Origin of the sequence: Clostridium sp. KLE 1755 (genome assembly GCF_000466465.2) — a bacterium.
Classification (GTDB): Bacteria; Bacillota; Clostridia; order Lachnospirales; family Lachnospiraceae; genus Eisenbergiella; species Eisenbergiella porci.
In genome coordinates, this window is the sequence record NZ_KE992683.1 from 1 (window position 1) to 56,444 (window position 56,444).

At 48.1% G+C, this 56,444-nt stretch carries 53 protein-coding genes and 6 tRNA genes (1 of these 59 running past the window's edge); 43 read left to right on the top strand and 16 right to left on the bottom strand.

Annotation, left to right across the window (positions count from 1 at the left end; genetic code table 11):
• Positions 1-94 precede the first annotated feature (94 nt).
• From HMPREF1548_RS07830 to HMPREF1548_RS07870, 9 genes are all read left to right on the top strand, one after another.
• Complete coding sequence (locus HMPREF1548_RS07830; RefSeq protein WP_021635407.1) at positions 95-1,258, top strand: THUMP domain-containing class I SAM-dependent RNA methyltransferase; 1,164 nt, start codon at positions 95-97, stop codon at positions 1,256-1,258.
• Positions 1,259-1,263: 5 nt separating this feature from the next.
• Positions 1,264-1,869: an RdgB/HAM1 family non-canonical purine NTP pyrophosphatase gene (gene rdgB / locus HMPREF1548_RS07835; protein ID WP_021635408.1), complete on the top strand. Its 606-nt coding sequence runs from the start codon at positions 1,264-1,266 to the stop codon at positions 1,867-1,869.
• A 37-nt stretch (positions 1,870-1,906) separates the two neighbouring features.
• Positions 1,907-2,386: a metallophosphoesterase family protein gene (locus tag HMPREF1548_RS07840; protein ID WP_021635409.1), complete on the top strand. Its 480-nt coding sequence runs from the start codon at positions 1,907-1,909 to the stop codon at positions 2,384-2,386.
• 117 nt (positions 2,387-2,503) lie between these two features.
• Positions 2,504-2,578, top strand: a tRNA-Pro gene (locus HMPREF1548_RS07845).
• Positions 2,579-2,598: 20 nt separating this feature from the next.
• Positions 2,599-2,669, top strand: a tRNA-Gly gene (locus tag HMPREF1548_RS07850).
• A 180-nt stretch (positions 2,670-2,849) separates the two neighbouring features.
• Positions 2,850-2,923: transfer RNA gene (locus HMPREF1548_RS07855), tRNA-Arg, on the top strand.
• Between the two features lie 33 nt (positions 2,924-2,956).
• Positions 2,957-3,030 (top strand) — tRNA-His (locus tag HMPREF1548_RS07860).
• Positions 3,031-3,034: 4 nt separating this feature from the next.
• Positions 3,035-3,106 (top strand) — tRNA-Gln (locus tag HMPREF1548_RS07865).
• 106 nt (positions 3,107-3,212) lie between these two features.
• Positions 3,213-3,285 (top strand) — tRNA-Lys (locus HMPREF1548_RS07870).
• A 106-nt stretch (positions 3,286-3,391) separates the two neighbouring features.
• On the opposite strand, the gene HMPREF1548_RS07875 is transcribed toward HMPREF1548_RS07870, so the two are convergent.
• A complete protein-coding gene (locus HMPREF1548_RS07875; RefSeq protein ID WP_035321565.1) occupies positions 3,392-3,949 on the bottom strand; it encodes a DUF6512 family protein in 558 nt (185 codons plus the stop codon).
• Positions 3,950-4,125: 176 nt separating this feature from the next.
• On the opposite strand from HMPREF1548_RS07875, the gene HMPREF1548_RS07880 reads away from it, so the two are divergent.
• The 6 genes from HMPREF1548_RS07880 (at position 4,126) to HMPREF1548_RS07910 (ending at position 11,407) form a co-directional block, all read left to right on the top strand.
• Positions 4,126-5,106 (top strand): alpha/beta hydrolase, encoded by a 981-nt coding sequence (locus HMPREF1548_RS07880; RefSeq protein WP_021635411.1) that lies wholly within the window; start codon positions 4,126-4,128, stop codon positions 5,104-5,106.
• A 403-nt stretch (positions 5,107-5,509) separates the two neighbouring features.
• Positions 5,510-6,334 (top strand): Cof-type HAD-IIB family hydrolase, encoded by an 825-nt coding sequence (locus HMPREF1548_RS07885; RefSeq protein WP_021635414.1) that lies wholly within the window; start codon positions 5,510-5,512, stop codon positions 6,332-6,334.
• A gap of 628 nt (positions 6,335-6,962) precedes the next feature.
• Positions 6,963-8,384, top strand: coding sequence for an ABC transporter substrate-binding protein (locus HMPREF1548_RS07895; RefSeq protein WP_021635417.1), 1,422 nt, complete (start codon positions 6,963-6,965; stop codon positions 8,382-8,384).
• Positions 8,385-8,481: 97 nt separating this feature from the next.
• Positions 8,482-9,324 carry a carbohydrate ABC transporter permease gene (locus HMPREF1548_RS07900; protein ID WP_021635418.1) on the top strand — a complete coding sequence of 281 codons (843 nt, stop codon included), beginning with the start codon at positions 8,482-8,484 and terminating at the stop codon, positions 9,322-9,324.
• The gene (locus tag HMPREF1548_RS07905; RefSeq protein WP_021635419.1) at positions 9,324-10,163 is read left to right on the top strand and encodes a carbohydrate ABC transporter permease; all 840 of its coding nucleotides are present in this window, start codon (positions 9,324-9,326) and stop codon (positions 10,161-10,163) included. Before HMPREF1548_RS07900 ends, HMPREF1548_RS07905 begins: the two co-directional genes overlap by 1 nt.
• Positions 10,164-10,357: 194 nt before the next feature.
• Positions 10,358-11,407 carry a LacI family DNA-binding transcriptional regulator gene (locus HMPREF1548_RS07910; RefSeq protein ID WP_021635420.1) on the top strand — a complete coding sequence of 350 codons (1,050 nt, stop codon included), beginning with the start codon at positions 10,358-10,360 and terminating at the stop codon, positions 11,405-11,407.
• 83 nt (positions 11,408-11,490) lie between these two features.
• Here HMPREF1548_RS07910 and HMPREF1548_RS07915 read toward each other — a convergent pair whose 3' ends face one another.
• Positions 11,491-12,507 (bottom strand): hypothetical protein, encoded by a 1,017-nt coding sequence (locus tag HMPREF1548_RS07915; RefSeq protein WP_021635421.1) that lies wholly within the window; start codon positions 12,505-12,507, stop codon positions 11,491-11,493.
• A 290-nt stretch (positions 12,508-12,797) separates the two neighbouring features.
• On the opposite strand from HMPREF1548_RS07915, the gene HMPREF1548_RS07920 reads away from it, so the two are divergent.
• From HMPREF1548_RS07920 to HMPREF1548_RS07940, 5 genes are all read left to right on the top strand, one after another.
• Positions 12,798-13,442, top strand: coding sequence for a TVP38/TMEM64 family protein (locus HMPREF1548_RS07920; protein ID WP_021635422.1), 645 nt, complete (start codon positions 12,798-12,800; stop codon positions 13,440-13,442).
• 24 nt (positions 13,443-13,466) lie between these two features.
• Entirely contained in the window at positions 13,467-14,504 is a 1,038-nt protein-coding gene (locus tag HMPREF1548_RS07925) for an LTA glycolipid anchor biosynthesis glycosyltransferase, IagA/BgsA family (protein WP_021635423.1), read from the top strand.
• A 36-nt stretch (positions 14,505-14,540) separates the two neighbouring features.
• Positions 14,541-15,740: a glycosyltransferase family 4 protein gene (locus HMPREF1548_RS07930; protein WP_021635424.1), complete on the top strand. Its 1,200-nt coding sequence runs from the start codon at positions 14,541-14,543 to the stop codon at positions 15,738-15,740.
• A gap of 180 nt (positions 15,741-15,920) precedes the next feature.
• Positions 15,921-16,865 (top strand): ArsR/SmtB family transcription factor, encoded by a 945-nt coding sequence (locus HMPREF1548_RS07935; protein WP_021635425.1) that lies wholly within the window; start codon positions 15,921-15,923, stop codon positions 16,863-16,865.
• A gap of 313 nt (positions 16,866-17,178) precedes the next feature.
• A complete protein-coding gene (locus HMPREF1548_RS07940; RefSeq protein WP_021635426.1) occupies positions 17,179-18,666 on the top strand; it encodes a glycoside hydrolase family 43 protein in 1,488 nt (495 codons plus the stop codon).
• On the opposite strand, the gene HMPREF1548_RS28850 is transcribed toward HMPREF1548_RS07940, so the two are convergent.
• The 4 genes from HMPREF1548_RS28850 to HMPREF1548_RS07955 form a co-directional block, all read right to left on the bottom strand.
• Positions 18,605-18,973, bottom strand: a complete 369-nt coding sequence (locus HMPREF1548_RS28850; protein WP_198168622.1) for a winged helix-turn-helix domain-containing protein — start codon at positions 18,971-18,973, stop codon at positions 18,605-18,607. The genes HMPREF1548_RS07940 and HMPREF1548_RS28850 overlap by 62 nt on opposite strands.
• Positions 18,974-19,172: 199 nt before the next feature.
• Positions 19,173-19,496: a hypothetical protein gene (locus HMPREF1548_RS07945; protein WP_021635428.1), complete on the bottom strand. Its 324-nt coding sequence runs from the start codon at positions 19,494-19,496 to the stop codon at positions 19,173-19,175.
• A 28-nt stretch (positions 19,497-19,524) separates the two neighbouring features.
• Positions 19,525-19,764, bottom strand: coding sequence for a hypothetical protein (locus HMPREF1548_RS07950; protein ID WP_021635429.1), 240 nt, complete (start codon positions 19,762-19,764; stop codon positions 19,525-19,527).
• 15 nt (positions 19,765-19,779) lie between these two features.
• A complete protein-coding gene (locus tag HMPREF1548_RS07955; RefSeq protein ID WP_021635430.1) occupies positions 19,780-20,325 on the bottom strand; it encodes a TetR/AcrR family transcriptional regulator in 546 nt (181 codons plus the stop codon).
• Positions 20,326-20,583: 258 nt separating this feature from the next.
• On the opposite strand from HMPREF1548_RS07955, the gene HMPREF1548_RS07960 reads away from it, so the two are divergent.
• From HMPREF1548_RS07960 to HMPREF1548_RS07975, 4 genes are all read left to right on the top strand, one after another.
• Positions 20,584-21,930 (top strand): putative DNA modification/repair radical SAM protein, encoded by a 1,347-nt coding sequence (locus HMPREF1548_RS07960; RefSeq protein WP_021635431.1) that lies wholly within the window; start codon positions 20,584-20,586, stop codon positions 21,928-21,930.
• A 50-nt stretch (positions 21,931-21,980) separates the two neighbouring features.
• Positions 21,981-22,781 carry a TIGR03915 family putative DNA repair protein gene (locus HMPREF1548_RS07965; protein ID WP_035321567.1) on the top strand — a complete coding sequence of 267 codons (801 nt, stop codon included), beginning with the start codon at positions 21,981-21,983 and terminating at the stop codon, positions 22,779-22,781.
• A gap of 222 nt (positions 22,782-23,003) precedes the next feature.
• Positions 23,004-23,240, top strand: a complete 237-nt coding sequence (locus HMPREF1548_RS07970) for an HPr family phosphocarrier protein (protein WP_021635433.1) — start codon at positions 23,004-23,006, stop codon at positions 23,238-23,240.
• Positions 23,241-23,351: 111 nt separating this feature from the next.
• A complete protein-coding gene (locus HMPREF1548_RS07975) occupies positions 23,352-25,742 on the top strand; it encodes an ATP-dependent DNA helicase (RefSeq protein WP_021635434.1) in 2,391 nt (796 codons plus the stop codon).
• 91 nt (positions 25,743-25,833) lie between these two features.
• On the opposite strand, the gene HMPREF1548_RS07980 is transcribed toward HMPREF1548_RS07975, so the two are convergent.
• Positions 25,834-26,697, bottom strand: coding sequence for a deoxyribonuclease IV (locus HMPREF1548_RS07980; protein WP_021635435.1), 864 nt, complete (start codon positions 26,695-26,697; stop codon positions 25,834-25,836).
• A gap of 603 nt (positions 26,698-27,300) precedes the next feature.
• On the opposite strand from HMPREF1548_RS07980, the gene HMPREF1548_RS07985 reads away from it, so the two are divergent.
• Entirely contained in the window at positions 27,301-28,623 is a 1,323-nt protein-coding gene (locus tag HMPREF1548_RS07985; protein WP_021635439.1) for an alpha-amylase family glycosyl hydrolase, read from the top strand.
• A 157-nt stretch (positions 28,624-28,780) separates the two neighbouring features.
• Here the strand turns inward: HMPREF1548_RS07985 and HMPREF1548_RS07990 are convergent, their stop codons facing one another.
• The gene (locus tag HMPREF1548_RS07990) at positions 28,781-29,533 is read right to left on the bottom strand and encodes a copper homeostasis protein CutC (protein WP_021635440.1); all 753 of its coding nucleotides are present in this window, start codon (positions 29,531-29,533) and stop codon (positions 28,781-28,783) included.
• Between the two features lie 389 nt (positions 29,534-29,922).
• Here HMPREF1548_RS07990 and HMPREF1548_RS07995 point away from each other — a divergent pair, with 389 nt between their 5' ends.
• The gene (locus HMPREF1548_RS07995; protein ID WP_021635442.1) at positions 29,923-30,246 is read left to right on the top strand and encodes a hypothetical protein; all 324 of its coding nucleotides are present in this window, start codon (positions 29,923-29,925) and stop codon (positions 30,244-30,246) included.
• Positions 30,247-30,439: 193 nt separating this feature from the next.
• On the opposite strand, the gene HMPREF1548_RS08000 is transcribed toward HMPREF1548_RS07995, so the two are convergent.
• Together HMPREF1548_RS08000 and HMPREF1548_RS08005 are read right to left on the bottom strand one after the other, a co-directional pair.
• A complete protein-coding gene (locus HMPREF1548_RS08000) occupies positions 30,440-30,970 on the bottom strand; it encodes a phosphatase PAP2 family protein (RefSeq protein WP_021635444.1) in 531 nt (176 codons plus the stop codon).
• A gap of 36 nt (positions 30,971-31,006) precedes the next feature.
• On the bottom strand, positions 31,007-32,356 hold the full coding sequence (locus HMPREF1548_RS08005) for an MATE family efflux transporter (protein ID WP_021635445.1): 1,350 nt from the start codon (positions 32,354-32,356) through the stop codon (positions 31,007-31,009).
• A gap of 240 nt (positions 32,357-32,596) precedes the next feature.
• On the opposite strand from HMPREF1548_RS08005, the gene clpB reads away from it, so the two are divergent.
• Positions 32,597-35,197, top strand: a complete 2,601-nt coding sequence (gene clpB, locus HMPREF1548_RS08010) for an ATP-dependent chaperone ClpB (RefSeq protein ID WP_021635446.1) — start codon at positions 32,597-32,599, stop codon at positions 35,195-35,197.
• 279 nt (positions 35,198-35,476) lie between these two features.
• Here the strand turns inward: clpB and HMPREF1548_RS29415 are convergent, their stop codons facing one another.
• Both HMPREF1548_RS29415 and HMPREF1548_RS08015 read right to left on the bottom strand, forming a co-directional pair.
• On the bottom strand, positions 35,477-35,626 hold the full coding sequence (locus tag HMPREF1548_RS29415; protein ID WP_021635448.1) for a hypothetical protein: 150 nt from the start codon (positions 35,624-35,626) through the stop codon (positions 35,477-35,479).
• 166 nt (positions 35,627-35,792) lie between these two features.
• Positions 35,793-36,932, bottom strand: a complete 1,140-nt coding sequence (locus HMPREF1548_RS08015) for a sodium ion-translocating decarboxylase subunit beta (protein WP_021635449.1) — start codon at positions 36,930-36,932, stop codon at positions 35,793-35,795.
• Positions 36,933-37,651: 719 nt separating this feature from the next.
• On the opposite strand from HMPREF1548_RS08015, the gene HMPREF1548_RS08020 reads away from it, so the two are divergent.
• From HMPREF1548_RS08020 to HMPREF1548_RS08035, 4 genes are all read left to right on the top strand, one after another.
• Entirely contained in the window at positions 37,652-37,828 is a 177-nt protein-coding gene (locus HMPREF1548_RS08020) for a DUF4250 domain-containing protein (protein WP_021635451.1), read from the top strand.
• Positions 37,821-39,329, top strand: coding sequence for an ASKHA domain-containing protein (locus HMPREF1548_RS08025; RefSeq protein WP_021635452.1), 1,509 nt, complete (start codon positions 37,821-37,823; stop codon positions 39,327-39,329). The genes HMPREF1548_RS08020 and HMPREF1548_RS08025 overlap by 8 nt, the downstream gene beginning before the upstream one ends.
• A gap of 224 nt (positions 39,330-39,553) precedes the next feature.
• On the top strand, positions 39,554-40,495 hold the full coding sequence (locus tag HMPREF1548_RS08030) for a 2-hydroxyacid dehydrogenase (protein WP_021635453.1): 942 nt from the start codon (positions 39,554-39,556) through the stop codon (positions 40,493-40,495).
• A 132-nt stretch (positions 40,496-40,627) separates the two neighbouring features.
• Positions 40,628-41,338 carry a polysaccharide deacetylase family protein gene (locus HMPREF1548_RS08035; RefSeq protein ID WP_021635454.1) on the top strand — a complete coding sequence of 237 codons (711 nt, stop codon included), beginning with the start codon at positions 40,628-40,630 and terminating at the stop codon, positions 41,336-41,338.
• A 188-nt stretch (positions 41,339-41,526) separates the two neighbouring features.
• Here HMPREF1548_RS08035 and HMPREF1548_RS08040 read toward each other — a convergent pair whose 3' ends face one another.
• Positions 41,527-41,736, bottom strand: a complete 210-nt coding sequence (locus HMPREF1548_RS08040; protein ID WP_035321569.1) for a hypothetical protein — start codon at positions 41,734-41,736, stop codon at positions 41,527-41,529.
• Positions 41,737-42,007: 271 nt separating this feature from the next.
• Between HMPREF1548_RS08040 and HMPREF1548_RS08045 the strand changes: the two genes are divergently transcribed.
• Entirely contained in the window at positions 42,008-43,381 is a 1,374-nt protein-coding gene (locus HMPREF1548_RS08045; RefSeq protein WP_021635456.1) for a replication-associated recombination protein A, read from the top strand.
• Between the two features lie 55 nt (positions 43,382-43,436).
• Here HMPREF1548_RS08045 and HMPREF1548_RS08050 read toward each other — a convergent pair whose 3' ends face one another.
• From HMPREF1548_RS08050 to HMPREF1548_RS08060, 3 genes are read right to left on the bottom strand one after another with little or no spacing between them, the layout of a single operon-like run.
• The gene (locus HMPREF1548_RS08050; protein ID WP_021635457.1) at positions 43,437-43,952 is read right to left on the bottom strand and encodes a DUF4364 family protein; all 516 of its coding nucleotides are present in this window, start codon (positions 43,950-43,952) and stop codon (positions 43,437-43,439) included.
• Positions 43,861-44,874: a tRNA modification radical SAM protein MnmL/YtqA gene (mnmL, locus tag HMPREF1548_RS08055; protein ID WP_021635458.1), complete on the bottom strand. Its 1,014-nt coding sequence runs from the start codon at positions 44,872-44,874 to the stop codon at positions 43,861-43,863. The genes HMPREF1548_RS08050 and mnmL overlap by 92 nt, the downstream gene beginning before the upstream one ends.
• A gap of 4 nt (positions 44,875-44,878) precedes the next feature.
• Positions 44,879-46,033: an NAD(P)-dependent malic enzyme gene (locus HMPREF1548_RS08060; protein WP_035321579.1), complete on the bottom strand. Its 1,155-nt coding sequence runs from the start codon at positions 46,031-46,033 to the stop codon at positions 44,879-44,881.
• A 150-nt stretch (positions 46,034-46,183) separates the two neighbouring features.
• Between HMPREF1548_RS08060 and HMPREF1548_RS08065 the strand changes: the two genes are divergently transcribed.
• The 11 genes from HMPREF1548_RS08065 to HMPREF1548_RS08110 form a co-directional block, all read left to right on the top strand.
• Positions 46,184-47,284 (top strand): endonuclease/exonuclease/phosphatase family protein, encoded by a 1,101-nt coding sequence (locus tag HMPREF1548_RS08065; RefSeq protein WP_021635460.1) that lies wholly within the window; start codon positions 46,184-46,186, stop codon positions 47,282-47,284.
• Between the two features lie 229 nt (positions 47,285-47,513).
• A complete protein-coding gene (locus HMPREF1548_RS08070) occupies positions 47,514-48,161 on the top strand; it encodes a DUF305 domain-containing protein (protein WP_035321570.1) in 648 nt (215 codons plus the stop codon).
• 434 nt (positions 48,162-48,595) lie between these two features.
• Complete coding sequence (rho, locus tag HMPREF1548_RS08075) at positions 48,596-50,512, top strand: transcription termination factor Rho (protein WP_021635464.1); 1,917 nt, start codon at positions 48,596-48,598, stop codon at positions 50,510-50,512.
• Positions 50,513-50,706: 194 nt separating this feature from the next.
• A complete protein-coding gene (gene rpmE, locus HMPREF1548_RS08080; RefSeq protein WP_025490513.1) occupies positions 50,707-50,913 on the top strand; it encodes a 50S ribosomal protein L31 in 207 nt (68 codons plus the stop codon).
• Between the two features lie 132 nt (positions 50,914-51,045).
• Positions 51,046-52,119 carry a DUF1385 domain-containing protein gene (locus HMPREF1548_RS08085; protein WP_021635467.1) on the top strand — a complete coding sequence of 358 codons (1,074 nt, stop codon included), beginning with the start codon at positions 51,046-51,048 and terminating at the stop codon, positions 52,117-52,119.
• Entirely contained in the window at positions 52,116-52,967 is an 852-nt protein-coding gene (gene prmC, locus HMPREF1548_RS08090) for a peptide chain release factor N(5)-glutamine methyltransferase (RefSeq protein WP_021635468.1), read from the top strand. The genes HMPREF1548_RS08085 and prmC overlap by 4 nt, the downstream gene beginning before the upstream one ends.
• A gap of 57 nt (positions 52,968-53,024) precedes the next feature.
• The gene (prfA, locus tag HMPREF1548_RS08095; RefSeq protein WP_021635469.1) at positions 53,025-54,098 is read left to right on the top strand and encodes a peptide chain release factor 1; all 1,074 of its coding nucleotides are present in this window, start codon (positions 53,025-53,027) and stop codon (positions 54,096-54,098) included.
• A 376-nt stretch (positions 54,099-54,474) separates the two neighbouring features.
• A complete protein-coding gene (locus tag HMPREF1548_RS08100; RefSeq protein WP_021635470.1) occupies positions 54,475-54,870 on the top strand; it encodes a nucleoside 2-deoxyribosyltransferase in 396 nt (131 codons plus the stop codon).
• A gap of 69 nt (positions 54,871-54,939) precedes the next feature.
• A complete protein-coding gene (locus HMPREF1548_RS08105; protein WP_021635471.1) occupies positions 54,940-55,458 on the top strand; it encodes a GNAT family N-acetyltransferase in 519 nt (172 codons plus the stop codon).
• Between the two features lie 303 nt (positions 55,459-55,761).
• Positions 55,762-55,938: a hypothetical protein gene (locus HMPREF1548_RS29895; protein ID WP_180998355.1), complete on the top strand. Its 177-nt coding sequence runs from the start codon at positions 55,762-55,764 to the stop codon at positions 55,936-55,938.
• 253 nt (positions 55,939-56,191) lie between these two features.
• Positions 56,192-56,444, top strand: the 5' portion of a protein-coding gene (locus HMPREF1548_RS08110; RefSeq protein WP_035321581.1) for a PH domain-containing protein. 164 nt of this gene lie beyond the right edge of the window; the window shows 253 of its 417 coding nt (coding positions 1-253); the start codon lies at positions 56,192-56,194; its stop codon lies off the right edge, out of view.

Below are 56,444 nucleotides of genomic sequence, written 5' to 3' on the forward strand. Positions count from 1 at the left end.
CCGGACAGCCCACGCGCAATGATTCATTCCGTCCTCCCGCCACTTATGACAAAATTTCATTGACGCAGTGGAGAAATAAACGTAATATATAGCTATGAGAAAATTTGAGCTGATAGCCCCATGCCACTTCGGCCTGGAGGCAGTATTAAAAAAAGAAATTATTGACCTGGGATATGACGTAACGCTGGTGGAAGACGGGAGAATCACCTTTTTCGGAGATGAGGAGGCGGTGAGCCGTGCAAATGTATTCCTGCGCAGCGCGGAGCGTATTCTGATTAAGGTAGGAAGCTTTCATGCGGAAACCTTTGAAGAGCTGTTCCAGGGAACAAGGAGCCTCCCCTGGGAGGAATTTATCCCGTCGGACGGGAAGTTCTGGGTAGCCAAGGCGGCCAGCGTGAAAAGTAAGCTGTTCAGCCCCTCGGATATCCAGTCAATTATGAAAAAGGCCATGGTGGAGCGTCTGAAGGGCGTCTATCATGTGAGCTGGTTTGAAGAGGACGGCGCGCCTTTCCCTGTCCGCGTTTTCCTGATGAAGGACGAGGTGACTGTGGGACTGGATACCACAGGGGAATCCCTGCATAAACGGGGCTACCGGAAGCTGACGGCCAAGGCTCCCATTGCGGAGAACCTGGCGGCCTCGCTGATTATGCTCACCCCCTGGAGAGGGGACCGGATTCTGGTGGATCCCTTCTGCGGAAGCGGCACCTTTCCTATTGAGGCGGCCATGATGGCGGCTTCCATGGCGCCTGGCATGAACCGCAGCTTTACCGCCGAGGATTGGCCCTCGGTGGTGGGAAAGCGGAACTGGTATGATGCCGTGGACGAGGCGCGGGAAATGGTGGATCTGCAGATCGAAACCGATATCCAGGGCTACGATATTGATGATGCCATGGTTTCCATTGCCAGGGAAAACGCCAAGCTGGCTGGAGTGGACAAGCTAATCCATTTCCAGCGCCGCCCGTTATCCCAGCTGAGCCATCCGAAGAAGTACGGCTTCCTCATTACCAACCCGCCTTACGGCGAGCGCCTTGAGGAAAAGTCAGCGCTTCCCGCCCTCTATAAAGAACTGGGGGCACGGTATGCAGCGCTGGATTCCTGGTCCATGTATCTTATTACCGCCTATGAGAATGCGGAGCGGGACATCGGCAGGAAAGCGGATAAGAACAGGAAAATTTATAATGGAATGATGAAGACCTATTTTTACCAGTATATGGGTCCAAAGCCGCCCAGGCGGCAGAATTTACCGGATGGAAGGTAAGAAGCATGAGCAGAAGAATTATTTTTGCAACGGGAAATGAAGGAAAAATGCGGGAAATCCGCATGATATTAGGTGATTTGGACATGCAGGTGCTGTCCATGAAGGAAGCGGGCATTGATATAGACATCGTGGAGGACGGAACCACCTTTGAAGAAAATGCGCTGATTAAGGCAAGGGCGGTGGCGGCCTGTGCAGGCAGGGACGACATTGTGCTGGCGGATGATTCCGGCCTGGAAATTGATTACCTGAATGGGGAGCCCGGCATTTATTCTGCAAGATACATGGGGGAGGACACCTCCTACCGCATTAAAAATGCCAATCTCATCGGCAGGCTGGAGGGCGTCCCCAAAGAAAAAAGGACGGCCCGGTTCGTATGCGCCATTGCGGCCGTACTGCCGGAGGCGGCAGAGGGAATCGTAGTAAGAGGAGTGATAGAAGGATATATCGGCTGGGAAGAGAAAGGCACCAATGGTTTTGGCTATGATCCCATCTTTTATGTGGATGAATACGGCTGCTCTACGGCAGAGCTGGACAGCGAGACGAAGAACAGCATCAGCCACAGAGGCAATGCGCTGCGCCTGATGAAGGAGCGGCTTGCCGGGATCCTGTAAGGATCCGGATACCAATGAGGAAAGAAGGTGCCATTAGATGAGGGTACTGATAATCAGCGATACTCATCGCAGAGATGACCGTTTTCTGGAGCTGATCAAACGGGTGAAGCCAATAGACATGCTCATACACTGCGGTGATTCTGAGGGAAGCGAAGACCTTTATCTGGAATATGCGGGCTGTCCGGTGGAAATCGTGTCAGGGAATAATGATTTTTTTACGGATTTGCCCCGGGAGAAGGAATTCCAGCTGGGAAAATATAAGGTGTGGCTTACGCATGGACACAACTATTATGTATCCATGGGGAATTCCATGCTGAAGGAAGAGGCGCAGGCAAGAGGCGTTGACATTGTTATGTATGGTCATACGCATAAGCCTGTCATTGATATGGAAAAGGATATCACGGCGATCAATCCCGGCAGCCTTTCCTTTCCCCGCCAGGAGGGCAGAAGGCCTTCCTATATCCTGATGGAGCTGGATAAGGACGGACAGGCCCACTATCATCTGAATTATCTGTAAAAAACCGATGTAAAAAATTTTGTAAAAAAACTGGAAAAAAATTTGGAAATAGTGTTGACATCGGTCAAAAGGTATTATATAATAACTTCTGCGTCACGGCTAAGGGTGAGCAGAAAACGGGGTGTGGCTCAGCTTGGCTAGAGCGCCTGGTTTGGGACCAGGAGGTCGCAGGTTCGAATCCTGTCACCCCGATTTAATCCAGACACCAATATGCGGGTGTAGTTCAATGGTAGAACACCAGCCTTCCAAGCTGGATACGTGGGTTCGATTCCCATCACCCGCTTACGGCGAATTACCCGCTTGCGGGAAAGGAACCGTTTGAATACGCAGTTGGCTTTCAGCCGGATTGTCCTTTGCTTTTCAGAGTGGACAAGCGTATTCCGGCAGGTTTATCTACAGATGAATCTGCAATGCATTAGTCAGAATAGCCCTGTCGCATCATTGCCAGGCGTTCCCGTAATATGTGTTCGTAGCTCAGCTGGATAGAGCAACGGCCTTCTAAGCCGTGGGTCGGGGGTTCGAATCCCTTCGAGCACGTTAGTGGTTATGAGATTTCTCATAATCCATATGGTGGGTATAGCGCAGTTGGTTAGCGCGCCAGATTGTGGCTCTGGAGGCCAAGGGTTCGAATCCCTTTATCCACCTTCTTGGGCTATCGCCAAGCGGTAAGGCACAGGACTTTGACTCCTGCATTCGCTGGTTCGAATCCAGCTAGCCCAGTTGCAGAATGCTGAAAAGGAATCTTCCTCAATGGTTCTTTTTTTTATTTTTTTTTATGGGAATGAATAATTTTTACAACACAGGGCATCTTAATTGAAAATGGTATGGAGCACTAGCTCAGTCGGTAGAGCACCTGACTTTTAATCAGGTTGTCGGGGGTTCGAATCCCCCGTGCTTCATTCAGGGAAAAGACCGGGAATCCGCAATATCAGCGGGTCCCCGGTCTTTTTAACATTTCTTCAGAAAAGGCAAATCCCCCAAAATATGACTCACATCCGGCTCATTTCAGGAAATGCCAAAATGACCGGAAACCGGATCCCGGAATAAGGGCAGCTGCGGCGGCCGGAAGGTGAAGAGGAAGAACAGCAGCAGGTAAATAATAAGAAGAACGGCGCTGAGAAACGGCAGCACGCGGGTTTTTGTCCCGGACAGTGTTGTGGCTGTGGTACTGATTTTTTTCTCAAGCAGGGCGCTTATCAGGAAGGCGAACAGAATTCCCAGCAGGAAGACCATGATATCAAACGCCAGATGATTGGTGCCAAGCAATGCGGTATAGGCATAAAACAGCAGGGGAATGGCAGCCATGCCTGCGGTAAGCCCGGCTGTCCTGGCGGGGAGAAAGGAAGCCGGCCTGCGTGAGGCATGAAAATAATCCCAGACAGAAAACAGCAGGCCGGGAAAGAACAGCAGCTTGATATGCTCCCACACAGATTCATTTACCGGGGCAAACAGGCCCACGATGACGGCGCTTCCCGACCATTCATAAACAAAGTGGAGCAGCGTACCCGCCACTGCGGTAAAAAGTACGCCGTAGATTTCATAACGATATTTTTTCCAGAACATGAGAATTCCTTCTTTCTCTTTTATTTCTACAGAAAGTATTCCCTGTGAGCGCAGAAACACACATTTTTTATCAAAGCAGGATGAAATTGGAAAAATGAGTAGCTTTTAACATCTCAGGTATGGTATATTGATACAGTAAAGTGTTGTAGCGTGTCTTTCCTGATGAGGTAATATATATGCATAAAGGATACGTTTTTTCAAAATACGCATTGGATAAAGATTTAAAGGATATAGGAGGTCTCTGGAGCCGGATAGACTTCAGGGATTATATTATTACGCCTAAAAAGGTCTGGCTGATAAACCGCTGGTTCCAGGCGGGATGTTTTCTTCAGCAGCCTGCAAAGGGAATTAAGAGGCGGAAAAAATATGTGCGTCTTAAAGGCGGAGGCAGAATCGGTCTGACAATTTATGAGCCGGAGAATATCGGCAAGAATGCGCCCTGCCTGGTTTATTATCATGGAGGCGCTTTTGTGCTCAGGGACAGGCCGTCTACACACCGTCTGGCACAGGTTTATACAAGAGAGGTAAGGTGCAAGGTGGTGATAGTGCATTACCGGCTTGGAAAGCCTTATCCTGAGCCTGTGAAGGACTGCTACAGGGCGCTGACCTGGGTGGCGCGCAATGCGGATGCCCTGGGGATAGACAGGGAGAGGATTGCAGTGATTGGAGACAGTGCGGGAGGCGCGCTGGCGGCGGCTGTAACTTTGATTGCCAGGGACAAGAAGGGGCCGTCCATCTGTTTCCAGATGTTGATTAATCCGGTGGCGGATAAGAACATGACCTCCTGGTCCATGCGGCAGTTTGTGGACTCCCCGGGGTGGAATGCGAATCTGAACCGGCAGATGTGGGATCTTTATATGAGAAAAGGGGATTATGGCAGGCCGGAATATGCCGCTCCCATGAGCGCGCCGTCACTGAAAGGACTGCCGCCTGCTTATGTGGAAACACAGGAAATCGACTGCCTCCGGGATGAGGGAAATGCTTATGCGGACAGGCTTGCAGCGGCCGGTGTCCCTGTGGAGCTCAATGAAATCAGGGGAACCTTTAACGGCTATGATGTTTATGACAAAAATAAGCTGGTACAGCTTTCCGTTACCCGGCGTTGCCTGGTGCTGAAGCGTGCCTTTGCTAAGATTCCGCTAATAACCCGCTCATGATACGTTAAGAAAACCGGTAAACCATAGTATCCCTGCCCTGTTTATGCTATTGTGTCAATTAAGAAGATACAACGGTATACAGGAGGAAAAAATTATGTGGGATATCTGGTCTGTTTTATCAATAGTGATTATTGCGGTTGGCGTAATCGGCGGTTTTTATTATGAGAATATCAGGAAATAAGAACAGAACCGGCCTGGAAGGATCGATGTAATACGGATGCAATCATGTATCTGCGTTACATTGGTCCTTATTTTATTTGTACTATCCGGATTCTGTATATACAGGCAGATATTATGCATGTTTTTTCTCGATAATAAGGAAAATATTCTTTCAATTTTTCGCAAAACAATGTAAAATATCAATAAGAATGCCGGCGGTGCGGCGGACGGGAGGAAGAAAGGGATGCAGAACGAATACAGGCTGATTGCGCTGGATATGGATGGAACACTGCTGAATTCCAGGCACGAGATTACGCCCCGGGCAAAACGGGCGATAGAGAAGATTCTGGCGCGGGGAAAACAGGTTGTTTTTTCTACCGGAAGATGTATTGGTGAGATGGAAACCTATCTGGAGGCTTTTCCGGGTATGCGGTATCTGATTTGTGAGAGCGGAGCCTGTGTCTATGATCTGCAGGAGAAAAAAAATATAGCCAGAATACCCATTTCTCCCCGTCTCGTATGCAAAATTATTTCCTGCATTAAGGATGCTGATATCATGGCTTCTTTTTTTATGGGAAACCGTTCCTTTATGGATGCGGCCTATATGAGCAGGCTGGAGGAATTCGGCCTTGGCGGCTTTGACGATGTGTTTGACCGGAGCGTGGTGCGGGTGGCGGCCCTGTTTGATTTTTACCAGGAAAATCCGCTGGAGGTGGAGAAAATCAATCTTTTTTTCAATAACAGAAAGGATCGGGCGGCGGCGCTGGCGAAAATGTCCCGGCTTCCTCTTTCCCTTGCAAGCTCCCTGGCGGGAAATCTGGAAATCAATGACCGGAAGGCGAATAAAGGAGAAGGGCTCAGGATACTGTGCGGGCATCTGGGAATTCCCATGGAGCAGGTAATTGCGGTAGGGGATAACAGCAACGATATCGGGCTGCTGCAGGCCGCCGGCCTGCCGGTGGCCGTGGGGAATGCGATTCCCGGAATCCGGGCGCTGGCCAGGATAGTTGCAGCCGACTGCGATCATGACGGAGCAGCAGCTGTGATGGAAGAATATATGCTGGCTTAAGGCGGGGAAACAGGTGCATCGGAAGGGATAAACAACAGAACAGGAACACAAAAGAGAAGACCGGGCCGTGCGGCGTCATACGCGGAATAAATGACGCTGCCGGGCACAGGGTCTTCTTTTTTTATAGGAAGAACGGCCCGATGTCAGTATCCTTCTGTATTTTTATACATTTTCCCGAAACAGAGGCAGTAAAAGGTGTGAAAATAAAATATTGCAGCTATTTGGAATGCCGGCATGTCCGGCTATGCAGGCCGGCGCCTTGCACTGACCATAAGAATGCGGATCGGGAGAGCAAAAATATACCAATGAAGGCGGAGCAGGGCGGGAGTGACAGTATCTGTAAAGGAGCTGAGACTCTGCAAAATATATAATAAATGAATTTTTTGTGCGTATTATACAGAAAAAAGTCTGTTTAAAGTCATCATAAATTGTGGAAAAAACTCATAATTATACAAAGTGCATATCAAAATTTAGAAAAATAAAAATAAATATAAAAAATATACAAATACACTATTGCAATTCAAAAAATGATGTGGTAATATACAACCATAGCAATTGGAAACGTTACCGACAACGTTACCGATAACGGTTCCGGCAATTAAGCATTCAAAGAAAAGGAGAGGTAATTATGAAAAAGAAACTGATTAGTGCATTACTGAGTGTAGCAATGGTTTCTGCACTTCTGGCCGGCTGCGGATCAAGCGCAGGGACAGAGAGCAGCACACCGGCACCTGCCGATACACAGCAGGCGGAGGAAAGCTCCGAAGCAGCGCCTGCATCAGAAACACCTGCAGCGGAAACAACCGCGGCATCAGGCGGGGAAGGAAAGGTGTATTACCTGAACTTTAAGCCCGAGCAGGCTGATGACTGGGTAGAACTGGCCAAGGCCTATACGGATGAGACAGGAGTTCCGGTAACCGTGGTTACGGCAGCATCCGGCACCTATGAATCCACACTGAAGTCAGAAATGGCTAAGTCCGAAGCGCCTACCCTGTTCCAGGTTAACGGTCCTGTTGGCCTGGCATCCTGGAAGGATTACTGCTACGACCTGAAGGACAGCGATGTTTACAAGAATATTGAGAGCGATGATTACGTGCTCAAGGATGGCGGTTCCGTTCTTGGTATGGCATATGTAATTGAAACCTACGGCATTATTTATAACAAGGCTCTGCTGAATGATTATTTCGCACTGCCCGATGCAGAAGTCAAATCCATCGATGAGCTGAATAACTTCGAAGCGTTGAAGAAGGTTGCAGACGGCATTCAGGCCCACAAGGATGACCTGGGAGTAGAAGGCGCCTTCACCTCAGCCGGCTTTGATGCTTCCTCCGACTGGAGATTCAAGACACACCTTGCCAACCTTCCCGTTTATTATGAGTACAAGGCTGACGGAATTACCTCCACGGATGCAATCAAGGGAACCTATCTGGACAATTACAAACAGATTTTTGACCTTTATATTACAGACGCTACCTGTGAACCCAGCCTCCTTTCCGGTAAGACCGGCGAAGATGCAGCTTCCGAATTCGCACTTGGCGAAGCAGTGTTCTATCAGAACGGTACATGGGCTTACAACGATATTAAAGACAACGAAGTAGCAGATGAAGATCTGGGCATGCTTCCTATCTACATCGGCGTAGAGGGTGAAGAAAACCAGGGTCTGTGCACCGGTTCCGAGAACTACTGGTGTGTAAACAAAAATGCAGCGCCGGAGGATATCCAGGCAACACTTGATTTCCTGAACTGGGTTGTAACCAGTGATGCAGGCAGGGATGCCCTTGCAAACAAGATGGGCTTCGTTACACCTTTCAAGACCTTTGCTGATGGCTATCAGTCAACCAATCCTCTGATTCTTGCCAACGATGAGTACACAAAGGCCGGCAAGACACCTGTTTCATGGAACTTCACAACCATGCCTTCCGAAGAATGGAAGAACGGTGTGGGCAGCGCGCTTCTTGAGTACGCACAGGGCACAGGCAAATGGGATAACGTAGTAACTGCTTTCGTAGACGGCTGGAAGACTGAATACGATGCGGCAAATGCACAGTAAGTATTAAAGGTGAAGGGCGGGCGCAGATTACCCGCCCTTTTTTGAAAAAATGTAACTGTGGAAATACGGAACAGCTGCAAAAAAGAAAGGAAAGAAAATGGCAAAAGCAATAAAAAGATACTGGCCGATTTTTGTGCTCCCTACATTTCTTGCTTTTATCCTGGGATTCATAGCGCCATTTATTATGGGTATCTATCTGTCCTTCTGCAAGTTCACTACCGTAACGGACGCCAAATTTATCGGCTTTTCCAATTACCTCAAAATTTTTACGGATCCCTCCTTCGTCCATGCGCTCTGGTATACGGCCCTGTTTACCGTAGTATCGGTGATCCTGATCAATGTACTGGCTTTTACGGTGGCATTGCTTCTGACGAAGGGCTTTAAGGGAACCAATATTTTCAGAACAGTTTTTTTCATGCCGAACCTGATCGGCGGCATCATTCTGGGCTACATCTGGCAGCTGCTCTTAAACGGCATCCTGCTGTATTTTAACAGGACGCTGACCTATTCCTCAACCTATGGCTTCTGGGGGCTGATCGTACTGATGTGCTGGCAGCAGATTGGTTATATGATGATTATCTATATTGCCGGTATCCAGAATATTTCAGGAGATTTGATTGAAGCGGCAAAAATCGACGGAGCCAATGCCAGGCAGATTCTCAGGAATGTAACGATTCCCATGGTTATGCCTTCCATTACCATATGCACCTTCCTGACGCTTACCAACTCCTTTAAGCTGTTTGACCAGAACCTGGCGCTGACCAACGGGGAGCCCTCGAAGATGTCGGAAATGCTGGCTCTGAATATTTACAATACCTTCTACGGCCGGACCGGCTGGGAGGGCGTAGGCCAGGCGAAGGCGGTGGTATTCTTTATTCTGGTAGCCATCATTGCGCTGGCGCAGAATAAGATCACCCGGAGGAAGGAGGTACAGCAATAATGAATGCAAGAAAAGCAAAACACGGCGGAGTCCTTACCTTTGTTTTTTCGCTGATTTCTTTGATTTATGTATTTCCCATTGTGCTGGTGCTCATCAACTCCTTTAAGAAAAAGGCCTATATCAGCAGAAAGCCCTTTGCCATTCCCTCGGGCAAGATGTATGTGGGGCTGGAAAACTATGTGAACGGCATCAAGAAAACAGGGTTTATCGACGCCTTCTGGACCTCTCTTTTCATTACGGTTCTTTCGGTGGCGGTTATCATCATCTGCACTTCCATGTGCGCATGGTATATTTCCCGGGTAAAAAATAAATTTACCACAGCGCTGTATTTCCTTTGCCTGTTTTCCATGATTGTGCCCTTCCAGATGGTAATGTTTACACTGTCCAAGCTGGCGGATATGATGCATCTTGGAAATCCGCTGGGCATTGTGGTGGTTTACCTGGGCTTCGGCGCCGGGCTGTCGGTATTCATGTTCTGCGGCTTTGTGAAAAGCATTCCCCTGGAAATAGAAGAGGCGGCCATGATTGACGGCTGTACGCCCCTGCAGACCTTTTTCCGGATTGTTATGCCGATTCTGAAGCCTACCTGTATTACGGTTGCCATACTGCAGGCCATGTGGATATGGAACGATTACCTGCTTCCGTACCTGGTGCTGGATATGACAAAGTACAAGACAATTCCCATTGCAGTCCAGTATCTGAGAGGCGGCTACGGCTCCATTGATATGGGAGCCATGATGGGCGTCCTGGTGCTTGCCATCATTCCCATCATCATATTTTACCTGGCGTGCCAGAAATATATCATTGAGGGTGTTGTTGCCGGGGCGGTGAAAGGATAATGCAACAGTTCAGACAAAGGCTGAGCCGTTGCAGGATAAGTGCCGCGATAAAAGGATACGGTTGACTTACCCCACATTTGTCCTTTAAAATAAAGTGGCAGTTTGGGACGTCCTGGACTGTTGCAAAATAAATCAGGGTTTCCTGTCGGAATCCGTAGAAAATACCTGCTTGAGCGGGGGACGGGTGTTTGAATATGAGGATAGAAGAAGATGTGGAAGAGATCACAATCAAGGATATTGCCAGAATCTGCAAGGTAGGAGTCAGCACGGTATCCAGAGCCATCAATAACCATCCGGACATCAATCCGGAAACGAAGAAAATGATTATGGACACCATTCAGAAGTACGGCTACATTCCCAACAACAGCGCCAGAAATCTGAAGCGTACGGACGGAAAGTGCGTGGCGGTGCTGGTTAAGGGAATTACCAATCCTTTTTTTGCGGATGCCATACAGATAATGGAAGATGAAATAAAGAAGAAAAAATATTCCATGGTAATCAGGCATGTGGAATTCAATGAGGATGAAGTGGATGTGGCCCTGGAGCTGGTGAAGGAAAAACGCCTGGCGGGAATTATATTCCTGGGCGGATATTTTTCCCACTCCGAGGAGAAGCTGCATAAGCTGCGTATCCCCTTCATACTGTCCACCGTAGGCTGTGCGCCTGACGGAATGCATCATGACAATTACTCCTCCCTTTCGGTGGACGATGAGAAGGAAGGCTACCGGATGACGGATTTCCTTATCCGTCAGGGACATGAGAAAATCGCCATACTCGCAGCCCAGCCCAATGATGCGAGTATCGGCAGGATGCGTCTGAACGGTTACCGTAAGGCCCTTAAGGACCACGGAATCAAGCCGGACGAGGATCTGATCCGCCACATGCGTCCGGAAATCAAATCCTACTCCATGGAAAGCGGTTATGTCCTCACCAGGGAGCTGCTGGATTCCGGAAAAGAGTTTACTGCCATTTTCGCTCTTTCGGATACCATGGCCGTGGGAGCCTGCAGGGCCATTGTGGAAGCGGGCAAAAGGGTGCCTGAGGACTATTCGGTGGCCGGCTTCGACGGCATTGAGCTGTGCAGCTATTATAATCCGACGCTGACCACCATCCGACAGCCGATACAGCATATCGCGGAGGCCTCCGTGAAGCTTCTGTTTGATATCCTGGCCGGGAGGAGCGGGCATCAGCATAAGGTGTTCGCCGGAGAGCTGCTGGAGCAGGAATCGACCGCAAAAAGATAATAACAAGGCACAGCATATTCCGGTTTGGTTTAGGAAGATGCTGTGCCTTGTTTTCTTAATAATTTTGAAGGTTAACAAATAATTTATTCGGAAATAGCCGTAACAATGCCATCCTCAATATAGATGTATTTATTGCCCGGATAAACCCATTGTTCCTTGACACCCCAGGAATAGGTGGTTTTATTTATATCATTTGGCTTTCCCCAATTTGATTTTAAAACCTCTTCGGATGTCATGCCGACACGGGGCTCATTTGCCAGATATTCCCGTTCTGCCTGTGCTTTGCTTTCTTCTTCCGCTTTCATTTTTTCTTCTATTTTTTTCTGATGCTCCTGGCCAGCAGCGGAAATGTATTTTTTAGATGTTCCGTTATCCTGGTTAATAGAGATGAGACCGGGGTTGACATCTTCAACCTCTCCTCCATTATCTAATACCAAACGTTTGGACAAGTAAGCAGACCCTTCGATAGAGGAATACGTTTTGAAGGAGAACATATCGACGGTATCGTTGATTTGTATTTCATACCCTGTGATTATTACGCTTACGCCGCTGTCCTGTGCATCATCAGGAACATACTCACCCTGTAATTTTTTGACAAAGTCATATTCCTGCTTCTGTTCCTCAGTCAGTTCAAAGAAGTTTGATAATACTTCGATCATATAAAAATCTCTGTTTTCAAATGCAGCGGTAAGCTGACTTTTAAAATAGTCCTCATTTCCTCTTATGATTTCGTTCCTTAAGGCAATTATTTTCGGCGCGGAATCACCATCTTTGTTCATTCCTTCCGTAGCCTTTATTGCTTCCAGGAATTCACCCTTTTCATTCAATTCGTTCATCTGATCCAGAATCTCTAAATTGAGAGAATCGTCCTCTTCGACTGTAGCCGATTCAGTATTGGAGGCCGTACTGGTCTCTTCGGCGGCTGTTTCAATACCAGGTGACTGTGTTGTGCTTTCTTCTTCGGAAGATGTTTCCTCAATGGAGCTTACTACTGCTGTTTCCTTTGTTTCGTCGGTTTTTGCACCGCATCCTGCCAGTAAAAAAGCATTAACTGAAACAGTGAAGGAAATAAGTAATAACAACTTTTTTCGTTTAATCATAATAAATATCCCCTTTCTTACTATTTTATTATTTTAATATATTCTTTTAATAAAAGCTACATATTAGTTGAATAAAACTATATTTAATTTAGTAGAAAACGTTCATGCCTTTCATAATAGTTGCTTTTATTGATATTCAGGCATTTCTTTTTATCAATTAAGCTAAAATACCAGTTTTGTTAAAGAAATATTTAGAAATTACCGGACTCTTCTTTAAGCTTTGGCTGTTACGATATAGGAAATGAAGGAAAGATAAGTAAAAAAGTTCACAGACAGAACAGGAGTAAGGTATGGAATATGCGGCAGGAGTAAAAAAGGCACAATACAATAAAGTAAAGCTGGAAAACAGGAAAATGCTGATTAAGCCCTCGTATCTGATTACGGCAGTGGGGATTGCCTTCTGCGTGGCATTTACGGTATACGGAATGCAGAAGGGGCTGTTTACCTCCCAGGAAGCAATGGAGCAGTTCCTGAAGCCCTTTGGTATCTGGGGGCCATTGATTTTTGTATTGATACAGGTGGTACAGGTAGTGGTGCCAATCATTCCGGGCGGGGTGTCATGCCTGGGCGGCGTGCTGCTTTTCGGGCCGCTGTGGGGCTTTATATATAATTATGTAGGAATCTGTATCGGATCGGCCTGTGCGTTCCTGATTTCAAGGCGGCTGGGAATGAAGGCTGTGGAACGGGCGGCTGATGGACAGAAATATGGGAAATATCTGAAATGGATGGAAAACGGAACCTTTGATAAATGGTTTGCACTGGCAATCTTTTTCCCGGCGGCGCCGGATGATCTGCTGTGCTTTCTGGCCGGTGTGACTTCCATGTCATTTAAAAAATTTTTAATTATCATTCTTCTGGGAAAACCGCTGTCAATTGCGGCATATTCCCTGGGACTGCAGCTGCTGTTTACGCAGGTGCTTCAACTTATCAGATAGGCGAAAGGGAAAGAGGGTGCAGGTATGCTTAAGGTATTACTTTACAACGGCGGTATGAAGCTGGCAGGGAAAAGCGGCGTGGGCCGCGCAATGGAGCATCAGGCGCGCGCGCTGCAGAATGCGGGGATTCCTTATACACATGATCCCGGAGAGGACTACAACATTGTTCAGCTGAATACCGTATTTCCCGATTCCCTGTGGATGGGGCTGAAGGCAAGGATGCAGGGGAAAAAGGTGGTTTATTACGGGCACTCCACCATGGAGGATTTCAGGAATTCTTTTACGGGATCCAATCTGGCGGCGGGGCTGTTTAAACGGTGGATTAAACGGTGTTATGAAAGCGGTGATGTGATTATCACCCCCACTCCTTACTCTGCACGCCTTCTGAACACCTATGGATTAAAAAAGCCGGTGGTTGCATTATCAAACGGAATTGATCTGGCTGCATATAAGAGGAGTGAGGAGGGAGCCAAAAGGTTCCGCGATGCTTATTGCCTCGCCTCATCCCGGAAAGTCGTTCTGGGCGTGGGACATTATATAGAAAGAAAAGGAATCCTGGATTTTGTCGAGATGGCAAAACGGTATCCCCAGTATGATTTTATCTGGTTTGGCTCCACGCCGTCCGCGCTGATTCCAGCAAAGATAAGAAAGGCTGTGAGGACGCAGCTTCCCAATCTTCAGTTTCCCGGGTTTGTGAGCAAGGAAGAGCTGATGGATGCCTACAGCGGCAGCGATTTGTTTTTCTTCCCAACGCTGGAGGAAACGGAAGGGATTGTGATGCTGGAGGCAATGGCCATGGAAACGCCCGTGCTGACAAGGGATATCCCCGTATATGAAGGCTGGCTGGAGCATGGCAGGACCGTATATAAAGGCAGGGGGCAGGAAGATTTTGCAAGGCTTCTTCCGGATATTCTGGAAGGCAGGCTTCCCAGGCTGACCGAAGAGGCGTACCGGCTGGTGCAGGAAAACAGCATCACCAAAATAGGCGATGCGCTGGCAGGGATTTATGACGGTTTATTTGCGGAGGATAAGACAGAAAGCAAAAACCTGCAGCTTCTGTAAAAATAGAGATCACTAGAGCACAGAGGGGAGCATAATATGAGAATTTTGATTACAACTGACTGGTATGAACCTGTTATTAACGGTGTTGTTACATCCGTTCTGACTTTGAAAAGAGAACTTGTAAAAAGAGGCCATGAGGTGAGGGTTGCCACTCTTTCCGACTGTGGGCATTCCTATAAAAAAGATGATGTTTATTATATGCGTTCTGTGGATATCAGCAGGATTTATCCCGGCGCCAGAGCCGTTTGCTTTCCGGGCAGCAGCCTTTATGAGGAGCTGATCGAATGGCAGCCGGATCTCGTTCACTCCCAGTGTGAGTTCAGCAGCTTCCTGATTGCCAGGAAAATAGCCGGGGAGCTTGGGATTCCGGTGGTGCATACGTATCATACGGTGTATGAGGATTATACCCACTATTTCAGCGCCGGAAGGCCCTGGGGCAGGCAGGCGGCGGCCTGGTTCTCACGTTTTATCCTGGAGAAAACCGATTTTGTCATTGCCCCCACCGCAAAAGTAAAGAAGCTGCTGGAATCCTATGGCGTGGAACGTCCGGTGGCGGTAATTCCCACGGGTATACGTCTGGAACGTTTCCTTCCCGTAAGCTGGGAGCAGGTGGATGAGGACAGAAACAGAATCAGGGAGCAATATGGAATCGGTGAAGGACAAAAGGTTCTCCTCGTCCTGGGAAGGCTTGCCAAAGAAAAAAATATTGAAGAAATCATAAGCTTTTTCGGACAGATTAACCGTGAGGATATGGAGCTTCTCATTGTGGGTGACGGGCCCTACAGAAAAGAACTGGAGGAACTGGCGGATCTGCAGAAGAACAGCTGCCGCATTCATTTTACAGGAATGGTTTCCCCGGAGGAAACAACGGCTTACTATCGGGCGGGTGACATGTTCGTCAGCGCCTCCCAGAGTGAAACCCAGGGAATTACCTATCTTGAGGCGCTTTCCAGCGGCCTTCCTGTAATATGCAGAAAAGACCCTTGTGTGGAGGGCATTGTAAAAGGGAATGAAAATGGTTTTCAGTATGAAACCTATGAAGAATTCAGGGATGAAATCCTGAAAATTGCAGGGGACACGGCCTGGAGAAATTTCCTGTCCGCAGGAGCGGTCCGCACAGGGCTGGAATTCGGAGCGGGGCAGTTCGGGGAAAAGGTATGTGCTGTATACGCGGCAGCGCTGGCAGGCCGCCGCTGCCGTATGAAGCTGTGTATGAAAAGGGCTGCGGCGTCATGACGGTAAAACGATTGTAAATTTGGAAAAAGCATGGAGGAAAAGCCATGCTTTTTTATGTCCCGTTTTTTCGGTATTTATTATCTGAAAGCTTATTTATTTGACTAATCCCTTAAAGCTGTTATAATAAACACATATTAATTTAGGTATTACTAAAATAAATGAAAAGTATAGGTGAGTCAGATGCTGCATATCAAATCGCTGAAGGAAGGGCTGGATATTTTTAAGGCGCTCGGTTCAGAAGTCCGTATAGAAATTATTGAAGCGCTTTTGGAAAACCGCGGGATGAACATGAATGAACTGGCAGGCAGACTGAATATCAGCAATGGAGCCCTGACAGGCCATATAAAGAAGCTGGAGGAATGCGGTCTGGTAAGTATTTCCAATGAATCTGCCGGACACGGCAACCAGAAGAAATGCTTTGTGCATCTGGATAAAATCCTGGTCGATCTGGATGGCCGGGCTGATGATAAAAATGTGTATCAGACTGATATTAAGGTGGGACATTTTTCAGATTATAAGGTATATCCTACATGCGGCCTCGCTTCAGGCAATGCGATTATCGGCGAAGTGGACGACGTAAGGTATTTCGCACATCCTGACAGATATAATGCGGATATGCTGTGGTTTACACAGGGCTTTGTAGAGTATATGATACCGAATTTTATTCCCTGTGCGCAGAAAATCGATCAGATTACCATTTCACTGGAAATCTGTTCGGAGGCGCCCGGCGTCAACGATATATGGCCCTCGGACATATCCTTTATCTTAAATGGCATGAAAATCGCACAATGGACAAGCCCGGGAGATTTTGGCAGCGTAAGAGGAGTATTTACGCCTGACTGGTGGTACCCCAACTGGAATCAGTATGGCCTGCTGAAGATTCTCGTCATTAATAAATCCGGCACCTTTATAGACGGCTTGCAGGTATCGGATATTTCTGTAAAGGATTTTAATTTAGATTATAAGAGTGTGATAAAGTTTAAAATGGAGGTTGCGGAGGATGCGGCGCATGTGGGCGGACTGACCATTTTTGGCAAAGGATTTGGCAATTACAATCAGGATATTTCCGTAAGAATTAATTACAGCCCAATGAATGAATCGGTGGAACAGGAAACGGAGCACTGAAGGGCTGGTTAAAGGTACGGCAGAATACTGCAGGAGCTGTGCTCCCTTCCGGACAGACAAGTGAAAAAGACGCTTGCTGCCCGGGAGGGAGTTTTTTTGTTGCCCAAATTGGCTGCAAAATTAAATTGTAAAAATATGAAATAATAAAATATTTTATAAAAAATAAAATTAATGTACAATAATTATCTGATATTTGTATTTATCCATAAATTTATAGTTGAAACTTAGTGTTTAATTTGATATTATTTTATATAATACAAAATTAATTTAATTATTTGTTGATAGTTTAGAAAGTGATTTAGGAGGGCAAAGAATGAAAGGAAGAAAGAGATCGGGAAAACAAATAGCATTATTGTGCGTACTTGTATTCCTGCTGGGTATTCTGCAGGGGTGCGGCACGACGGAAGAGAACTTTGATAATATTCGCCTGACTGCCGAAGAAGATAAAAATATTGGCTTTAAAAATGTGACGGTGCATGATCCTTCCATTGTGAAGGACAATGGAAGCTATTATATTTTCGGTTCCCATCTTGCGGCGGCAAAATCGCAGGATTTAATGAACTGGAGCCTGATTGGGAGCGGAGTGACAAAGGGAAATCCTATTATACCGGATGCCATGAATGAAATGCCGGAGGCCTTTGAGTGGGCAAAGACGGATACCTTTTGGGCGCCGGATGTTATCAGGCTGAAGGATGGAAAATATTATATGTATTATTGCAACTGTGAAGGGAGCTCCCCGCTTTCCTGCATGGGGCTGGCGGTCTCCGACAGTATTGAGGGTCCTTATTCGGACAAAGGAATTTTCCTGAAATCAGGTATGGCAGGAAAGAGTGAGGACGGAAATCCTTATGATGCAACTAAGCAGCCCAATGTGGTGGATCCCTGTGTGTTTTATGATGCGGACGGCCGTCTTTGGATGATATATGGCTCCTATTCAGGAGGGATTTTTGCGCTGGAGATGGATGAGAATACCGGTCTGCCGTTGCAGCCAGGCTATGGAAAGAAGCTGCTCGGAGGGAATCATCTGCGTATAGAGGCGGCTTATGTGCAGTACAATCCGGATACGGAGTATTATTACATGTTTTTATCCTTTGGCGGCCTGACGTCGGACGGCGGCTATAACATCAGGGTATGTCGTTCCAGAACACCGGACGGACCGTATTATGACAGCGCGGGACACGATATGATAGACTGTGCCGGCCCTGGCGGAAGCTTTTTTGATGATCGGACAGCGGAGCAGTATGGAGTGAAGCTGATAGGAAATTACAAATGGACCTGGCAGGAAGGCGAAGACGGCAAAAACCGCAGGGGCCTTGTTTCCCCGGGACATAACTCTACATATTTTGATGAAGAAACAGGAGATTATTTTATTATTTTCCATACGAGGTTTGAAAATATGGGGGAAAACCATGAGGTACGGGTACATAGAATGTTCTTCAACGAAGAAGGCTGGCCGGTTATCTCACCTTACCGTTATGCGGGCGAGGATCCGGAGGCGTATGAAGAAAAGGCAGTGCCGGGCAGATATAAACTGCTTAAGCATGGCCGGCAGATAACCACACAAATGGAGGAATCGGTAAATATAACCCTATATTCTGACGGTAGAGTCGAGGGAGCCTGTACCGGGAGCTGGGAGCTTTCAGAGGATCACCATATAAAAATTACGCTCGGTGAGGATACGTATGAAGGAATCGTGTGCAGGCAGTATGATGAATTCGGTAAAAAATATGTAATTGGTTTTACAGCCCTGTCTGAGGATGGGGAAGCGGTCTGGGGAAGCGGCCTGGCTGCCATCGAATAAAGCGCCGCGCATTAATTTTATTGGCGGTATGATGGTATGGGCTGTTAAGGTTAGTAAAAATACATATATTATAGCCGGCACCCCAGACAGTCAGTATGTATTGTGGATTGTCTGGGAACGGCCCTATCTTCTTTCTTAGCTTTCGTATGAATGATGTAAGGTTGCTTCCCTCTGGGGCATTGTGAAAGCCCCAGACATTTTCATATAATTGGTCTTTCGTAAATACCTGTCCTTTATGGCAAAAGAGAAAGTATAAGAGGTCAAATTCTTTTGCGGTCAAATATATACATTCTCCCTTTTTGGTCATAAATGTTCTGGAAAAGGTTCTATGGTAAAAGCATATTCTTTTTCATAGGTAGTAATAGGGAAACATGGAAATTTTTTAGACAGCCAATCTACTGTTTGTTGAAAAACTTGCTCTTCATCGTTTTTAAATGTTATTACTACAACTTTCCCATAGTTTCACCTGCTTTACTATGATACTTTTTATCAAGTTTGATATTGTCTCATATTTTCTTTACATACAATAGATATTTTCGTAAAGTCATATAAGTCTTTTTTCCAATATAAACCAAAGCAATGCCAACAATTATACTAATAGGAATATTTAAAAAAGTTGGTAATTCTAAAACCCCAAGGTTAACTTGCACATTTGGGGTAAAATCATAATATTGAAATATTTGCTCAAATAGCCCTATTTCAAAAAGTATCATTCCTGTTGGGAATAAAATCCCTGTCAGTATTAACACAACAGATAATACCGATAGAAATATTACAACAAATAGAAAAGTTGAATATATTCCATATTTTTTTATTACTGACCTTTGCATTTTATCACCTCAAATCTTTGCAAAGTTTTTAAATATACTTTTTACAAATTAATTGAGCGCCATTTAGAACAGCAGTAACCGAACCTATACCAAAGCAGATTTGCCCAGCGGTTGTTTTTGGAGCTGACAAAACACTGCCAGCAGCAAGAGAAATGCCTGCAATTAAACTTATTGAAATAAAAACAGGTGACCTGCCAGTATTTAGATGTTTACAATTCTTAATCAGATAATTTCTGAATTTATTTAATCCTTCTAATCCGTTGTTCATTTGAATTCCTCCTTTTTATTCAAATACACTTTCAATTAAAACTTCTATCATAAAGTCAACCACTTCTAAATGATTATATGGCAATTTTTCTTTATTAGAATTCGGCATAAATAGAATAGCAAATGCAGAGTTACCCTTGTCTTCATTTATCTTGTATTGTAGCTTAGAATCCTTGATGATATTACGAATATCATTATCACCGTGAAATGCTAATTCTTCAATTTTTTCTTTAGGCAGTCTATTCATAAATGCTATAAAATCTGGAGAATTCATTTCTAAGATGAAAGGTATTTTAATGTATTCTCTATAAATCAACTTTAGAGTATTACACAAACTTTCCTTTGTAGGTGTTTCACCTAGTGTTGCTTTGGTCAAATAAACTAATTTAGTTTGGATTCTCATTATAACATCAAAAAATAGTTCTTCTTTTGAAGCATAGAATAAATAAAATGCGCCTTTTGATATTCCTGCTTTTGCACATAAATCTTCAATATTCGTTTTTTTGTATCCTAGCTTGCTCCAGCTATCTTCGCAATTTACTAGTAACTTTTCTTTTGTCAAACATATAAGCTGTTATAAAAAAAGATTGCCGCAGTAAGCTTCGGCAGTCGTTTTTTGATAGGGTAATCAACTTCGGCAGCGACAGGAGGCAGTTTCATACGGAAGATAATTTTAGGCAGGAGATAAATTCATGCAGGATTCAAATTTATTTTGGGGCTTGCGTTAATCGAACATATGTACTATAATATGGTAAAAGAGAACAAATGTTCGATAAAAGGCGCTTAAAATACGGCGCCGTTTGAGCGGAGAGACAGGAATATGGATTACTCAATAGCCGACAGACAGATGAGCATTATGGATAAGCTGGGTATTCTTACGGATGCTGCAAAGTATGATGTGGCATGCACCAGCAGCGGAAATGAACGAAAGGGAGACGGGACAGGTATGGGCAATACCATTAAGGCGGGGATATGCCACAGCTTTTCCGGGGACGGGCGTTGTATCAGCCTGCTGAAGATCCTGTTTACCAACGAGTGCATTTATGACTGCAAATACTGCGTGAACAGATGCTCCAATGATGTGCCCAGGGCATCTTTTACGCCTGATGAGGTTTGCAGGTTAACCATAGAATTTTACAGGCGCAATTATATAGAGGGGCTTTTTTTAAGCTCCGGAATCCTTTACAGTCCGGATTATACCATGGAGCTTTTGTATCAGACGCTGTATAAGCTGCGCAGGGAATATAATTTCCAGGGCTATATTCACGTGAAGGCAATCCCCGGGGCCAATCAGGAGCTGGTGAGGATGACGGGCTTCCTGGCGGACAGGATGAGCATAAACCTGGAGCTGCCTACGGCGGAGGGCCTGAAGAAGCTGGCGCCCAATAAGCACAGGAAGAATATCCTCACGCCCATGCGCCTCATACAGAATGGAATTGCCGTCAATAAGAATGAAGTGGCCGTATACAGGCATGCGCCGGTTTTTGTGCCCGCAGGACAGTCCACGCAGATGATTATCGGGGCTACGCCGGAGAATGATTACCAGATAATGTCGGTGGCGCAGAACCTTTATGATAAGTTCAGCCTGAAGCGGGTTTTTTATTCCGCATTCGTACAGGTGAATGAGGATAAGGATCTTCCGGCGCTGCCGGGAGGGCCGCCGCTTTTGCGGGAGCACAGGCTGTATCAGGCGGACTGGCTGCTGCGTTTTTACGGCTTCCGTGCCGATGAGCTGCTGGATGAGAAAAGGCCTAATTTTAATGTGCTTCTTGACCCCAAGGAGGACTGGGCGCTGCGCCACCTGGAATTTTTCCCTGTGGAGGTCAACCGGGCGGATTACCAGGTCCTTCTCCGGGTGCCGGGAATCGGGGTGAAGAGTGCGCAGCGGATTGTAAAGGCAAGAAGAAACGGGAACCTGTGCTTTGAGGATTTGAAGCGGATAGGAGTCGTACTGAAGCGGGCGCTGTATTTTATTACCTGCAGCGGTCATATGATGTATAAAACGAAGATAGAAGAGGATTATATCACACGGAATCTGCTGGCGGTGAAGGAAAAGCTTCCCGCGGAGGCGGGTGGCATGACCTACAGACAGCTTTCCCTGTTTGATGATGTCCGTTTTGCCCCGCAGCGGCAGGAAATCAGACAGGCGGCGGGAATGGCTTATTAAGTACCCTCCGGGTCTAACAGTTACAGGTGATGGAGACAGGTGGATGGCATATGGAAAAGATACTGATATGTGAGGATTCCCAGGAGGGGATTTTTACGGGAATATATGAGGCTTATGCGCAGAAATGTGATCATGACAGTACGCGGATTCAGCTGGGAGAGGAAGGAAATCTGTGTTTATTTGCCGAATACAGGGAAATTGTGCCGGACATACAGAAGGCAGACAAGGTAAGACGGACGATACTCACAAGGTTTGGGGAGGAATGCTATGAACAGATCTGTTATGCGCTGTCTTCCTGGGAAACGGATAAAGGGCAGGCTGTCTACCAGACTGTTGTGGAAGGGCTGAAGGGACGGATCCGGGGCAGCCTGATGGATCATCTGGGAAACCGCTATGTCCACCGTGCTTTTGAACTGAGCAGGGCGGCCGGGAATGAGGCCCATCATCTGCTGGGTTTCCTCAGGTTTGAGGAAACGGCCGGAGGCATCCTGTTTGGGGAAATAGGGCCGAAGAATAATGTGGTGCCGTTTATGATGCCCCATTTTGCAGATCGTTTTCCAAAAGAGAATTTCATTATCTTTGATAAGGGAAGGAAGCTTTATGGAATCCATCAGGCCGGTAAGCCCTGGTTTTTGGCGGGAATGGAGAACGGGCCGGAGAAACAGGATCTGGAGTTTAGCGAGGAGGAAAGGCAGATTCAGGAACTTTTCAGGTATTTCTGCCGTAAGATAACGATAAAGGAAAGGGAAAATGAGAAACTGCAGCGACAGATGCTTCCTTACAGGTTCCAAGAATATATGGTGGAATTTGTAAACAATGAGCAGAAGACAGGCCGGCGGAAAAGCCGGTAACTGCCGGGTATCACACTTTTAAACAAAGAAAGGAGTTTGATTTTGCTCCGCGGGTGACATTATGCAGTATGGCCGTATTTACTGTCATTTTATGTAGAAAAATGGGGGGTTTACATTTACCGCCAATGCTGTATAATATGATAAATCTAAGAAGGTACACGGCGAAAATGCCGTGTTTGTAGCAGTTTCTATTTTATGAAAGGATGAAAGTGTGTGGTAAGTATGAATGGAATCAATCAGTATAAAATTGTGCTGAGACCGGACGAGGTGCAGGAATTTGTAAATGAAGCCTCAAGGTATGATTTCGATATTGACATAGCGTATAACAGCTATGTAGTAGACGCTAAATCTATTCTTGGTGTTTATGGCCTGGACCTTACCCGTGTGTTAACCGTATCCTGCCATGGGTACGATAAAAAATTTGAAAACTACCTCAGAAAATTTGCAATGGCCGGTTAACTGTCTTTCCAAAGCATAATGGATTTGACTCCCTGTAAAGAAGTGTGTACTATCTTTATAGGGAGTTTTTTGATTCTTTTTACAGGCAACAAATAAGGAGGACGGCTTAACGTGGAAATAAGAATATCTGTGCGCAATCTGGTGGAATTTATCCTGCGCAGCGGCAGTATAGACAACCGGAAAAAGGCAGCGCCTGACAATGCAATGGCAGAGGGCGGACGGATACACCGTATGATACAGCGTAGAATGGGATCGGAATATCAGGCAGAGGTGGTTATGCGTTATGTGTGGAATACACCGTCCTATGATCTGATCGTAGAGGGCAGGGCCGACGGCGTAATAAACGGAGAAACCGTGACTATAGATGAGATTAAGGGAACCTACCGGGAACTGGAGAAAATGAAGGGGCCGGTGGATGTGCATCTGGCGCAGGCGAAGTGCTATGCTTTCATGTATGCCGCAGATCATGACAGCGCACAGATGAAGGTGCGTATGACCTATTGCAATATGGAAACGGAAGAACTGCGGTATTTTGTCAGTACGCACAGCAGAGCGGAGCTGGAAGAGTGGTTCATCGGCATTCTGGAGGAATATAAGAAGTGGGCGGATTTTTCCAGTCAGTGGCAGGAGGCAAGGACAGCGTCCATAAGACAGCTGGCCTTTCCTTTTCCCTACAGGGAGGGGCAGAAGGAGCTTGCCACCTATGTATACCAGAGCATTGTCCACAAGCGGAAACTGTTCATTGAGGCGCCTACCGGCGTAGGAAAGACACTTTCCACCGTATTCCCGGCGGTAAAGGCCTTGGGAGAGGGAAAGGCAGAGCGTATTTTTTATCTGACAGCCAAGACCATCACCCGCACGGTGGCGGACAATACCTTCCAGCTGCTGCGTGATAAGGGGCTGCGTTTTAAGACAGTAATCCTGACGGCCAAGGAAAAGATATGCTTTATGGAGGAAACAGAGTGCAATCCCGGCGCCTGTCCCTATGCGGACGGCCATTATGACAGGATCAACGAAGCTATTTATGATCTGCTCACCCATGAGGACCACTATAACAGGGAGATGGTGGAAACCTATGCCAGGAAATATAAGGTCTGTCCCTTTGAAATGAGCCTGGACATGAGCCTGTTCTCCGATGGAATCATATGTGACTACAATTATGTGTTTGATCCCCATGTTTATTTAAAACGGTTTTTCAGTGACGGAGTGCAGGGACAGTACCTTTTCCTGATTGATGAGGCGCATAATCTGGTGGAACGGGGACGTGAAATGTACAGCGCAGTGCTTGTGAAGGAGGATTTCCTTGCGCTGAAGAAAATTGTTAAGGAATATGATTCCAAAATGGAGCATCAGCTGGATAAATGCAGCAGGGAGCTGCTTCCGCTGAAACGGGAATGCGAAGGCTGCCAGGTGGTGTCTTCCATAGACAGTTTTGTGCTGGCAGTGGAGCGTCTTTCGGAAACCATGGAGAAATACCTGGAGGATCATGATGAGAGCCCTGTCAGGGAGGATGTACTGGATTTTTATTTTGAAGTTTCCCATTTCCTTGAGATGTATGACAGGCTGGATGATAATTATGTCATCTATACGGAGCTGGAGGAGGATGACAGCTTCCTGGTCAAGCTGTTCTGCGTGAATCCTTCCGTAAATCTGAAGGAATGTATGGAACGGGCGCGCAGCACTATCCTGTTTTCAGCCACGCTGCTGCCCATTCAGTATTATAAGAGCCTTCTGGGCGGGAATAAGGAAGATTATGAGGTTTATGCACAGTCAACCTTTAATCCCAAGAAAAAAGCACTATATATAGGAAGCGATGTAACCAGCAAATATACCAGGCGCTCCAAAACGGAGTATATCAATATAGCAACCTATCTGCATGAAATTACAAAAATGCGTTATGGAAATTATCTGATTTTCTTCCCCTCCCATTCCTTTTTGCAAAATGTGTATGAGGCTTACGAAGAATATTTCCTGGATGAGGAAAAAGAAGAATGCATCATTCAGGAGGATATTATGAGTGAGGAGGACAGAGAACAGTTCCTCGGGCGTTTCGAAGGGAACAGAGGCTGTGAGCTGGGGGATATGATCCATATGGAGATTGAGGAGGAGCAGGAAAAGAGCCTGCTGGGCTTCTGTGTAATGGGCGGTATTTTCAGTGAGGGCATCGATCTGAAGAACGACAGCCTGATCGGCGCGATCATTGTAGGGACCGGGCTTCCCCAGGTATGTAATGAACGGGAGATACTGAAGAGCTATTTTGATGCCATGGGAAAAAATGGTTTTGATTATGCCTATCGGTATCCGGGAATGAATAAGGTGCTCCAGGCTGCAGGAAGAGTGATCCGGACGGCGGAGGATGTGGGAATTGTGGCCCTGCTGGACGACCGGTTCCTGGGAGGGGCCTATCAGCGGCTGTTCCCCAGAGAATGGGACACCTATGAAGTGGTAACGGCGGATCAGGTGGCCCGCCGGGTGGAACGTTTCTGGGACGAATGGCTATAGTAAAGGACAGCACAGGCCGCCGGCGGAGGATAATACTCTGCCGGCGGCCTGGGTTTTATAAGAGGCACCCTGCTGTCTTAGGTGGGGCATCTTACGGTTCCTGTAACAAAAATGCGATTTCTTCCTTATAAGGAGGGAGCGTCTTGTCAGGATTTTCCGGGTCCGGACGGTAGGGTGTTTCCAGTATCCTGGGAATGCCGGGGAAATCCGGATGGTGTACGATACAGCGCAGCGCTTCGGCGCCGATGGTGCCCTCTCCGATATTGGCGTGGCGGTCTTTTGCCGCGCCCAGGCTGTTTTTGCTGTCATTAATATGAAAAACAGCGATCTGTTCCCTGCCGAGTATCCGGTGGAATTCCTCCATGACCCCGTCAAAGTTATCCACAATGTCGTAGCCTGCGTCATTTACATGGCAGGTATCAAAGCATACACGCAGCTTGTCATTGCAGGCGACTCCGTCATAGATGGCGGCAAGCTCTTCAAAGCTCCGACCGATTTCAGAGCCTTTGCCGGCCATGGTTTCCAAAGCTATACATACCGGTGTTTCCGGGGTGAGCACCGCATTCAGCCCCCGGACGATTTGGCGGATGCCCGCCTCGCTTCCCGCGCCCACATGGGAGCCGGGATGAAGTACCAGCACGCTGCTGCCCATGGCGGCGGTCCTTTCCAGCTCCAGCGCCAGAAAATCCACAGCCAGGGAGTAGGTATCGGGATTTACCGTGTTGGCCAGATTGATAATATAGGGCGCATGCACTACAAAATCCTCGATCCCGTTCTGTTTCATATAATCTTTTGCAGCATCTATATTCAGTTCGCTGACAGGCTTCCGCTTTGTATTCTGGGGCGCGCCGGTATACACCATGAAGGTATTGGCCCCGTAGGACACGGCTTCGCGCGCCGAACCAAGCAGCATTTCCTTTCCTGCCATTTTTACATGAGATCCGATTCTTATCATAAAAAATACTCCTGTATCAGGTATCTTTTCCAGGTTGCTTTCAGCCGCTTTTCCGGCGGCAGGAAATCAGTATAGCACAGGATTTGCTTTGTGAAAAGATAAAATTTCAGGGAATTATTATGTTGATGTGGATAAAATTGTGGAATGTGCGGATTACCAAAAACGGAGACGATTTTTTTCGGAAATGTCCTGTGGAAAACTTGTTTATGGCGTCATGAATTGTGGATAACTATGTGGAAACTGGGGATTTCTTATGCAGATAATGTCGAATAAATAAGAAATTTGGTACTTATGCACATTTTCACATGATGGTCGATATTGAGTAAAAATGACCCTGTGGTTACTCCAGTTATGTAAATCAATGTGGATAATTCAGAAGCCTTATCCACAAAAAACCCCTTTTTATAGAAGTGGAAAATACTGTGAATTTATGTTATCCACACATCTGGATAAGTGGAAAATTATCACCGGATACGTGGAAAAATACCTGTGAGGAAAGCAGTGGAAAGTGCGACCGGTATATGTTATACTTGCACGGGAAACTTTTATTGCGGAGATTTTTTGCGGGTTTCCCTGAAAAGAAGAAAAAAGGAGGACACAGCGATGTGGGCTTACGAAAGCGTTTTTTACCAGATATATCCTCTGGGCTTCTGTGGAGCGCCGTTTGAAAACGACGGGACGCAGCAGGCGCCGGAGACTGCGGGAATACGGAAGGTGATTGACTGGATCGGACATATCAGAAAGCTGGGGGCAAATGCCATATATTTTTCCCCCCTGTTTGAATCCGATACCCATGGATACAATACAAGGGATTTCAGGAAGGTGGACCGCCGCCTTGGCACGAATGAGGATTTTAAGGAGGTTTGCTCCAGGCTTCATGAGGAAGGCATCCGCGTGGTTCTGGACGGGGTGTTTAACCATGTGGGAAGAGGCTTCTGGGCTTTTCAGGATGTGCTGAAGAACAGGGAGAATTCTCCCTATCTTAACTGGTTCCACATTAATCTGGGAGGAAACTCCAATTACAATGACGGCCTCTGGTACGAGGGCTGGGAAGGCAATTACGATCTGGTAAAGCTGAACCTGCGAAATGAAGAGGTCATCAACCATATTTTTGAAAGCATCAGGCTGTGGGTGGAGGAGTTTGATATTGACGGGCTCCGTCTGGATGTGGCTTACTGCCTGGATCACGATTTTGTAAGACGGCTGCGCAGCTTCTGCGACGGGCTGAAGGAGGATTTCTTCCTTGTGGGAGAGATGCTGCACGGGGATTATAAGGTGCTGGTGAATGACGGCATGCTGCATTCCTCCACTAATTATGAGTGTTATAAGGGGCTGTATTCCAGCTTTAACAGCATGAACCTGTTTGAAATTGTCCATTCATTGTTAAGACAGTTCGGTCCTGAAAACTGGACGCTTTACAAAGGGCTGCATCTGCTTTCCTTTGTGGATAACCATGATGTTACGAGAATTGCCAGCATCCTGTCCAATGAGAAGCATCTGCCGTTGATCTATGCGCTGATGTTCGGCATGCCGGGAATTCCCTGTGTATATTATGGAAGTGAATGGGGCGCCAAAGGAAATAAAAGTGAAGGGGATCAGGCGCTGAGGGCCTGCTTCGAAGCGCCCGTGGAAAATGAATTATCTGAATTCATCAGCCGTCTGGCTGAGGCTAAAAAGAACTCCCATGCGCTCAATTACGGCGCATTCCGTTCGGTGGTACTTACCAATAAGCAATGTATTTTCGAACGCGCTGCCGACGGGGAAAGGGTGCTTGTGGCAATTAATGCGGACAGCGAGCCATATACGGCCCACTTTGATGCGGGCTGCGGCATGGCGGTGGATCTGATTTCAGGAGAAAACCACGATTTTGGCGGAGGAAGCCAGCTTGCGCCCTACAGCGCGTATTTCTGGAAGTGCGAAGCGTAAGGCAGCAGCCGCGGAGGTTTAGAACAGTTACATTGAATCAAAAAAACAGAAGTACCGGGCAGGGCTGCTCCGGCGCTTCTGTTTTTTTATAAAGCATTTTAAAGATAACCCATGTCGGTACGGCAGGGCGCAGCCGCCGTACATGGCTGTGCAGGGATTACCGGGCGGCCTCGTCCAAAAGACGGCGCACGGCGCGTACAGCGTTTTCATCGGTCTGCCAGATTTCATACTCGCTCATGCCGGGCAGGCCCATGGATACCCGGGGGTTACGAAACTGCATTCCGCTTTCCAGAATCCGTTTCCCGGACATATGATAGGCTGTCAGGGAGGTCTGCTCCAGCAGTGTGCGTACGGCGCCGGCGTTAATGCCTGCGCCGGCCAGAATTGTGAGATCAGGGCCGGCCTGCGCCTGAAGCTTCTTAAGAAGCTCAATGCCCTCCAGACAGGACGGAGCCTGGCCGGAAGTGAGGATGGTGTTGATTCCCAGGGCCTTTGCCTGCTCCAGGGCCTCAAACGGATCCCGGCACATGTCAAAAGCGCGGTGAAGCGTTACGGACATACCCTCCGCCGCTTCCATCAGCTGTTTCATGGCTTCCATATCCAGCCTTCCTTCAGGCGTAAGGCAGCCGATAACCACACCTTCCGCACCTGCCTGGCGGAACTGTTTAACTTCCTCCAGGATTATCTGGAATTCTTCCTGGGAATAAAGAAAATCGCCAAAACGGGGACGTATCAGCGCATGGATCCGTATGCTGCTGTGCCTGCGGATCTGCCGGTAAAGAGCCAGCGTGGGTGTGGTTCCGCCTATAATCAGGTTGGAACAAAGCTCAAGCCTGTCGGCGCCGCCTTTTTCCGCCAGCAGTGCGGATTCTGCGGAATCAACGCAGCATTCCAGTAAATAAGAAGACATAGCATTCCCTCCAAATCAGTTAATACAGTACATTGACCGTGAACAGTAACATTGTGTTAGTTTAAGAAAATACAGTGTTTTGTACCAGGGTAAATCCGGTGCATCTGCACTAAGTGTAACATAGTACGGACATAAATTCCACAGCGGAACCGCCGTTGACTGCGGCTGCAGCTGCCTGAAAACCGCGAAAAATAAAGAAATATGAATAAATATGGAGAAAACCGCGATAAATGTGTACGAACTGTGAACAAAATCTTATGAAATTCATAATTTGTTAAAAAAGTTTATAAAAACTATTTACAAGTTTAGAGAAACATGTTATTCTCATTTTCGTAATAAAGATTCAGCCGGATATCCAGCTGAGCGTTCGATTAGGAGGAGAATTAATTATGAAGAAAAAATTAGTAGCAGTTTTAACAGCAGCAGTTATGACATCCGCTCTTATGGTAGCTTGTGGTTCCAGCGATGCAGCAGCACCTGCAGAATCTACCGTAGCAGCAACTGAGTCCGTAGTTGAAAGCTCCGTAGCAGAAAGCTCTGAAGTAGAGTCTACTGTAGAAGAGAGCACAGAAGCAGCTTCCACCGAAGCTACTGTAGAAGCTACAACAGAAGAAGCTACAACTGAAGAAGCAAGCACAGAAGCAACTGAAACTGCTTCTACCGAAGCTGAAGCTACTGAGACAGCTACAGAGTCTACAACAGCAGCTGAATAATTCAGCCGGTTATTCTAATAAAATAATAAGAAAGCAGGATTTTCCGCCACATGGAAGATCCTGCTTTTTTATTATTTTATAGGAAGGTTCTGCCTGCGGCCGACGGGGCGGGCAGGCTTTTCCGTTGGCTTCCGGCCGAAATAAGAGGCAGCGCAAAATTATAGGGCAATGGAAATCCGCCGCCCTGAATCGGTCAGGAAATATGCAGCCTGGGCGCCAGCCTGTTGGCCAGGAAACAGCCGGCAAGACCTGCAAGGACACCAAAGATAAGTCCGAAAAATACATCCGTGGGATAGTGTACATACAGATAAAGGCGGGAGAAAGCGATACAGGCCGCCAGGATCAGGGCCGGTATGCCAAAACGCCTGTTGTTTTTCATAATGGCAGTTGCAGAAGCAAAAGAGGCAAAGGTATGGCCTGAGGGGAAGGAAAAATCCAGCGGCGGTGGTATCAGCAGCTCAATGGCCGTATTTACGGTAAAGGGCCGCAGCCTTGCTACCAGGGGCTTCATGATCATATTGCCGGTTACGAGCATAATCAGCAGGGCAATGGCAGAGGCAAGGCCTGTTTTCCTCGTTTTCGGGATAATAAGTAGCACAAGGGTAAGCAGGATCCAGAAAATACCCGCATTTCCCAGAGCGGAAATAAAGGGCATAATCACATCCAGAAATTCATTTCGCAGCAGATGCTGTACAGCGTTTAAAAAATCAATTTCCCAGCTCATAGGTTATCCTTTCGTAACTGTCCGGCGTCCGTACAGTTATTTTTCTTTTTCTAATTTTTTCCTGACAACAATGAAACAGATAAAATGGGCTATGGCGGTTACAAGCCAGGTGACCGGATAGGACAGGTAGAGTACAAACAGGCTCCGGTGCCACTGGAAGATGGTAAATATCCAGACAATCCGCAGCCCGCAGGCCCCGGCCAGCGATACAATCATGGGGAGCACGGAATAATTCAGGCCGCGCAGGCTTCCCACAAGGACATCCATCATGCCGCACAGGAAATACACCGTACAGATGACCTGCATACGCATCAGGCCGTATTGGATGACCTCCGGATCGGAAGAATAAATATGCAGCAGCCTGTCTCCCAGGAAGTAGGCGGCATTGCCCATGACCAGCCCGACAGTGAAGACGAGCAGCTCACAGGTAATGAGGATTTTGTTGATACGTTCTTTTTTCCCGGCGCCCAGGTTCTGGCTGGTAAAGCTCAGGGAAGCCTGGTAGAAGGAGTTCATTGAGGTATAGACGAAGCCTTCCAGATTACTGGAGGCAGTGCTTCCCGCCATGGCGATGGAGCCGAAGGAATTGATGGAGGACTGGATCAGGACGTTTGAAATGGAAAAAACAGCGCCCTGCATTCCGGCCGGCAGCCCGATCCGTATCATCTGGATCAGTTTATCCTTATGAATATGGAGCTTATTCAGATACAGCTTAAAGCATCCTGTCTCATGAATCAGGCAGCGCAGCACCAGCAGTGCGGAAACGCACTGGGATATAACGGTGGCTGTTGCAACGCCCGCAACACCCATATGGAAGCAGATGACAAAAATCAGGTTGAGAACCACATTGATGACGCCGGCGGCAAACAGAAAATACAGGGGTCTCTGGGTATCCCCTGTGGCGCGCAGTATGGCGGCGCCGAAGTTATAAAGCATGGTGGCGGGCATTCCCACAAAATAAATACGCATATACAGCGCTGCCTGCCCCAGGACGTTATCGGGAGTTCCCATCAGGGTCAGGAGCGGTTTGGCAAGAATGATGCCGAAGAAAATGAGAAAGGTGCCGCACAGGAGACTGAGCAGGACGGAGGTATGGACCGTCTCGCTGACCGCCTTTTCGTGTCTGGCGCCCATATAGTTGGCAACCAGGACATTGGTGCCGATGGAGAGGCCGATAAATACGTTTACCAGCAGGTTGATGAGGGAGCCTGTGCTTCCTACGGCGGCCAGAGCCTCATGGCCGGCAAACCGGCCCACAACAACAATATCGGCCGCGTTGAATAAAAGCTGCAGGATGCCGGAAAACATAAGAGGGACGGCAAATTTCAGTAATTTTCCGGTTAGGGGACCGTTGCACATGTCGATTTCATAGGATTTTGTCTTCATGATATGCGGGATTTCCTTTTTTATGTATATTCAGAAAAATTTATAAATTTCCATAATTACCCTGAACGGATAATTATATTATAGATTGTACCTCTGTTTTCGAGGGAAAACAAGGGGGGACATCGTGCCTGCGGAAGTTGGTTACCGTTAATTAAAAAAAGGTGTTGACAACAGTTCACACTATTGTTATAGTAGTAATAGAACAAATAAAACAAATGCAGATACAGGAGGGCAATGTGTATGAATATTTCAAAATTTACACAGAAATCCATGGAAGCCGTGGAACGGTGCCAGAAGCTGGCCTATGAATACGGCAACCAGGAAATAGAAGAAGAACATCTGCTCTACAGCCTCCTTACCATAGAAGACAGCCTGATACTTAAGCTGATTGAGAAAATGGGTATTCAGAAGGAGCACTTTGTTAACCGGGTGGAGAACGCGGTGGGCAAGCGTGTCAAGGTGCAGGGCGGACAGGTTTATGTGGGAAGGGATCTGAATCAGGTGCTTACCTCCGCAGAGGATGAGGCAAGGCAGATGGGAGACGAATATGTTTCCGTGGAGCATCTTTTCCTGAGCATGATCAAGCATCCCAATAAGGAAATCAAGGCTATCTGGACCGAATACGGCGTTACCAGGGAACGGTTTCTGCAGGCGCTTTCCACAGTGCGGGGCAACCAGAGGGTAACCAGCGACAATCCGGAGGCTACCTATGATACGCTGGAGAAGTACGGCGAGGACCTGGTGGAGAAGGCGAGGAACCAGAAGCTTGATCCGGTAATCGGCAGGGATGCGGAGATCCGTAACGTTGTCCGTATCCTTTCCAGAAAGAGCAAGAACAATCCGGTCCTTATCGGTGAACCCGGCGTGGGCAAGACGGCTGTTGTGGAGGGCCTTGCCCAGAGAATTGTGCGCGGCGATGTGCCCCAGGGACTGAAGGATAAGAAGATTTTCGCACTGGATATGGGCGCGCTGGTGGCGGGCGCGAAATACAGAGGCGAGTTTGAGGAGCGTCTGAAGGCCGTGCTTGAGGACGTGAAGAACAGCGAAGGCCAGATTATACTTTTCATAGATGAGCTGCATACCATTGTGGGGGCAGGTAAGACGGAAGGAAGTATGGATGCCGGAAATATGCTCAAGCCCATGCTGGCCAGGGGCGAGCTGCACTGCATCGGCGCCACCACGCTGGACGAGTACCGCCAGTATATTGAAAAGGATGCTGCACTGGAACGCCGTTTCCAGCCTGTTATGGTGGATGAACCCACGGTGGAGGACACCATTTCCATCCTCCGCGGACTGAAGGAGAGGTATGAAGTATTCCATGGCGTGAAAATTATGGATAACGCGCTGGTAAGCGCCGCCATCCTGTCCAACAGATATATTTCTGACCGTTTCCTGCCGGATAAGGCCATTGACCTGGTGGATGAGGCCTGTGCCCTGATTAAGACGGAGCTGGATTCCATGCCTACCGAGCTGGATGAACTTCAGCGTAAAATCATGCAGATGGAAATCGAAGAGGCTGCGTTGAAAAAAGAAGAGGATCGGCTGAGCCAGGAGCGTCTTACGGACCTGCAGAAGGAACTGGCGGAACTGAAGGAGGAATTCCAGAACAGAAAGGCCCAGTGGGATAATGAAAAGGCAAGCGTGGAGAAGCTGTCGAAGCTGCGTGAACAGATAGACGCCATCCAAAGCCAGATAGAAATCGCCCAGAGGGAGGGCGATCTGGAAAAAGCGGCGGAGCTGAGCTACGGCCGGCTGCCGGAGCTGCGCAGACAGCTGGAGCTGGAAGAAGAGAAGGTTAAAAATGAAGATCTGTCCCTGGTACACGAAAGTGTAAGCGAGGATGAAATTGCCAGAATCGTATCCCGGTGGACCGGCATACCGATTTCCAAGCTGACGGAGAGCGAGAGGAACAAGACGCTGCATCTGGACGAGGAACTTCATAAGAGGGTGATTGGCCAGGATGAAGGCGTTACCAAGGTGACAGAGGCAATTATCCGTTCCAAGGCCGGCATTAAAGACCCTACCAAGCCTATTGGATCCTTCCTGTTCCTGGGACCTACCGGCGTAGGTAAGACAGAGCTTGCAAAGGCGCTTGCAGCGGCGTTGTTTGATGATGAAAACAATATGGTCCGCATTGATATGAGTGAATATATGGAGAAATACTCCGTGTCCAGGCTGATCGGAGCGCCTCCCGGATACGTGGGCTATGAAGAAGGCGGACAGCTGACCGAAGCGGTCAGAAGAAAGCCCTACTCGGTGGTGCTGTTTGATGAAATAGAGAAAGCCCATCCGGATGTATTCAATGTGCTGCTTCAGGTGCTTGACGACGGCCGGATTACGGATTCCCAGGGAAGGACGGTAGACTTTAAAAATACCATCCTGATCATGACTTCCAATATCGGAGCCAATTATCTGCTGGAGGGCATCAGCCACGACGGCGAGATTACGGAGGAAACGGAAAATTATGTAATGGCGGATCTGCGCGCTCATTTCAGGCCGGAGTTCTTGAACCGTCTGGATGAAATCATACTGTTCAAGCCGCTTACCAAAGATAATATCGGAGGCATAATCCGCCTGATTATCGGGGATTTGAACAAACGTCTTTCCGACAGGGAGCTGACGATTGAGCTGACCCCTGCGGCAGAGGAATTTGTTGTGGATAATGCATATGATCCGGCATACGGCGCAAGGCCGCTGAAGAGATATATTCAGAAGTATGTGGAGACGCTTTCCGCGAAGCTGATTCTGCAGGACGCAGTAGGAGAGGGCGATACCATCCTCATAGATGTAAAGGACGGCAGTCTGGAAGCCCACAGGAAAGAAGTTCCCGCCAATATGTAACAGCGCGGGCAGGCGGCCCATAATGCGGCAATCGTTCATGGCCGGCAGCCGGCGGCGGTCCTGGGAACTGGATTTTGCGCCAGCCATGAAGGCGTCGGACTGTAAAACTTTAAATGAAAATAAAATCCCCTTCGGTGTGAGATATACTCCGGAGGGGATTTTGTAATGGCTCAAAAAATATTGATGCTTAATCCGAACTTGTTTTCCAGAACCGAACTTGTTTTCCAGAAAGTTCAGTTATCTGAATTGTTACATTATTTTGCCGGCTGAAATACAATGCTATTTTTCAGCCTTATTCTCATCTTCTTTTTTCCCGGCGCCAAGACGGCCCATCAGAGCCACGACCAGGCTGATAATAATGATAACGGTGAAAATCCCAACCATACCCTTTCCCATGATGGACAGGGTAATTAAAAAATTATTCCACATAAAAAATACTCCTTTCCGTAACAGTAAGTTAACCTGCGGTTAAAAGCGCCTGTCCTGCAAACAGGTAGGAAACCGGGCTGAAATCGTCCATCCTGCAGACAGGCGGAAGCCGGGCTGAAATCGTCCGTCCCACAAACAGGCGGAAACCAGGCTGAAATCGTCCGTCCTACAGATAAGCGGAAACCAGGCTGATAACCAGGCCGCCCGCGATAACGGAAGCAATCTGGCCGGAAACATTGACGCCGGTCGCCTGCATGATAAGTATGTTGCCGGGATCTTCCTTCATGGCCATCTTCTGTACGACTCTGGCGGACATGGGGAAGGCCGAAATACCGGCGGCGCCTATCATGGGATTGATTTTTTCCTTGCGGAACAGGTTCAGGACCTTGGCAAAAAGAACGCCGCCGATGGTGTCGAATACGAAAGCCACAAGGCCGAGCACCATGATCAGCAGGGTGTCAAGGCGTACGAAGGCATCCGCTCTCATGCTGAAGGAAATGGTGATTCCCAGAAGCAGGGTAATCAGGTTGGCAAGGGAGGTCTGGGCGGTATCGGAAAGATTTCCCAGGACGCCGCATTCACGGAGCAGGTTGCCGAACATCAGGAAACCGACCAAAGATACGGAGGCGGGGGAAATCAGTCCTACCAGGAAGGTAACAATTATCGGGAAAAGGATCCTGGTGGTCTTTGTAACCGGTCTGGCCGGTTTGGCGGGCATGCGGATCCGTCTTTCCTTTTTTGTGGTGACCAGACGGATGGCAAAGGGCTGTACAATGGGAACCAGCGCCATGTAAGAATAAGCGGCGACGGCAATTGGGCCGACATACCTGGAACCCAGAACCTGGGAAACCAGAATGGAAGTGGGGCCGTCGGCAGCGCCGATGATTCCGATGGATGCGGCATCCTTCAAATCAAAGCCCATCAGAGCGGCGGCGCAAATGGCAAAGAAAATACCAAACTGGGCGGCAGCGCCGAAAAGGAACATAACGGGCTGGGAGAGAAGGGGACCGAAGTCAATCATGGCTCCGATACCGATAAACAGCAGAATCGGGAGCGCTTCGGAGGCCTCAATCCCTACGTTGAACAGCCATTCAATGATGCCGTTAACCTCTCCGATGCCGGACATGGTCTGGTTGATGACGCCGGACAGCGGAAGATTGACGAGAATGGCGCCGAAGCCCATGGGCAGAAGCAGCGCAGGCTCGTACTCCTTTTTGATTGCGAGATAAATGAGCAGGAGGCCGACAAGATACATAATTACCTGCTGGGGGGTGATGGACAGTAATCCTTCATAAATGAATTCCATACTTTTTCATCCTTTCTTTGTGGTGGTAAAATGTTGCAGGGCTGCAGCAGCATGTACATTTTACGGGAGGCGTCAGGCTCTTACAGTAATGGTAAAGCAAAAACGCCGCCCGGTGAAATTCCTGTAAAACCATAAAAAAAGAGACCTTCGGCGTACGCCAAAAGTCTCGTTCTTTCTTCACAGAAAGTGTACAACCATGATTCAGCCTGCCTGTCCCGGCATACGGTACTGTAAATCTGCGTTTCCCGTAATGCGGACGGCCTGAATCAGGGTATGTTGATTGTACATGGATACTACTCCCCTTTAACTTATCTTCAGAATAGCATCAAAAAAGAAGCTATGTCAAGTCCATTTCATAATATGAACAAAATATATACATGAATTCCGGGGGGAACTGCATCACCGCCGCTGACGTCTCCGGGGACAAAACCAGCTCCGGGCAGAGTGACACACGCCTTGTAGCAGGAATAAGTATTGGAGGAATTGTTCGGAGCTGGAATTGACTGTTTTGGGAAAAAGATTTGGCGGCAGCAGGATGGGCTAAGAAGAATTAAAAGAAAATAAGCCAGGTTTCTTGAAAGAAGGGCGGGGATTGCCTATAATAGGGGAGGCGCCTGCTGGTGAATTTGCGAGGCGGGTGATGGTGCAGGGAATGTTGGGGCTGTGAAAGGATTTGGCGGTTGCGGCTGATTTTTTTGGATGATTATGGAGGTAGTGTTATGGTGATGCCTGAGGATCCGGTGATGCTGTTGAGTTTTGTGAATATGAAGCTCAGGGATTTTTATGGGAGTTTGGATGCGTTGTGCGAGGAGTGCGGCGTGGATAAGGCCGGGCTTGTGGAAAAACTGAAGAAGATAGATTATGTTTATGATGAGGAGAGAAACCAGTTTGTCTGATAAGAGGATAACGGTAAGGCGGGACGGGGAAGAGCGGGTGATCGAAGCGCCTGTGGGAGCAGGATTTCTCAGTCTTTTGAAGATGCATGGTTTTCCTTTGGTGTGCTGTAATGGGAAGGGGACGTGCGGGCGGTGCCGGATTTTGTTCGAGGGGCAGAGGGCGCCGCTGCCTGTGGCGGCGGACAGGATCGCTTTTTCGGCGGAGGAGCTGAGACAAGGATACCGGCTGGCGTGTATGCACCGGGTACAGGGGGATTGTACTGTGCGGGTGGAGTTCGTGGAAAGCAGGGCGGTGGAGGCGGTTACGGCTCATGGCGGCGGGATAAGGGACGGCAGTGCAGGTGCCGCCAAAGGCCGCAGCGCGGCGAATGGAGGGATGCCGGGCCGTAGCGCAGAGTATCTGATCGCAGTTGACCTGGGGACGACAACGGTGGCCATGCAGGCTGTGGCAGCGGATTCCCTGCGGGAGCTGAGGCGGGGAGGAAGGCTGCGTATCCTGGGGGAATACAGCTGTATGAATCCGCAGCGCAGGTGGGGGAGTGATGTGATTTCCAGGTTGCAGGCGGCGGAAAGGGGAGAGGCCGGAGAACTGGCAGAGGCTGTGAGAGATGTCCTGGAAGAGGGTGTGGTACAGCTTTGCGGTGAACTGGGCGGGAGGCCGGAGAGTATCTGGCTGGCGGGAAATACTTCGATGGAGCATCTGCTGATGGAGCTGGATACGCGGACGCTTGGAAGATATCCTTTTACTCCGGTATGCCTGCAGGAAATGTGTCTTCCCGGAAGGCAGGGGAAGGACGGCGTTACGGGACAGGAGATCCGTTTATTGCCGGGAATATCGGCTTTTGTGGGCGCAGATATTACGGCGGGGCTTCTGGCCTGCGGTTTTGCGGAGTGTGAAGACGGGGAATGCAGATTGTTTATTGATCTCGGGACGAATGGGGAAATGGCAATCGGCAGGGGAGACAGGCTCATCTGTACGGCGGCCGCGGCCGGCCCGGCTTTTGAAGGCGGTGCAGGAGTTAATGTGCCGGGAACGGATATGATTGCATTGCTGGCAGAAATGCTGGAGGGCGGTGTGATTGATGAGACAGGCCTGCTCCAGGAGCCTTTTTTTGATACGGGCTGGCAGAAGGGAGAGCTGCGTATCACACAGCAGGATATCCGCGGGCTGCAGATGGCAAAAGCAGCGGTATGCGCGGGTGTGGAGCTGCTGATGGAAGCTATGGGGACGGATGCCTCCCGGATTGACAAAGTCTTTCTGGCCGGCGGTTTCGGTTATTTCCTGGATGTGGAAAAGGCGGCCCGGATCGGTTTATTCCCTCCGCAGCTGGCGGGAAGGGTGACTGCGGTGGGGAATACCTCGCTTTTGGGAGCCTGCCTTTATGGCGGGGAGGAATCCCTGCGGGAAAAAGCGGAAGCCATGTGCCGCAGGGCCGAGGTGCTGAATCTGGCGGAATTGCCGGGATTTGAGCAAAAATATCTGGAACGGCTGAATTTTTGACCGGTGCTTTCCGGCGGGGAATTATCAGACATTGTATATGTCTGAGTGTGACTGTTCAGGATCTTCACAGTTACATACGTTTGCGTTGACAGTTAAATGAATGGAGTAAAAAACTACCCGTCAGGGAACCTGTATTTTGCTCCGCAAAACTAAAATCAGGAGTAAAATCATTTCCTTTTCAGAGGACGCGCATATTACTCCATAAAAACAGGAGGATAAAAAAGATGAAACTTGTGATTATTGAACCGCTCGGCGTAGAAAAGGAGAAGCTTCTTGCGCTGGCAGAGGAAAAACTGGAAGGAAAGGTGGAAATCGTATATTATGATACCCGCGTTACGGATACGGAAACGTTGATAGAACGGGCGAAGGATGCGGATATTCTCGCTTTTTCCAATCTGCCCTTTAAAAAAGAGGTGCTGGAGCACTGTGATAACCTGAAGATGATTTCCGTGGCTTTTACGGGTGTGGATCATGTGGCTATGGATTACTGCCGGGAAAGAGGAATCCTGGTGAGCAACTGCGCCGGATATTCCAATACGGCGGTGCCGGAGCTTGTGTTCGGCATGGTGCTGAATCTTTACCGGTATATTATTGAGTGCAATCAGGCTGTCCGTGAGGGAAAGGATAAGACCGGGCTTGTGGGACAGGAGCTGGAAGGAAAAAAATTCGGCATTATTGGAATGGGCGCAATAGGGACAAGGACCGCGCAGCTTGCTAGGGCATTTGGATGTGAGGTTTACGGTTATAACAGGAGCCCCAGAGAAACAGAAGGCGTCACCATGACGGATATGGATACTCTTTTGCGGGAATGCGATATTGTATCGCTCCATGTACCGCTGACCGAACAGACAAAGGGGCTGATAGGGGAGGCGCAGCTTCGTCTGATGAAGCCCAATGCGATTCTTGTCAATACGGCAAGAGGGCCGGTGGTGGACAGCCAGGCGCTGGCGGCAGCCCTGGAAGAGGGAAGAATTGCCGGAGCGGCAGTGGATGTATTTGAAACAGAGCCTCCCATCAGCGAGGATCATCCGCTTCTGAAAGCGCCCAGGCTGCTTGCCACGCCTCATGTGGCTTTTGCTACAAAGGAGGCCCTTTATAAGAGGGCGGTTATTGTATTCGATAATATTGCATGCTATCTGGATGGGAAGCCGCAGAACGTGATGTAATAAGGAACGCTGTTCGGCAGGCCAGGTCAGCGTATTCGCTTCGCGAACCTGCACACGGTACCAGGAAGGAATGATAATTTTCCGTCCTGCTGCATATAGTATGAAAGAAAGCGGAAACCAGAGGTCAGTGTCATGCTGAAGGGAAAAAGATGGATAGCGTTCCTGACGATAGTAGTTTTTACGGCGGCTTTGTCCTATTTTGCAAGAGAGAAAAACGGGGCCGCAAGGCAGGAAGCGTGGTCCTCCCATACACTGGCGGACGCCGGCTATGAGGATGAAGCGCCATATAAGGGCAAGGTGGCCCTGACCTTTGACGATGGCCCGCATCCGGTATGTACGCCGCAGCTTTTGGACGGCCTGAAAAAAAGAGATGTGAAGGTGACTTTTTTTGTGACGGGGGAAAACGTGGAGAGCTATCCTGAAATTGTAAAAAGAGCCAGCGAGGAAGGGCATCTCATTGGAAACCATACCTTCCATCATGTGCAGCTGACTGCGGCAAATTCAGATGATTTTAAAAAAGAAATTATTTCAACCAACGATATTATCCAGGAGGTGACCGGAAAGGAAACCTCCTTTATCCGTCCGCCCTACGGTTCCTGGGATAAAAAATATGAAAAGGAGCTGAACATGTTTCCTGTGCTCTGGGATGTGGACCCTCTGGACTGGTGCTCCACAAACGTGGATAAAATCGTGAGGAGCGTGCTTGCGGGAACGAAGGAAAACAGCATAATCCTGATGCATGATTCCTATGATTCCACGGTGACGGCAGCGCTTCAGGTTGTGGATATCCTGAAAGCGGAAGGATATGAATTCGTGACGGTTGACGAGATTTTGTTTGACTGAAGCTTTGCGGGAATGATATGGGAAAAACAGCGCCGCCTCAGACCGCTTCCATCGTAAGGAGATGGAAGCGGTCTGAGGCGGCAGGGCAGCTGCCTGCGGCGGCATTGCTTTTCCCCAGGGGCAGCCTGGTATTTCTTCCGATACTGAAAATACGGGTTATGAAGCTGTCAGTCATGGTTATGAAACTATCAGTCCTGGTTTTCTTTTTTATCCTTTTCTCTCATCTGTTCCATTTCTTTTTCACTCATTTCGGGCGCGCCGAAGGGATATAATTCACGGTAAGCTTCCAGTGTTTTTTCATGGACGGTGCCGGCGGGAATCAGACCCGTGCAGTCATAGGCGGATACGGTGCTGGTGTAGTCCTGATCTTCGGGAATATTGTAATCTTCATCTTTCATGGGATATTTCCTCCTTTTGGATTTTAGTATATGGAAAGCGGATAAAATTATGCGGCGTGTGTCCTGCGGCAGTATTTCAGCGGCTGTGGATGGAGGGAATTCCTGAATCATTTTCTTACGGTCAGCGCGGTAAATGCGCAGACCTGCCTGAACCGCTGCTGATGCCTGTCTTTTTTTAAATCCCTGGCCGGCGCCGATTGATTTCACGGTTGAGGGACGTTATAATAGAGGAAGCCGACGCAAAAAAGTATGGCATCAGGAGAAAAATACAATGGATTTATTTGATTATATGAGAGAAAACAGTATGGAGAAGGAATCCCCGCTGGCGGCCAGGCTGCGGCCAACAACGCTGGACGAGGTGGTGGGGCAGCAGCATATTATCGGAAAGGACAAGCTGCTCTACCGTGCGATCCAGGCGGATAAAATCAGCTCCATCATTTTTTACGGCCCGCCCGGAACAGGGAAAACCACGCTGGCAAAGGTGATCGCCAATACCACAAGTGCGGAGTTCACCCAGATTAATGCAACTGTCGCCGGGAAAAAGGATATGGAGGAGGTCGTGGCCAGGGCGAAGGATACCATGGGCATGTATGGGAAAAAAACGATCCTGTTCATCGATGAAATCCATCGTTTTAATAAAGGGCAGCAGGATTATCTTCTTCCGTTCGTGGAGGACGGAACCGTAATTCTGATCGGCGCGACCACGGAGAACCCGTATTTTGAGGTGAACGGCGCTCTGCTTTCGCGTTCCATTATTTTTGAATTAAAGCCTCTGTCCAGGGAGGATATAAAGGAGCTTCTGCGGCGGGCTGTCTATGACAGGCAGAAGGGGATGGGCGCCTACGACGCGGAGATAGATGAGGACGCCATGGATTTCCTTGCCGATGTGGCGGGAGGGGATGCCAGGCATGCGCTGAATGCCATAGAGCTGGGGATCATGACCACGCCGCGGGCCGCGGACGGAAAAATCCACGTAACGCTGGAGGTGGCGGGCGAATGCATCCAGAAACGTGTGGTGAAATACGATAAGACCGGGGACAACCATTATGATACGATTTCGGCCTTTATCAAAAGCATGCGGGGGTCGGATCCGGACGCTGCGGTCTATTATCTGGCAAAAATGCTTTATGCCGGGGAAAGTATCACCTTCATTGCGCGCCGTATCATGATTTGCGCCTCGGAGGATGTGGGAAATGCGGATCCACAGGCGCTTCAGGTGGCTGTGAGCGCATCTCTGGCGGTGGAGCGGGTAGGCATGCCGGAGGCCCAGATCATTCTGGCGAATGCGGTGACTTATGTGGCCTGCGCGCCTAAAAGCAACGCAGCAGTGTGCGCCATTGACGCGGCCATGCGTTGTGTCCAGGAAACAGGAAATCTGCCGGTGCCCCCGCACCTGCAGGATGCCCATTATAAAGGAGCGGCAAAATTGGGACACGGACTTGATTATAAATATGCTCATAATTATCCGAATAATTATGTCAGACAGCAGTATCTGCCTTATGAACTAAGCGGAAGAGAATTCTACAAACCTTCGGGAAACGGTTATGAAGTGAAAATAAAAGAGCATATGAAGCGCATTAAAAAGGAAGCAGCTCTGCCGGAAGAAGAAAAATATAACGGCGGGGATGTGCCGAAAAGAGGATAGTAAAAAACCCTGACATATACACAGTATTGTTGTGTGTATGCCAGGGTTTTTATAATTAAAATAACTGTTCCGTCAGGTATTGGTAAATTTCCTTGTTTTTCTTCTGCCAGTTGGCGCAGATGGAAGCTGCCAGCTCCTGGGTAGGGACGGAAATACGGATGTTTACCAGATCCACGTCCTTGTCCTTTGCCACCAGCTGGGCTTCAAATTCCCCGTTTACCAGCTTGTAAAAATTCCCCTGGATAGAGGATTCGTTGCGCAGCTCCAGCTTATGATTTTTAAAATAATCGATAATGTCGCTTTTGATGGCATCGCTGATCCGGTTTTCAAAATAGTGTAGGGTATCGCGCCCTTCGTCGGTGATCTGCAGCTGTGTCCTGTTCAGTATTGTCCGGGATTCAGCCAGACCGGTTTCCATCAGTTCGGAAATGGCTGTCTGCAGGGTCAGAAAATTGGTGTATTCCTTATCCAGGACGAATTCACTGATCTGCGCTGTGGTCAGGGGAAATGTGACCCTGTCCAGCATGTACAGTACAATTAATTTGTAAAGAGTCAAAGGTTCCTGATTCATAGCATTGTCCTTGTCTGATTGAGGAGAGCTTCATGCGCTGATGAAGCGTATTCAATACGTTACGTTTGTTACGGCTCCAGTCCGGAGCTATCAAAAGGCTTTTCGGGCCGTCGCCGGTTACCCGGTGGATGACGATATCGGGCGAAAGGGCGGCAATGCATATTATTAAAAGGGTAAGGTAGGAATCCAGGGTGAGCACCTGCACCTTACCTGCGCGGTACTCACCGGCCAGGTCAGTATTGTCAAGTATATGCAGAAGCTGCAGCTTGATTCCGAAAATCCCGCACCCATTAAGGAAACGGATGGTTTCCAGTACCATTTCCGTTGTTTCTCCGGGAAGACCCAGGATTACGTGCACGATAACCGGAATCCCGGCGGCGTGCAGTCTGTCACAGGCATGGGTAAAACAGGAAAGCGCATAGCCTCTGCGGATATACCGTGCGGTTTGTTCATGGATGGTCTGCAGTCCCAGTTCGATCCAGATGAACTTGTCCGGATAATCACTTTTCAGGCCTTCCAGCAGCGCCATGACTTCATTTCCAAGGCAATCCGGCCTTGTTGCGATAGAGATGCCGGCAATATCCGGTTCGGAAAGCGCCTGCCTGTAAACGGAATCCAGATAGGATACAGGTCCGTAGGTATTGGTATAGGCCTGAAAATAAGCGATATAGCGGCTGCCTGTCTTTTTGGCCCGAAGAAGCTGTTTGCCGGCTGTCAGCTGTTCAGGGATGGAAAGGGCGCTTCCGGGAGTAAAATCACCGCTGCCGCCTGCGCTGCAGAAAATACAGCCCCGGGTATCCAGCGTCCCATCCCGGTTGGGGCAGGTTAAACCTGCATCCAGCGCTATTTTATATAATTTTTCACCATAGGTGTTCTTACACCAGGCGTCCAGGGAATAATAGGGCTTGCCATGATAATCCATAGTCCTATTTCCGGATGTGTGATTTTACAGCTTCGGCTACCACTTCCGCAACCTTCGGATTAAAGGCTTCAGGCATGATATTGTCTTCGTTCAGTTCCCCGTCAGGCACAAGGGATGCGATGGCGAGCGCGGCGGCCAGCTTCATTTCTTCCGTAATCTGTGTGGCCCGGCCTTCCAGCGCGCCCTTGAAAATTCCGGGGAAGGCCACCACATTGTTAACCTGATTGGGAAAGTCGCTCCGGCCTGTGCCTACGACTTTTGCGCCCGCGGCTTTTGCAATATCAGGCATGATTTCGGGAACCGGATTGGCCATGGCAAAAAGGATGGCATCCTTGTTCATGGAAGAAACCATTTCCGCGGTTACGATTCCGGGAGCAGAAACACCTATAAAGATGTCAGCGCCTTTCATGGCGTCGGCCAGAGTGCCGTTTTCTCCCTGAAGATTGGTGACCTCCATCATTTTTTCCTGCATCCAGTTCAAATCCTTCGTATCCCTGGAAAGGATGCCGGATTTATCGCACATGATAATATTGGGGAAGCCATAGGTCAGAAGCAGCCTGGTGATGGCAATTCCTGCGCTGCCTGCGCCGTTTACCACGATGCGGCAGTCTTCCTTTTTCTTTCCGGTAACCTTCAGGGCGTTGATGATTCCTGCGAGAACCACGATAGCTGTTCCGTGCTGATCGTCATGGAAAACAGGAATATCCAGGGTGGCTTTCAGCCGTTCCTCAATTTCAAAGCAGCGGGGAGCGCTGATATCTTCCAGGTTGATTCCTCCGAAGCCGGGAGCCATCCAGGTTACCGCCTTGATGATTTCCTCCGTGTCCTGTGTGTCAAGGCAGATGGGGACGGCATTGACGCCGCCGAATTCTTTAAAAAGGACGGCCTTCCCTTCCATGACGGGCATAGCGGCATAGGGGCCGATGTTCCCAAGGCCCAGGACCGCGGAGCCGTCGGATACCACGGCAATGGTGTTGGCCTTGATGGTATAGGTATAAGCGGCTTCCTTATCATTGGCTATCACCTTGCATGGCTCCGCCACGCCGGGGGTGTAGGCGAGTGACAGCGCCTCTCTTGATTTAACGGGTGTTTTGGAAACGGTTTCTATTTTACCATTCCATTCTTTATGTAATTCCAGTGCTTTTTCGTTGGTTGTCATGATTTTTCCTCCCATTTGTTTTTCCGGCAGGGTAACGCTACAGAAGTATCATATAATATTTGGTTTCGATTCGCAATAGCGAACCTGGAAGATTGTGTTTTCCGTCAGGATGGAGTAAGATAAAAGACAGAAAGAGACAGGAGGTATAGAATGGGAAAACAGGGGAAAAAGAAACGGATCTGGCTGCGTGTACTGCTGGGGATTCTGGCTGCGCTGCTTCTGGTGATAATCGGTTATGTCCTGTACGTGATGATAAGCTATCACAGGCTTCCGGATGACCTGACGCTGGATGTGAGGACGCCGGAGAATGCGGATACAACCGGTGCGGTTTCCGTTGGTACAGATTATGAAATTATCACCTACAATATCGGCTTTGGCGCTTACACGCCGGACTACAGTTTTTTTATGGACGGAGGGAAATCCTCAGTTGCAGACAGTAAGGAAAGCGTGCTTGCCACAGTTTCGGGCGCCGGTGAGCTGGCGGCGGGCTATGATCCGGACTTCATGATTTTTGAAGAGGTGGATCTTAAAGCCACAAGGAGTTACCATGTGGATGAATACGAGCTGCTGGATAAGTATTTCGGCGGATATTACTCGGATTTTGCCATCAATTATGATTCAGCGTTTCTGATGGTCCCGCCCTGGGAGCCTCATGGAAAAAGCCTGGCGGGAATCGCTTTTTATTCAAAATATCCAATTGCATCGGCTGTAAGGAAGAGTTTCCCCATTTCCACCTCCTTCAGCAAGTTCCTTGATCTGGACAGATGCTATTCCATCAGCAGGATCCCTGCGGACAATGGAAAAGAGCTGGTTATTTTTTCCCTGCATATGTCTGCTTACGGCAACAGCGATGCTATCCGGGAGGCACAGGTGAATAAGCTGTGCGGGGACATGCAGGCGGAATATGAGAAGGGGAATTATGTGGTATGCGGCGGGGATTTCAATCACGATTTGAAGGCATCCGAGGATACTGAGGAGGATCGTGCGTCCTGGGCGTATCCGTTCCCCAGATCCGATTTGCCGGAGGGCTTTTCCTTCAGCATGGATTTTCTGGGAGAAGCGGGAAAGGCGGCTCTTCCGGACAGCGCCCGGAATGCGGATATGCCTTATGAGGAAGGTGTGACTTATACGGTGACGCTGGATGGATTTATTATATCGGATAATATTGAACTGAAGGAATATGAAAATATCCATACAGGTTATCTGTATGCGGATCATGATCCGGTGAGAATGGTATTTTCACTGAAGTAGGCGGCGGTGAAACGGGACGGCATGTTTGGCATGTGCCGCCCTGGGGATGAAAATGGACGAATGCGGCGGCTGCTGTCGGATGGGAAGGGAGAAAAGCGATAAATTACGGCTCTTTTTATAAGGAAAGAACCGGTGCGGTAAATATATTTCAATATTTTGCAGATACTATGGTTTGAAAGAAACAGAGGCCGCAAGCGGCAATCAATCAACCACTATTATGGAGACAGAAATGAAAAACAAAACCTGCAAGGTATTTTTAATCATATTGACCGCAATGTTTATTCTGCCCGGCTGCCAAAAAAGCAGTTCCGGGGTGGACTCCTATCTGAAAGCGCAGGATAAAATCATGGATCAGATGATGAAGGATATGGAGCTTAAGGAAAAGACAGGAAGTTCCTCACTGGCCTTTCTGACCGGCATGATTCCCCATCATGAATCCGCCATAGAAATGTCGGAGGAGTATCTGAAGTATGCTCCTGAGGATGCTCATTTCAGGAAACTGGCAGAGGATATTATCATGGCCCAGACTTCGGAAATCGAGCAGATGAAGAATATGATGGAAGATATAAAAAGCGGTTACCAGACCGATGGGACGAAAGAGGAAGCCTATCTTAAGGAATATGATGAAATGATGGAAGGACATCATTCAGGTCATGGATCCTCCGATACACAGGATTTGGATACGGCTTTTGCAGAAGGCATGGTGATGCACCATCAGATGGCCGTGGATATGGCTGAGACCATCATAAAATATTCGGACAATGATTCGGTAACGGATTATGCAAATAGTGTAATTGAGCTGCAGGAGCAGGAAATTTCCCAGATGCAGGACTTTCTGGATGGGAAAAACGGCAGCGGAAACACGCACTGGCATTGACGGAGAATAATATTAAACGTTATCTTATATACGTTTTAAACTTATTCAAAAATGATAAAATATCAAGTAAAATACGCGTCCTGGAAGCTTTTTGAAAAAAAAGCTTCCTATTTTTTTGAATGTGGTGTATAATGTGGACACATAAAGTTTACTTTTTAGAGTATCGTATCCCAATACATATCTTGTTGACGTCACATGTCCGGCTGCCGGATGGCGCCATTGAACAGACGTGGAGAGCTGGCTTTTCATACCTACGATAAGCGGCAGGTCAGCCAGGTGTCATTAATTTATTTCCCAATAAAAGAAAGAAATGAATAACAGACAGAAGAATCAGCAGGAAGTCATCCTGTTTATTAGCGGGTTGTATTGAACCAGATTCATCGTATTTAATTTTGAAACATTTTGTACTATAAGCACGGAGGAAATTCATGAGCATGAGAGAAAAGTATCAGTCCCTGGCATTGGCAGATCTTAAGGAAATTGCCAAGTCAAGAGGAATCAAGGGCACTTCCGGAATGAAGAAAGCGGACATTATTGAGGCAATGGTGGCCCTTGATGAGGAAGCGGAAGGAAGGCCCGGCACGCCGGTCAGGACGGAAGAAAAGGGAGACGCTGCAGACAAGGCTGCGGCTGCGCCGAAAAAGAGCCGGAGCAGGAGTGTGTCTGAAAAGCCTTTGGAAAAGACTGCCCCGGAGAAAAGGACGGCAGAGAAGCCTTCTGAAGTGAAATCGCCAGCGGAAAAAGAAGAAGAGGCAGCGCCTGCGGAAACGGCAGGACAGGCAAGGGCGCAGAATGTACAGCAGGCGGCACCTCAAGTGCAGAATGCAACCCAGGCACAGAGCGCGGCACAGTCCCAGGCGGTAACGCAGCCGCAGAGCGCCTCACAATCACAGCAGGCGAATCAGTCCCAGACTGCTTCCCAGAACAGAACGGCGGAGCGCGGGACGGACAGGAAACCGATGCGCCGGAATACGCAGAACGAGAATGGCAGCCGCAGGAACTACGGTAACCAGGAGCAGCGGAGTACAAGAACCATTATTACGAATAATAACGATAATCGTCAGAATACCGCGGGATCACAGCAGGGTGAACGCACCTATAACGGAGAACGCAGCGTTCCCCAGAACAGAAGCTATAATACGGAACGCGCGGAAAGCAGCCAGCAGGATAATCCGATGCCGGTTCAGAATGTAAATGATGACGACAAGTTCCCATCAGAGCTGGACAGCGGAGTTGCGGCGCATGGTATTCTGGAAGTAATGCCGGACGGCTACGGATTTATCCGCTGCGCCAATTATCTTCCCGGAGAAAACGATGTTTATGTGGCGCCCAGCCAGATTCGCAGATTTAATCTGAAGACGGGCGATATCGTAGAAGGCAATACAAGGATCAAAACCCAGAATGAGAAATTCAGCGCGCTTCTTTATGTGAAATCCATCAATGGATATTCTCCGGATGTGGCGGCGAGAAGATGTAATTTTGAGGACATGACGCCTATTTTCCCGGAGGAAAGAGTCCGCCTGGAGCTGTCACGCTCTTCAACGGCCATGAGGATCATGGATCTGATGAGCCCTGTGGGAAAAGGGCAGAGAGGTATGATCGTATCTCCGCCTAAAGCTGGTAAGACAACGCTGCTCAAGCAGGTTGCGCAGTCCGTAAAAGTAAATAATCCGGACATGCACCTGATCATCCTTCTGATTGATGAACGGCCTGAGGAAGTTACGGATTTCAGGGAAGCAATTGAAGGACCGAATGTGGAGGTTATTTATTCCACATTTGATGAGCTGCCTGAGCATCACAAAAGAGTCTCCGAAATGGTAATCGAACGGGCGAAGCGTCTGGTAGAGCATAAGAAAGATGTCATGATCCTTCTGGACAGCATCACCCGTCTGACCAGAGCCTATAACCTGGTAATCCCGCCCAGCGGAAGAACTCTTTCCGGCGGTCTTGATCCGGCAGCCCTGCATATGCCGAAACGGTTCTTCGGCGCGGCCAGGAACATGCGCGGGGGCGGAAGCCTGACCATACTGGCTACGGCGCTTGTGGATACCGGAAGTAAAATGGACGACGTTATTTATGAGGAATTCAAGGGAACCGGCAATATGGAAATCGTGCTGGACAGAAAGCTTTCCGAAAGAAGAGTATTTCCTGCCATCGATATTCCCAAATCAGGCACCAGAAGAGAAGATCTGCTGCTTACCCCGGAAGAACTGGAAGCCATCGGTATTCTGCGCAAAGCGCTTAACAGCCTGAAGCCGGAAGAAGCTGTGGATAAGATTCTTGATATGTTCGCACGTACAAGAAATAATGCCGATTTTGTAAATCTTGTGAAAAAAATGAAGTTTATCTGATATCCGGAATTACTGTCAGGCAGAAATATTGCTGTTTTTTTGCTGCTTTTTGCTTATTTTTACTTGCATTGACAGAAAAGCTATGCTACAATTAAAAAGCTGTTTACAGGTTAATCTGTATCCGGCGGCCGAAAGGCAAGTGGATGAGAACGAAATAACAATAAGGGAACACAATAAATAGAAGAGGTGAAATCATGAAAGAAGGAATCCATCCTGGATATTACCAGGCAACAGTAACCTGCAACTGCGGAAACACATTCGTAACAGGTTCTACCAAACCGGAACTTCACGTGGAAGTATGCTCCAAGTGCCATTCATTCTACACAGGCCAGCAGAAGGCTGCTCAGGCTCGTGGACGTATTGACAAGTTCAACAGAAAGTACGGCGTGGAAAACAAATAAGAGCTGCGAAAAAAGGTTGAGGTTATTTAATCTCAACCTTCTTTTTCATATATATACCGCGTAACTGTTCAGTATCCCTCACAGTTACTGTCCCGCACCAAATCCAACACAACCCGTAAGGGAGGAATTAATATGAGTAAAAAGAACTGCGGACACTATTCCGGCATCGGCGGTCAGGCCGTTCTGGAAGGCGTCATGATGAAAAATAAAGATGAATACGCCGTAGCAGTCAGAAAGCCGGACGGAAACATCGAAGTCAAGAAAGAAAAATATGCCGGAGCCCTGGCCGGCAGCAAGCTTACAAAGCTGCCGTTTGTCAGAGGGGTTTTTAATTTTATAGATTCCCTTGTGCTGGGAATGCAGACTCTGACCTATTCCGCCAGCTTTTACGAAGATGATGAAGCGGAAGAGACCAAAACGGACAAGCTGCTGAATAAAGTAACCAAAGGAAATGCGGAAAAGGTATTCATGGGATTTACGGTAGCCTTCTCCATTGTTCTGGCGGTGGCGATTTTTATCGCACTTCCCTATGGAATCAGCCTGCTGTTTCATTCCTATGTCAGGAATGCTTCTCTTCTCGCCATTCTGGAAGGCGTGGTGCGTCTTGCCATTTTCCTGGCATATGTGGCCATTATCGCTTCCATGAAGGATATCAGAAGGGTTTACCAGTACCATGGTGCGGAGCACAAATGCATTAACTGCCTGGAAAAGGGGCGTCCTCTTACCGTCAAGGATGCAATGAGAAGCTCCAGGCTCCATAAAAGGTGCGGAACAAGTTTTCTTTTGTTTGTCATGCTGATAAGCATTATCCTTTTCATGTTCATCCGGGTGGAGAACCCTGCGCTCAGGCTTGTGGTCAGGATTCTTCTGATTCCTGTAATTGCCGGGATTTCCTATGAAGTAATCCGCCTTGCGGGAAGAAATGACAATGTAATCATCAATCTGATTTCAAAACCCGGAATGTGGCTTCAGAAACTGACCACCAGAGAACCGGATGAAAGTATGATTGAAGTGGCGATTGCCTCTGTAAATGCGGTTTTTGACTGGAAGGCATATCTGAAGGAGGAATTCGGGTATGAAGTGGATGAGTCATGGCTGATGGAGGATGAACAGCCGGAGGATTTCGATGAGGATGAGGATGAGGACGGGGCGGGTGACGCTTCTGATGGGAAAGAAACCAAAACCGGGGAGCCGGCACTGCAATGAACTACAGGGAATGCTATGAATGGGGCCGGCAGAGCCTGAAGGCGGCCGGAATTGAAGAAGCTGATCTGGATGCCAGACTGCTCCTGGAAACAATATGCCATACGGACAGGAATACGCTGCTGGTTCACGGGGACAGACAGGTGTCCCATGAAGAGGAGAGCGCTTATAACGACTGGATATCCAGGCGCGCCCGGCACATCCCTCTCCAGCACATTACCGGCGAACAGGAATTTATGGGGCTTACCTTTCTGGTAAACGAGCATGTGCTCATTCCCAGACAGGATACGGAAATCCTGGTGGAAGAAGTATTACGGCAGCTGACGGACGGCAGCAGAATACTTGACATGTGTACCGGATCAGGCTGTATTTTACTGAGCCTGCTCCATTATTCCAATGACTGCCAGGGGACCGGGGCCGATATTTCCAAGGAAGCGCTTGCCGTTGCCCGGCAAAATGCGGACCGGCTGGGAATACAGGCCCGGTTTGTGGAAGGGAATCTTTTTGAAAATATTGATGGAAAATATGATTTTATCGTATCCAATCCGCCTTACATTCCAACTGCCGTCATTGATGGACTGATGGAAGAGGTCAGGCTGCATGAACCGCTGACGGCACTGGACGGAAAAGAAGACGGACTTGTTTTTTACAGAAGGATACTTGAGGACGGCACTGAGCATCTGATGCGGGGCGGCGGTCTTTATTTTGAGATCGGCTTTGATCAGGGAGCTGCCGTAAAAAAAATGATGGAAGAGGCCGGGTTTCATGAGGTACAGGTGACAAAGGATTTTGCCGGACTGGACCGGGTGGTATCCGGATTTTGGTATGGGACGGACACCCTGCCACAGTAATTGTATAAGAAAAGCCGCCCGATATGCGGCTGATTATCAGGAAGGAATGGTATAAAAATGTTTGACAGGCTGGAAGACCTGCTTCGGCGATATGAGGAAATCATGAACGAACTGAATGAGCCTACCGTAACGGCCAACCAGGACCGGTTCAGGGCTTTGATGAAGGAACAAAGTGATTTGACTCCTATTGTGGAAAGCTACAGAGAATATAAGAAAGCAAAACAGGATGCGGAGGACAGCCTCTTTATGCTGGAATCCGAATCCGATGAAGAAATGCGCGAACTGCTCAAAGAAGAACACAGCGAAGCAAAAAAACGCATACAGGAGCTGGAACAGGAACTGAAGATCCTTCTGCTCCCCAAAGACCCCAATGATGATAAAAACGTTATTGTAGAAATCCGCGCCGGCGCCGGCGGAGATGAGGCAGCGCTTTTTGCCGCCGAAATGTACCGCCTTTACGTAAAATACGCGGAACGGAACCGTTGGAAGGTGGAAACCGTAGGAGTTGACGAAATCGGAATCGGCGGCATGAAGGAAGTCAGCTTCATGATCAACGGAAAAGGAGCCTACTCCAAACTTAAATACGAAAGCGGCGTACACCGCGTACAACGCGTCCCGGAAACCGAATCCGGCGGCCGCATCCACACCTCCACCATAACCGTGGCTGTAATGCCCGAAGTAGAAGATGTGGACGTTGTCATTGACGATAAAGACATACGAATCGACGTAATGCGCGCCTCCGGAAACGGCGGCCAGTGCGTCAACACCACAGACTCCGCCGTACGACTGACCCACTACCCCACAGGAATCGTTGTATACAGCCAGACAGAGAAATCACAGCTTCAGAACAAAGCAAAAGCATTCGCACTGCTCCGTGCCAAGCTGTATGACATTGAACAGCAGAAAGCACACGATGCAGAAGCGGAACTGAGAAGAAGCCAGATTGGAACAGGGGACAGATCAGAAAAAATAAGGACCTACAACTTCCCCCAGGGAAGGGTTACGGACCATAGGATAAAGCTGACGCTTTATAAGATTGATGATATTATGAATGGGGATATTGATGAATTGTTGGATAGTTTGATCGCAGCCGACCAGGCGGCGAAGCTCCTAAAGATGAACACCCAATAACCCTCACATCCCCGATACCCAGCCCGACGCCGTAAAAAGCCATAAGGCCCCGCTGCCTGCTTGCAGAGCAACGGGGCCTTATGGCTTTTTACAAAGCTTCGCGCAGCGAAGCGCGAGAAATCCCGCAGGGATTACTCGCAGGCGTCCTCCTTCCATCACCCTTCCCCTTCACCATCTGTCCGCCCATACAGGGGTGAGAATGCGCAGCATTCTCACCCCTGCCCAACATTACAAACCAACTTTTTATAAACTATAGATTTTACAAACTATAGATTTGACAGAATTGCCATGAAATCGTAGAATAAAACAAATGGAAAAGAGTTAACCCCTATCAGACAAACAAGACGGCCCCAGGACTGATTGAATTGGAGAAAAAATGAAATTTTACATAGCTTCAAGCCTTAAAAATTATAAACAAGTACGTGACCTTTCATGCTTGCTGAAAAGTGCCGGTTGGGAACATACCTATGACTGGACATTACATTGCCCGGCGAAAGAAACAGACGCGGAAACGCTAAGGACCATTGGTGAAAAGGAATATGAAGCGATAAAGCAGTCTGATGTTGTCATAATATTAACTCCGGAGGGGAGAGGAACTCATACGGAATTCGGTATAGCGATTGCACTAAATAAAAAAGTTTATTTATGTCACCATGATGATACATATTTTAAATGTGATGATAATACATCAACGTTTTATTGGCTTACACAAGTAGTCCAGCTTATCGGAAATACAGAAGATATTGCGAGTAAACTGCTAAAATCATACTAAACAATAATCTCATACATAATAACACCAGAAAACCATCTTCAATAAGACACCACTGAAAGGCTCCCGATTATGCAACAGTACATCCTGCAAACACCCAGACTCATCCTCAGGCCGCTCACAGCCGCAGATGCGGAAGAAGTTTTTATCTGGTGCTCGGACCCATTGGTAAACTGTTTCATGCCTTACGCCCTTTACACGAAAACAGAAGACGTACGCAGATGGCTGGAAACCGTGGAAAAAAACGAAAAACAATACGAATTTGGCTTTGTGTGCAAAGAAAATAACCGGTTAATCGGCAGCGGCGGCATAGGCCCGGCAGAAGACAATACACAGTGGGAAATTGGCTACAACCTCCGTTCTGACTGCTGGAACCAGGGCTATGCCACGGAGGCGGCAAAAGCTATGATTGACTTTGCATACCAAGAATTTGATATACATGACTTCGGCGCAAATCATGCGGTGGCAAACCCGGCGTCAGGAAAAGTCATGGAAAAATGCGGTATGCATTTTGACCATTATGGAGAATACAGCCGTTTTGACGGGAGTGAAACCTTCCCGGCAAAATTTTATAAACTTCATCTTGATTGACTTTTTGATCGATTCAGCCGGCCGGGGACTATCCTGAAAAGCCATCATATCTGCGTTTTCATTTACTCGCAGCTACGGAGCTTTCTGGGATATTCCCGGTTTTTTCATTCCCTCATTTCAAAGAGTTTGAATAGTTATGAAACATTAAAGATATCTACTGCAGAAATTAAGAATTCTATAGTAAAATATAAAATAAAACTCAACTCCACCACAGATGAGATTTTCACTGATAAACATCGTCAGAAGCTTATTTTTTTATAGAAAACGGGGACAATAACAGCAGAAAAAAGTCAGGAGGTCTCCATGAAAAAAGCAAAGGACGATAAACGTATTTCAACCATACCGGACGGCGTTTATGAGGCAGGCGTGGTGGGGCACGGCCCAAGCCATGATAAAAACAGCCATGAAAATACGCCTTCAACAGATGCCCAGGGAAACGGGTATCCCATGCATGAAGCAAAAAACAGGACAGGCAGATAACTGGCCTGTTCTCTACATAAATTCTATTTCACCCCTTAATATAAGAAAAACTTCATAGTATTGCCAGGAAATATTTGATATACTGAATAAATAGCGGATACTGTTCTGTTACGCACTTTTTTCTGAGTATTCTGAAATCTTTGTGCAACAGACATCAATGCGGCATCATACCGCGGAGAATTTTTTTATGGACAGCTGCAGTAAGGACAGAAAAAGGATGAACTGCGATATATGGCAAAATAATGGAGGAAGCATGAAATTTAAAGGAAAAGTAGCCGCCTGGTTCTGGCTGATTATCATTGCGGTAAATGCGGTATGTATATACGAACTGCTTTTTGACCCTGATAATGTGCCCATATTATTATTTTCGCTGGCTCTGTGCGATATTATTTTTATACCAATCGTTGTGCGCAACTATGTGGTAATTGAGGAAGAAAACCTGAAGCTGTTTTTCGGTTTTGGAAAGGATTCCATGCGGATTGCTGACATTGTGGAAATTAAAGGTT

Bases quoted from the DNA above. Each gene is read 5' to 3' on its own strand.
- HMPREF1548_RS07830 (WP_021635407.1), top strand. From the start codon at position 95: ATGAGAAAATTTGAGCTGATAGCCCCATGCCACTTCGGCCTGGAGGCA.
- rdgB (WP_021635408.1), top strand. From the start codon at position 1,264: ATGAGCAGAAGAATTATTTTTGCAACGGGAAATGAAGGAAAAATGCGG.
- HMPREF1548_RS07840 (WP_021635409.1), top strand. From the start codon at position 1,907: ATGAGGGTACTGATAATCAGCGATACTCATCGCAGAGATGACCGTTTT.
- HMPREF1548_RS07875 (WP_035321565.1), bottom strand. From the start codon at position 3,949: ATGTTCTGGAAAAAATATCGTTATGAAATCTACGGCGTACTTTTTACC.
- HMPREF1548_RS07880 (WP_021635411.1), top strand. From the start codon at position 4,126: ATGCATAAAGGATACGTTTTTTCAAAATACGCATTGGATAAAGATTTA.
- HMPREF1548_RS07885 (WP_021635414.1), top strand. From the start codon at position 5,510: ATGCAGAACGAATACAGGCTGATTGCGCTGGATATGGATGGAACACTG.
- HMPREF1548_RS07895 (WP_021635417.1), top strand. From the start codon at position 6,963: ATGAAAAAGAAACTGATTAGTGCATTACTGAGTGTAGCAATGGTTTCT.
- HMPREF1548_RS07900 (WP_021635418.1), top strand. From the start codon at position 8,482: ATGGCAAAAGCAATAAAAAGATACTGGCCGATTTTTGTGCTCCCTACA.
- HMPREF1548_RS07905 (WP_021635419.1), top strand. From the start codon at position 9,324: ATGAATGCAAGAAAAGCAAAACACGGCGGAGTCCTTACCTTTGTTTTT.
- HMPREF1548_RS07910 (WP_021635420.1), top strand. From the start codon at position 10,358: ATGAGGATAGAAGAAGATGTGGAAGAGATCACAATCAAGGATATTGCC.
- HMPREF1548_RS07915 (WP_021635421.1), bottom strand. From the start codon at position 12,507: ATGATTAAACGAAAAAAGTTGTTATTACTTATTTCCTTCACTGTTTCA.
- HMPREF1548_RS07920 (WP_021635422.1), top strand. From the start codon at position 12,798: ATGGAATATGCGGCAGGAGTAAAAAAGGCACAATACAATAAAGTAAAG.
- HMPREF1548_RS07925 (WP_021635423.1), top strand. From the start codon at position 13,467: ATGCTTAAGGTATTACTTTACAACGGCGGTATGAAGCTGGCAGGGAAA.
- HMPREF1548_RS07930 (WP_021635424.1), top strand. From the start codon at position 14,541: ATGAGAATTTTGATTACAACTGACTGGTATGAACCTGTTATTAACGGT.
- HMPREF1548_RS07935 (WP_021635425.1), top strand. From the start codon at position 15,921: ATGCTGCATATCAAATCGCTGAAGGAAGGGCTGGATATTTTTAAGGCG.
- HMPREF1548_RS07940 (WP_021635426.1), top strand. From the start codon at position 17,179: ATGAAAGGAAGAAAGAGATCGGGAAAACAAATAGCATTATTGTGCGTA.
- HMPREF1548_RS28850 (WP_198168622.1), bottom strand. From the start codon at position 18,973: ATGACCAAAAAGGGAGAATGTATATATTTGACCGCAAAAGAATTTGAC.
- HMPREF1548_RS07945 (WP_021635428.1), bottom strand. From the start codon at position 19,496: ATGCAAAGGTCAGTAATAAAAAAATATGGAATATATTCAACTTTTCTA.
- HMPREF1548_RS07950 (WP_021635429.1), bottom strand. From the start codon at position 19,764: ATGAACAACGGATTAGAAGGATTAAATAAATTCAGAAATTATCTGATT.
- HMPREF1548_RS07960 (WP_021635431.1), top strand. From the start codon at position 20,584: ATGGATTACTCAATAGCCGACAGACAGATGAGCATTATGGATAAGCTG.
- HMPREF1548_RS07965 (WP_035321567.1), top strand. From the start codon at position 21,981: ATGGAAAAGATACTGATATGTGAGGATTCCCAGGAGGGGATTTTTACG.
- HMPREF1548_RS07970 (WP_021635433.1), top strand. From the start codon at position 23,004: ATGAATGGAATCAATCAGTATAAAATTGTGCTGAGACCGGACGAGGTG.
- HMPREF1548_RS07980 (WP_021635435.1), bottom strand. From the start codon at position 26,697: ATGATAAGAATCGGATCTCATGTAAAAATGGCAGGAAAGGAAATGCTG.
- HMPREF1548_RS07985 (WP_021635439.1), top strand. From the start codon at position 27,301: ATGTGGGCTTACGAAAGCGTTTTTTACCAGATATATCCTCTGGGCTTC.
- HMPREF1548_RS07990 (WP_021635440.1), bottom strand. From the start codon at position 29,533: ATGTCTTCTTATTTACTGGAATGCTGCGTTGATTCCGCAGAATCCGCA.
- HMPREF1548_RS07995 (WP_021635442.1), top strand. From the start codon at position 29,923: ATGAAGAAAAAATTAGTAGCAGTTTTAACAGCAGCAGTTATGACATCC.
- HMPREF1548_RS08000 (WP_021635444.1), bottom strand. From the start codon at position 30,970: ATGAGCTGGGAAATTGATTTTTTAAACGCTGTACAGCATCTGCTGCGA.
- HMPREF1548_RS08005 (WP_021635445.1), bottom strand. From the start codon at position 32,356: ATGAAGACAAAATCCTATGAAATCGACATGTGCAACGGTCCCCTAACC.
- clpB (WP_021635446.1), top strand. From the start codon at position 32,597: ATGAATATTTCAAAATTTACACAGAAATCCATGGAAGCCGTGGAACGG.
- HMPREF1548_RS29415 (WP_021635448.1), bottom strand. From the start codon at position 35,626: ATGTGGAATAATTTTTTAATTACCCTGTCCATCATGGGAAAGGGTATG.
- HMPREF1548_RS08015 (WP_021635449.1), bottom strand. From the start codon at position 36,932: ATGGAATTCATTTATGAAGGATTACTGTCCATCACCCCCCAGCAGGTA.
- HMPREF1548_RS08020 (WP_021635451.1), top strand. From the start codon at position 37,652: ATGGTGATGCCTGAGGATCCGGTGATGCTGTTGAGTTTTGTGAATATG.
- HMPREF1548_RS08030 (WP_021635453.1), top strand. From the start codon at position 39,554: ATGAAACTTGTGATTATTGAACCGCTCGGCGTAGAAAAGGAGAAGCTT.
- HMPREF1548_RS08035 (WP_021635454.1), top strand. From the start codon at position 40,628: ATGCTGAAGGGAAAAAGATGGATAGCGTTCCTGACGATAGTAGTTTTT.
- HMPREF1548_RS08040 (WP_035321569.1), bottom strand. From the start codon at position 41,736: ATGAAAGATGAAGATTACAATATTCCCGAAGATCAGGACTACACCAGC.
- HMPREF1548_RS08045 (WP_021635456.1), top strand. From the start codon at position 42,008: ATGGATTTATTTGATTATATGAGAGAAAACAGTATGGAGAAGGAATCC.
- HMPREF1548_RS08050 (WP_021635457.1), bottom strand. From the start codon at position 43,952: ATGAATCAGGAACCTTTGACTCTTTACAAATTAATTGTACTGTACATG.
- mnmL (WP_021635458.1), bottom strand. From the start codon at position 44,874: ATGGATTATCATGGCAAGCCCTATTATTCCCTGGACGCCTGGTGTAAG.
- HMPREF1548_RS08060 (WP_035321579.1), bottom strand. From the start codon at position 46,033: ATGACAACCAACGAAAAAGCACTGGAATTACATAAAGAATGGAATGGT.
- HMPREF1548_RS08065 (WP_021635460.1), top strand. From the start codon at position 46,184: ATGGGAAAACAGGGGAAAAAGAAACGGATCTGGCTGCGTGTACTGCTG.
- HMPREF1548_RS08070 (WP_035321570.1), top strand. From the start codon at position 47,514: ATGAAAAACAAAACCTGCAAGGTATTTTTAATCATATTGACCGCAATG.
- rho (WP_021635464.1), top strand. From the start codon at position 48,596: ATGAGAGAAAAGTATCAGTCCCTGGCATTGGCAGATCTTAAGGAAATT.
- rpmE (WP_025490513.1), top strand. From the start codon at position 50,707: ATGAAAGAAGGAATCCATCCTGGATATTACCAGGCAACAGTAACCTGC.
- HMPREF1548_RS08085 (WP_021635467.1), top strand. From the start codon at position 51,046: ATGAGTAAAAAGAACTGCGGACACTATTCCGGCATCGGCGGTCAGGCC.
- prmC (WP_021635468.1), top strand. From the start codon at position 52,116: ATGAACTACAGGGAATGCTATGAATGGGGCCGGCAGAGCCTGAAGGCG.
- prfA (WP_021635469.1), top strand. From the start codon at position 53,025: ATGTTTGACAGGCTGGAAGACCTGCTTCGGCGATATGAGGAAATCATG.
- HMPREF1548_RS08100 (WP_021635470.1), top strand. From the start codon at position 54,475: ATGAAATTTTACATAGCTTCAAGCCTTAAAAATTATAAACAAGTACGT.
- HMPREF1548_RS08105 (WP_021635471.1), top strand. From the start codon at position 54,940: ATGCAACAGTACATCCTGCAAACACCCAGACTCATCCTCAGGCCGCTC.
- HMPREF1548_RS29895 (WP_180998355.1), top strand. From the start codon at position 55,762: ATGAAAAAAGCAAAGGACGATAAACGTATTTCAACCATACCGGACGGC.